The following is a 57671-nucleotide window of genomic DNA, read 5'->3' as shown; positions in this document are numbered from 1 at the left end:
ATGCAGCAGGTTCATTAGTAGAAGCTTGGGCCGCTGGTGTTCCCCTTCTTCATCTTACCGGCGAAGTCGCTTCAACATATCTTGGAACAGGTAGAGGATACATACATGAATGTAAAGACCAGCTCTCGATGATGAGCGGTGCTTGTAAAAATGCTGTAAGGCTTAGAAATCCGGCACAATCAGCTGCGGTTGTAAGAAAGGCGATTCAAGAAGCGTTAACTGCGCCAACTGGACCAGTTACATTGGAAATTCCAATTGACTATCAATCGGCAATTATTGAGGATATTTCTCTCGATGGAATACAAGTTGCAACATCTGAAAAACAATCAACGGCATTTATTCCTGAACAAGCCGTGGAAAAAATGGTTGAAGCGCGCCGTCCAGTGATTTGGGCCGGAGGTGGTGTCATAAGTGCTAATGCTTCGCAAGAGCTGCAAAAATTGGCGGAACTTCTTGGTGCAGCAGTTATAACAAGCCAATCAGGAAAAGGTTCGATTCCCGAAAACCACGAGCAATGCATAGGACATTTCGCGGCTTATGAGTCCACAAAAGAGTTTTTGCAAAATGCGGATTTGTTAATCAGCGTAGGTGTTCGTTTTAGAGGGAATGAAACGTCCAACTGGAAAGTACCAGTACCTGAAGAGCATATTGCAATCGATGCAGATTTGCAGGCAATTAACCGTAACTATAAGTCGACGATAGGTTTGGTTGGCGATGCGAAAGATATGTTAGCGGCCCTCATTCAAAAGCTTGAAGAAAAGTCAGTTTATGCAGATCCTTCTTATGTAAGTGAAGTCCGTTCACTTAGAAATGAAGTGCGCGCACAACTGCGTGCAACGCTTGGACCGTATGAGCAATTTGTAGATGGCATGAGAGAAAATTTGCCGAACGATACCATTATTGTTCGAGATGTTACTGTTCAGGCAAACGTTTGGGGCAGCCGTTTATTTGAAATTTATGAACCGAGAACCTCAATTCATGCATCTGGTGGCGGAATTGGTCAAGGCCTTCCAACAGCTATTGGCGCCCAAATGGGCTGTCAAGATAAAACAGTTGTGCTGATGGCTGGAGATGGTGGTTTTATGGTTAATGTCGGGGAAATGGTTACTGCAGCTGAAGAAAATTTACCTGTTATCATTGTATTATTTGATGACTCAGGCTACGGTGTTCTCCGCAATATTCAAGAAGCTGCCTATGGGCGCCAGGTAGCAGTTGATTTATTGAGTCCAGATTTTGTGAAACTTGCTGAGTCCATGCACTTTGATGCTGTACGGATTGGTTCTGGGGATGAATTTGTAAGCGAACTGAAAAAAGCAAAAGAAAGACGTAAGCCTTCAATGATCGTTGTTGATATGGAAGCTGTGGGACCAATGGCAAAGCCGTTTGGTGGACCTCCAGGAGCAGCCGAAGCATTTAAACCAAAAAAACTTTAATGGAGGATTGAGAATGATTTCGACATATCCGGTTGTTTCAGGTAAATACCTTGTTAATGGAGAATGGAAAGAAATAACAGAAACAGTTGATGTAATCAATCCCGCAAACACGTCAGAAGTAGTCGGCCAAGTGGCAATTTGTTCTGAGGTAATCGTAAATGAAACGATAGAAGTGGCAGTGAAGGCTTATGAAACCTGGTCTCGCTCTGATGTAAAGGACCGGGCTACCCGGATGAATACAGCGGCAGAGGAACTGGCTAAAATAATTGAGGAAAATGTCACAGTTTTTGTTCGAGAAAATGGAAAAACGCTTGTTGAAGCTAAAAAGGATTTACTACGTTGTGTTGAGGTCATGAAGGGTTGTGCAACAGAGGTACTTAACTGGTGGCAACCAGAAGTGCTCCCAGGAAATCAAAATGTACAAGTCAGAAGAAGAGCGAGAGGTGTCACGGCAATTATCACACCGTGGAACTCTCCGATGATTTTGACATTTAAACGAGTCATACCAGCGATTTTAGCAGGCAATACTGTTGTTGTGAAACCTGCTACAAATTGTCCGTTAACGATAATGACTTGTTTAAAAGTGGTAGCTGAACATTTTCCGCCAGGAGTCATTAATATTGTGTCTGGTTCAGGAAAAGCAATCGGAGACACACTTTGCTCTGATTCTCGTGTGCGTACCGTTGCTTTTGTCGGCAGTACAGAAACTGGAAAAGAAATTATGAAGAAATCAGCAGGAAATCTACAAAAAGTTTATATGGAACTTGGAGGTAATGATCCTGCTATTATTTTGGAAGATGCCAACATGGATGAAGCAGCAATCAAACGTTTGAGAATGGGTATTTTACGAGCTGCAGGCCAAGTATGCTCTGCTGTTAAACGAGTGTATGTCCATGAATCACGCTTTGACGAAGTTGTGAAAAAATTAACCAAAGAGTTTGGCCGAGTCGTGGTTGGTGATGGCATTCAGCCTGATGTAACAATGGGGCCATTGAATAATAAAGCACAGTTTGACTTTGTGAATGAGTTGATCGAACGTACGGCTAAGTCTGGTGGAAAAGTTGTCACTACTGGGATACAACTTAATCCAGAAACATGGGATCAAGGTTATTATATGCTTCCTTCTATTATTACAGGAGTCGATCAGCAAAGCGAAGTGGTCCGGGTCGAGCAATTTGGACCAGTCATCCCTATTTTGCCTTTCTCTGATGTTGATGAAGCGGTAAGGTTAGCGAATGATAGTGAATTTGGTTTGCGTGCGTCTGTTTGGACTATGAATGAAGAATTAGCTATAGCGATGGCCGATCGTCTCGAAGCAGGAGCGGTTTTCCATAATAACCATACCGTTTTCAACGAATTGGCCCTCGATTTTCCTGGTTTAAAAGAAAGTGGTGTTTCCCGCGAAACGAGACATTGTGGACTTGAATTCTTTGCAGACTCATATGGGTTTGCTGATTGAGGAAGGATGAAATTACATGAAACTAGGGCTAATTGGATGCGGTAATATCGGGAAATTTCTGCTTCAGGCAATAAATAAAGACGGACTTCTTCCAGGAGGGAAAATCGTTTCGATTTATGCACGCCGTGAAGAAATAGCAGCTCAACTAGTTGAAGAATTTGGGACACAGTCGTATAGTGATGTTGACTCTCTCCTTAATTCAGATGTGGATTTAGTCATAGAAGCAGCGACAATTGAAGCTGCTGAAGAGTACGCATTGAAAGTGATAAAAAGCGGAAAAAATCTTTTATTAAGCAGCATAGGTGTAATGGCCGATGCTGCTTATGAAGACAATATTAAACGCCTCTGCCAAAAAAATAACGTTAATATTTTCCTCCCGTCCGGTGCAATCGGAGGTCTCGATGTACTTAAATCGGCAAAAGCAGTTAATGGACTTGAATCCGTGAGTATTACAACGAGAAAACCGCCTAGCGCGTTGCCTGCAGGTTCTTCATTAGAAGAAGAAACGGTATTATTCGAAGGTTCTGCTGCGGAAGCAATTAAGCAGTTTCCGAGAAATATTAATGTTGCTATTGTATTGTCTTTGGCTGGTCTCGGGTCTGAAAAGACGAAAGTGAAAATCATTGCCGATCCATATGTATTGAAAAATATTCATCTTATTGAAGCGTCAGGTTCATTCGGAAAACTTAAACTTGAAGTAGAAAATGATCCAATGCCAAACAATCCGAAAACGAGTTACTTAGCTGCGTTAAGTGTATTGGCTACTCTGCAAAACAAAGAGAAGAGTGTTCAAATTGGGTAATAATTGATTTAAGTCATGTCATGTTCATAGAGGGGAGACTACAAGTATGCTTAAAACTGATAAATCCATAGAAGAAATGTCGAAACAGCAAGTTGTTAGCTATTTGAACGAAACGGTCAAACCAGAGGAAGGAGTAATACCTGCTTACCTCCTAGGCAATCAAACGGTTTACGATATAGAACATGAAAAAGTATTTTTGAAAACATGGGTCTTTGTCGGTCATGAATCTGAAGTCCCGAACAAAGGAGACTACATGACACGTGACCTCGCAGGATATTCGCTCATTATTACACGTGATAATGAAGGGGGAATTCGTGCTTTTTATAATATGTGTACCCATCGTGGAATGAAACTTTGTCGGGCTGACAAAGGTAACAAGACTTTATTTACGTGTCCATATCATGGATTTAACTTTAAAAACACAGGAGAGCTTGTGGGTGTGCCACTTCAAAAAGATATTTATGGCGGGACGCTTGATCGTTCACAAATGGGGCTTCACCAAGTGAAGCTTGAATCCTATAAAGGTCTTTTATTTGGAACATGGAATGAAGATGTAGAGCCGCTTGAAGAGTTTCTAGGTGATATTAAATGGTATTTAGATATCCTTGTAGGACGGGCAGAAATGGAAGTAATCGGGGTCCCTCAACGATTTGTTGTTAGTTCTAACTGGAAAGTAGGTTCTGATAACTTTGTTGGTGATTCCTATCATACGATGGTCACACATGGTTCAATTGCAAAACTAGGAATGGTACCTAATGCAACGTATTCAAAGCGTGGTTTTCAAATTCATACGGAAAACGGACATGGACTAAACTTAGGAACACCTAACCCTGATTTTGCTTTCCCGGAAGAATTGAAAAATGAATTTAAAAGTAATTTGTCAGAAGAACAATATGAAGTATTATCAAACTTAAAAAATATGATTGGAAACGTTTTCCCGAACTTATCATTTTTAATTTCTCATACAAAAATTAAAGACCAGTTTATCTCTAACACTTCAATTAGAATGTGGCGGCCAATTGGTCACAATAAGATGGAAGTAATCGCTTGGATGCTCGTTGAAAAAAACGCCTCTCAAGATTGGAAAGATCGTTCAAGAGATTCGTTTATCTTGACGTTTAGCCCATCTGGCATTTTTGAGCAAGATGACACGGAAGTATTTACGGACATTACTGAAGCCGCCCAGGGTCCGATGCCTTTTCTAAAGAATTTAACTTATAATTATACAATGGGTCTTCATCGCGAACCTGTTGATTTTATCGGACCAGGTGTTGCTTACGATGATAAATTTACAGAAGCAAGTCAACGGAATTTTTATAAATACTGGTTGGAATTAATGACGAAATGATAAGCGGGAGGGGGAAGAAAAATGAAAGTGGAAGAAATGCTTGTTAAATGTGAATTTGAACAGTGGTTGTATGATGAAGCACAATTACTTGATGATATTGAATTTGATGAATGGTTCGATCTAATGCATTCGAGTTTGTGTTATCAAATGCCTGTACGTGTCAATAAGGAAGGAGTTGAACGTCCGGATTATTCAACTAAAATGTTTACATTTAATGATGATATTGAATTACTTAAGCTCCGCGTAGATCGTTTGAAAACGGATTATGCATGGGCAGAAATTCCTCCTTCCAGAACGCGGCGTTTTGTCAGCAACGTGCGTGTTAAAGACTTTGTTGAAGGTGAAAAGGCGGTCGTTAAGAGCTATCTACTTATCTATCGAAGCCGTAGCACTGATATTCAACACGATTTGATTTCGGGGGAACGAAATGATGAATTCATATTCGAAGATGGTAAATGGAAACTTTCCAAACGGATATTCATTGTTGATCAAACAACAATAAATACAAGGAACCTCGCTATCTTCGTATAACAGTAAGTATCGTAAAAAAGATAACAAGGAGGTTGGTTACAATGGCAATGGCCTTAAAAGATAAAGTAGTGTTGATTACTGGTGGTAATTCGGGTATAGGAGAAGCTGTCACTCGACGTTTTATACAAGAAGGGGCAAAAGTCAGTATTATCGGCCGCTCTATAGAAACGCTAAAGAAAATGAAAGAGGAATTTGGTGAAGAAATTCTCATTAACCAAGGAGATGTAAGTAAATACGAAGACAATGAGAAGGCTGTACAGGCCACTGTTAAGCAATTTGGGAAGTTAGATGTTCTCGTCGCTAATGCAGGAGTCTTCGATGGATTTGCTAAATTTGCCGACGTAACTCCCGATGCACTTTCCGAAGCATATGATTTCCTGCTCAATATTAACGTTAAAGGCTCTTTCTTCGGTGCGAAAGCAGCACTTGAAGAACTGCAGAAATCTAATGGCAATATTATTTTTACTGTATCTGGTGCAAGTTTCTATCCTGATGGAGGTGGCGTTTGGTACACAGCAAGCAAGCACGCTCAAATCGGATTAATGCGCCAACTTGCGTTCGAACTAGCTCCAAATATTCGGGTAAATGCTGTAGCGCCTGGTGGCACACTGACAGCATTATCGGTCATTCCACCTCTGCGCCCATTTGTTAAAGTCGTGGATAATGATACAAAAGCAAGCAGCATTAAAAAAAGAAACCCACTTCAACTTGCCCAGTTGCCAGAAGATCACGTTGCTGCGTATGTACTGTTAGCTTCTGACGAAGCGCGCGCGATTACCGGTGAAGTCATTTCTAGTGATGGTGGATTGTCAGTGAGGGGACTTGGCTGAATGAATGTTTAGAATAAATAGACTTTAGAAAGAAGGTTTATAAACATGACTGAATCACTATTAGGCAATAGAAATATTAATCAGCTTGCATTTGTTGTAAAAGATATTGAATCTGCTAATGTAGCTTTTACAAAATTGTTAGGCATTAAGAAGGTTGAACCATTTCTAACTGGTGACAGTACTGTTTCGAAGGTGATTTTTAAAGGTGAACCAACAGATTCAAAATCTAAACTGGCTTTTCTTAATACACCAACCGTCCAATTCGAACTCATAGAACCGGATAAAAATCCATGAACAATGCGTGAGTTTTTGGATACAGTAGGTGAAGGAATTCATCATATTGCTTTTGATGTTGACTCTATCCAAAAGAGGCTTCCTGTGATGGAGAAAAGTGGATATCCAGTATTGCAAACAGGTGAATTTACCTCGAGTGACGGCCGGTACGTGTATGTAGATACACTAGATGATCATAAAACGTTAGTTGAACTGCTTGAGAGTGCAGAACCGAGGCAAACAGTGTGGGAAAAACCGGAAGATGATAGCGTTCAGCCGCTTTTAGGGACTAACAAAGTAGAACAGCTTGCAATTGTCGTTAAAGACCTTGATGCGGCTGCGGATGCCTACTGTAGATTACTAGATATGGAAAAACCGTCGATCATTCACTCTGGTTCCCCTGAGGTAACAAATGTGATTTACAAAGGAAAGCCTACCGAAGGAAAATCAAGATATATATTTTTCAATACGCCATTAATTCAAATTGAATTGATTGAGCCGGGCGATTCTCCGAGTACTTGGAAGCATCATCTTGAAACGTATGGGGAAGGAGTTCACCATATCTCGTTTGTCGTAAAAGATATGGATGAGAAAATGAAGATGTTGGAAAAAATGGGTTATCCGGTCATTCAGACAGGTAACTTTTATAACGGAAAAGGACGATATGCATATATGGACACGACATCGACATATAAAGTGATTATTGAATTGCTAGAACGTTTTGATACGTAAACGAATGTCATTCAATTACCAGCTAAAATATGTGTTCATATTAAAGTGTCTGAACACTTATGACTTACATAATGAGTAATTATCAATACTCAGTGAAGCATTAATTTGGAAACATAGAAAATCTGAACAAGAATGAGTAAATAGAAAAAGCATAGGAAATAGCCAGATTTCTACAACCAGATTTGTATGAGCCTTGGGTAGAAACTGGAACTTAGAAAGGAGAGAAAACGAGGGGAAATGGCTAATTATACGATTGTTGATAAAGAAACTTGTATTGCTTGTGGAGCATGTGGAGCTACAGCTCCTGAAATTTATGATTACGATGAAGAAGGTATTGCATTTGTTACATTAGATAATAATGAAGGAACAGCGGTCATCCCTGATGAATTAGAGGAGGATGTGCTAGATGCTTTAGAAGGATGTCCAACCGAATCTATAAAAATAGCCCAAGCTTCTTTTGATGGTAATCCTTTTAAACTGGAGATATCTTAAAATGGTCTCAACTAGTACCAGGTTTATATGATTCCTTAGAATCATGTTATTTTTTAGTAAGGAAAATAAAGTCGCTAGTTTGACATTATTTATTATTGCTACATTGAAAAGCATAAGCCGGACATTTAACATTTTTGACTCCTTGTATTTTGATATCACTTATCAGGTAATGAGAAATATCACTAGAAATATGGCAAGTCCGCCCTTCAAGATTTATAGATCCATGACCAGAAAGAAGAACGATTGATTCTAATAGGGTATAACTCGAGGTGATTACTGATGATAGAAGAAAAGAAGATTGATGATATTACAGTTATTGGTGGCGGTCCAGTAGGTTTATTTACAGCTTTCTATGGTGGAATGAGGCAAGCAAAGGTGAAAATCATAGAGAGTCTTCCACAATTGGGAGGACAACTCACCGCTCTTTACCCTGAAAAATTCATTTATGATATAGCTGGATTTCCAAAAGTACGGGCTCAAGAATTGGTAGAGAATTTAAAAGAACAAATGAAGGTATTCGAACCGACGATTTGTCTTGACGAAGCGGTTAAACTGATTGAAAAGCAAGAAGATGGGACATTTAAAATCACTACAAACCTAGATACTCATATTTCTAAATCAGTTATTATTACTGCAGGGAATGGAGCTTTTCAGCCTCGTAAATTAGAACTAGAAGATGCAACTCAGTTTGAAAACAAGAATTTACATTATTTTGTGAATGACATGACTCGATTCAAAGGAAAAAAAGTAGCGATTCTAGGCGGTGGAGATTCGGCTCTTGATTGGGCACTTATGCTTGAGCCTATCGCTGAAAAAGTAACATTGATACATCGAAGAGATAAATTTCGTGCTCATGAACATAGTGTAAACCAATTGATGAATTCGTCTGTTGAAGTCAAAACACCATATGTTCCTTCAGAGCTGGTAGGAGCAGATCAAATCACTAAAATTGTCTTAGAACACACTAAGACTCAACAAAAAGAACTAGTTGATATAGATGACCTAATTGTTAACTATGGTTTTATTTCCTCTCTTGGCCCAATTAAAGAATGGGGTCTAAAACTTGAGAAAAATTCAATTATAGTTAATTCCAAGCAAGAAACAAATATTTCAGGCATATACGCTGCCGGGGATATTTGTACGTATGAAGGAAAGGTTAAATTAATTACAACAGGATTTGGTGAAGGTCCTACTGCAGTCAATAATGCTAAAGCCTATATTGATCCTAAAGCCAAAGTTCAGCCAATGCATAGTACTTCCTTATTCGCATGATTTGCTAGTAGTGCATTAAATTGTAGTCTTAAAAGTGATTTTCAAGGGTAATGGTAAGGTAGTAATTTTTGACCATACCCTTGAATGTTTTCCTGTTCCAATTTTCTCAATGCTTCACGAACCGGTGTACGGCTATAGTTAAACTGTTGGGCGATATCATCTTCCGTTAAACGATCCCTAGGTAAAAATACCCCTTCTATAATTGCACTCTTAACAACGTAAAATATTGCTTCCCTTAAGGGTTTAGATGAATAATATTCAATTTGCTCTTTAATATACTGATAATGGTTTGCTTCCATGGTGCTCCTTTCGAATATACAATTAATATACATGTATATTAATTGTATATTAAAACTCATTTGAAGTCATTCAAAGCTTCTGGTATAAGTTACTATAACCAAATGCCGATACGTATATATGGGCACCCAGAGCCTTCTTGTTTCTAGAAATCGCATCATAATGTTGTTTTTTTGTCTCTGAATTCTTTTCTTCTTTTTCATTATGGAGGTCCTTCAGGAAAAAATGGTATTTTTCCTTTAATTATTCACAAAATATAATAGCTACACAAAATAATGTAAAAAAAGACAATATGAACATGGAGAGTGATTAGTAATGGAAGAAATACGCGAAGAAAGATTTTGTGAAACTTGTAAAAAAGAGACAGTTCATACAGTAAGAGAAGATGCATTAGAAATAGAATATATCTGCAATGAATGTAGTCAGCACCAAGAGGTTTTTAAGACGTTTTTTTAGAAATTATTCCAATTTAAATTTGAAAAGAATTTGAGAATTTCTTAAATTTTTAGGCACTCTCAATTATAACTTTAAGATTAAATAGTATGAATTTATTTTGTACCTATGAAATTGAAATCTGCGGAGTGAGTGGTTAATGGCTACTAACTCTTTTTTTCTTTCTTTTTTTGTTTGGATATGACCTACCATTTTTAATGTCAATAAAAAATAACACCTTATTTATTATTTGTTTCCTTCGTAGGATAAAGAAAACCCAGATAAAGGGCGCTTTATTAAGTGTCCTTTATCCGGGTTATAATCCTCTGGTAGGAGCTCTTTTCTTTTTATTGAGCTGTATAACCACCATCCAACACAACAGCCTGGCCGGTGATGCCTCGGGCTTTGTCACTTGCTAGGAAAATGGCATAGTCGGCGATTTCGCTTACGTCGAGTAAGCGGTTTTGTGGGACGAGCGGATAGATAACTTCTTCCAAAACGCTTTCTAGTGGCACTTGTCTTGTTCTTGCTAGATCTTCCAGTTGGCCGCGTACGAGAGGTGTGTCCACGTATCCTGGGCAAAGGGCGTTTACTGTTATTCCCGAAGATGCGCTTTCAAGGGCGGCGACTTTCGTCAATCCAATTACACCGTGTTTTGCACTATTGTACGCTGCTTTATTAGCAAATCCAATCAGTCCATTAATGGAAGAGATATTAATGATTCTGCCAAAACCTTGTTCTTTCATAATGGGCAAAACGTTTTTAATTGCTATGAATGGAGCGGTTAGCATAATTTTGATCATCTGTTCGAATTTTTCAGTTGGGAACTCTTCAATCGGAGCAACATGCTGAAGTCCAGCGTTATTAATGAAAATATCAATTCGGCCATATTTCCTTTTGGTCTGTTTGATTAGTTGAATAATTTCTTCTTCATTTGTTACGTCTGCTTTAAAGCCGGTGACTTCCAAGCCTTTGTTTCTTAAATCTAGAGCTGCATCTTCAACTGTAATTTGATTAAGGTCTGAAAGAACGACCTTTGCTCCATTTTCAGCAAAGATCTTTCCAATTTCAAAACCGATTCCTCTAGCAGACCCCGTAATGATCGCCACTTTATCTTTAACCATATTACATTCCTCCAAAAAAAATGTAACGGTCTAAATCTGTCAAAAAGTTTAGTTTGATATATAGGGAATATTCATATGAAAGCAAATTTAAAATATCAAGGGAAGGTAATAAAAATATGGGGGGATGGTTATTGATTTAGAGTCTATCATAATTTTCAAAATAACAAAAGATTTTTATTTTCTCTTAGTGTTGGCATGGATATTGCATGTATATAAGTTGAGTAAAATGTAGGAAATATCATGGATAAGAAAGGAGAAACGAGATGATCAAAAATATAGCAATTATCGGTTCAGGTGTAATGGGGAGTGGAATCGCTCAGTCATTCGCAGTTAGCGGGTATTTCGTCACTATCAACGATATTAAAGAAGAGTTTCTATCGAAAGCCCAAGATCGAATATCTGAGAATCTATCCCTGCTCATTGAAGAAGGTGCTATGACTGAACAGGAAAAGCAGGGTGCTTTATCTAATATTACATATAAGGTTGACTTGAAGGAGGCCGTCAAGGATGCTGACTTTATAATTGAGGCTATTCCGGAAGTCATTGAATTGAAGTTGGACCTTTATCAACAATTGGAGCAAATAGTGAAAGAGGATGCAATTATTGCTTCAAATACATCCACCTTCCCGATTTCTCGATTGATGGAGACTGCTTCGTTTGCGGACCGGATGATAATCGCGCATTTTTTTAATCCTGGGCATCTGGTTCCTTTAGTTGAAATTGTTCAGCATAATGTAACAAAGCCGGAAGTCGTCGAGGCTACACTTGATTTAATTCGTAAAATAGGCAAGTCTCCGATTCTTTTAAAAAAAGAAATAGCAGGATTCATTGCCAATCGTCTGCAGACTGCCTTGATGCGGGAAGCCTTTTATCTCTTAAAAGAGGGCGTAGCCACTGCTGAGGATATTGATACAGCCATTACAGCGGGACCTGGATTTCGCTGGGCGTTTACTGGGCCAATCGAGATTGCTGATTTTGGGGGACTTGATACATGGCAGCGCGTTTTTGATAATGTTGCACCAGAGTTGGACCAAAGTAAGCAAGCCCCGATCATTATTCGGGATTTAGTGGAAAAGGGGAAGCTTGGGGCGAAGTCAGGTGAAGGGATTTTCACTTATGAGGAATCTACCGTTTCTCAGAAAATCAATGAGAGGGACCGTAATTTTATTAAACTAGGAAAATTAAAAATGGAGAAGGAGGAAGTATTATGAGAGAAGTAGTGATTGTAGGAGCAGCAAGAACACCAGTTGGTACGCTTGGAGGTAGTCTTGCCAATGTTTCAGCGGTTGAACTGGGAGTGGTAGCAGCTAAAGAAGCAATTAAGCGGGCCAATATTTCGGCTGACATGATCGATGAGGTATTGGTTGGGAATATTCTATCGGCCGGGTTAGGGCAAAATGTGGCACGTCAGGTTGCGATTCATGCAGGGGTCCCGGAAACAACACCAGCTATGGCCATCAATAAGCTTTGCGGGTCGGGGCTCCGTACGGTAATTATGGGGGCCCAATTCATAGCACTTGGTGATGCCGATGTGATTCTTGCTGGGGGTATTGAAAGCATGAGCAATGCCCCGTATTTACTTCCGAATTACCGTTTTGGACAGAAGATGGGGAATGCCGAGGTCGTGGATTCAATGACTTATGATGCCTTAACGGATGTTTTTAATCAGTATCATATGGGTGTAACGGCCGAGAATATTGCGGCACAGTGGGAAATCAGTCGTGTAAAGCAGGATGAATTTGCTTTACATAGTCAGTTGAAAGCTGAAAAGGCCCAAATTGAAGGTCGATTTGTAGATGAAATCGTCCCTGTTGAATATAAACGCAGAGGAAAAACGGTCTTAGTTGACCAAGATGAACATCCACGCCATGGGCTAACGATAGACCAGCTAACGAAACTTCGACCTGCTTTTAAGGAAAATGGAACGGTTACGGCCGGAAATGCGTCTGGAATCAATGATGGCGGTGCGATGCTGGTATTGATGTCTAAAGAAAAAGCTGACGAGCTGGGACTGGAAATTTTAGCATCTATCAAGTCATATGCTAACGCTGCGCTTGATCCAAAAATCATGGGATACGGTCCAGTACCTGCGACAAAAAAAGCTTTAGCAAAAGCGGGATTGAAAATTGATGAAATTGATTTAATGGAAGTGAATGAAGCCTTTGCGGCACAGTCACTCGCTGTGCTGAAGGACCTTGAACTGGATCCAGAAAAAGTGAATGTTAATGGCGGTGCGATAGCACTTGGCCATCCTGTAGGTGCTTCTGGTGCGCGGATTTTAGTTACATTATTGTATGAAATGAAGCGTAGAGGTGCAAAAACGGGCCTTGCTACTTTATGTATTGGTGGCGGGCAGGGTACAGCGCTGATTGTTGAACGGTAAAGGTGACTTGGTCTTATTTTCCTATGATATAATGGGTAAACATCAGATGGATTAAGGAGAATAGGTATGGCCAATGATAATAAAACGGTTCAATTAGAATTAGTAAAAGCGATATTGGAAGAATTACCTTTTGGGATTTTGGTAACGAAAAACGAAAAAGAAATCGTCCTATACAATCGCGTATTATCTGAGGGGTTTTCAGAGGATCAATTTGATCAGCAAACAACGTTGATTATTAAAAAAAATCTATTGTCAGCTGTAAATACGCCTATTTATTTGAACGGTAATAATGTGATTGTTAGAAAAGAGATTGTTCAAGTGGCTGATGAGGAGTATCAATTTTATTTCCTGTTATTTACGAACAATAAAAATGATTTTCTTAATATTGATAATCATGAAGAAATCCTTTTTAAAGATATTATTGAATTTGCCTATGATGGTTTGGTTATGGTCGATACGGAAGGGTATGTACAAATGTTGAGCCATGCATATGCTGATTTTCTTGGGGTCGATCAGGAAAGCTCAATTGGGAAGCATGTAACGGAAATCATCGAAAATACCCGTATGCATTTAGTAGCCAAAACTGGCAAACAGGAAGTCGCTGAATTACAAAAAATTAAAGATAATTACATTATTGCGACCCGTTCCCCGATTCTGAAACAAGGTAAAATCGTAGGGGCGGTCGGGAAAATATTATTTAAAAATGTCGGGCAATTTACGGCTCTTTCCAAACGGGTAAACTTATTGGAAATAGAGCTAAAAAAGTATAAAGGTGATTTTCGGGAGAGAAATAAAGCATCCTATACGTTTGATCATATTATGGGGAAAAGTCCTGCTCTTATGGAAGTAAAAGTACAAGCCAGAATTGCAGCTAAAAGTGACTCAAATGTGTTGATACTGGGTGAAAGCGGAACAGGTAAGGAGCTGTTTGCCCATTCCATTCATAATGAAAGCAGACGAGCCATGGGTGTATTCGTTAAAGTGAACTGTGCAGCTATCCCAGCAGAATTGCTAGAGTCAGAGCTCTTTGGCTATGAAGAGGGTTCTTTCACCGGTGCAAAAAAAGGCGGGAAGGCAGGTAAGTTCGAAGCAGCTGATGGCGGGACAATTTTTCTTGATGAAATCGGTGAGCTACCACTGCATATGCAGGTGAAATTACTTCGTGTTTTACAAGAAAAAGAAATTGAACGGGTCGGTTCTACGGGCAGTGTTCAGATTGATGTACGGGTAATCGCGGCAACGAACCGCAATCTAGAAGAAATGGTTTCAAAAGGTGAGTTCAGGCTTGATTTGTATTATCGGTTAAAGGTCATCCAAATTCACGTTCCGTCCTTAAGGAAGCGATTAGAGGACGTTGAAATTCTGGTGAATTATTTTGTTGAAAAATACCAAAACCTTATGAAAAAGCGTGTACAGGGTATGAGTGATCAAGCTTTACGGCTACTTCGTTTCTATAAGTGGCCGGGTAATATTCGTGAGCTGGAAAATATCATTGAACGCGCGTTGAATATTGTTGATGAAGAGGAAATGATAGATTCCAAGCATCTTCCTGAAGAAATAACGGGTCACAAAGAACTAGCCCCAATCCGCACTTTAGCCGAAGTAATGGAAGAAACCGAACGTGCTACAATATTTTCTTGTCTGGAAATGACTTCAGGTAATAAATCCGAAACGGCAAAGCGGCTCGGAGTGAGTCGGACGACACTTTATGAGAAGATGAATAAGTATGGTTTATGAATTATGATTGTAGAAAAGTACCCTTGCATTTGCAACGGGTACTTTTTTATACTTTTGAACAACCTCTTTTAGAGGATTAATATAGATGTTTCGTAGTGGTCTTTATTAGGAACCTACGACACTTGTGTAAGTCGGCGAGTTTTCTTTGTTTGGATTTTTTATTAATGTGTTAAGAAATCCGTTCATTAAACGAGAGGTAATTTGAAAAGTGTATGAAAAGGCTTACACTTTTTTTGAGGTTATAAATAGAGTGTAAAGAAACCTGAACAGTTTTAGAGGATTTTAGCTTCTACAGTTAATAAAAAGGGGAAGGAAAATGATTTGAAATGCTTTAATAGATGAGTGATTTTAAATTTTAATTATGTTGGCACGAATATTGCATATGTATTTTACTGAATGGTCCATCTGTCATTTTACAAAGGGCTACGATTGGGAAAATGGATAGGGAGCAATTTTAAAGTTTCATAGTTTGTTGAAAGCATTATCAATTGGGGGAAGTAGTAGTATAATCATTCAGCTTGACTTGGGGAAGGCAGGCTCGAATTGTAAAATCCGATTGAAAATGTGAATTTGGGGGCATAGGGAGAAGAGAAAAGGGGGAATTGTATTGGTGATTCAAATTTTAGCCATTGTTGTGGCTCTTGGACTTTTAATCTTTTTAGCTTATAGAGGTTATCCGGTCATTATTATAGCACCGCTTGTTACATTATTGGCGGTCATTTTATCTGGTGGTCATTTGTTACCGAGCTATACAGAGACATATATGACATATGCAGCAAATTATGTAAAATCATTCTTCCCAATATTTCTATTAGGTGCTATATTTGGGAAAGTAATGGAGATGAGTGGTGCAGCAGCATCTATTGCCAAGACCATCGTTAAATCACTAGGTTCAAAGCGGGCCATTCTTGCTGTAGTCCTAGCCTGTTCAGCGCTGACATATGGTGGGGTTTCACTGTTTGTTGTAGCCTTTGCAGTTTATCCATTTGCTGCAGCGATTTATAAAGAGGCGGATATTCCAAAGCGGTTATTGCCAGGAACCATAGCACTGGGTGCTTTCACTTATACGATGGATGCGCTTCCTGGAACACCGCAGATTCAAAACATCATTCCAACGAATTATTTTGGAACAGATACGTATGCGGCACCATTAATCGGAATCATTGGCGCAATCATGGTATTCACAGGTGGAATGATCTGGTTAGAACATCGTCGTAAACAAGCGTTAGCAAAAGGTGAAGGTTACGGGGAAGGACATACTAATGAACCCGAAAGTGGCGAACAGCAAAACCTGCCTAACTTTTGGCTGTCCATCGTACCACTTGTGCTTGTAGTTGCGTTCAACTTCGCTTTCAGTCGCAGTGCTATTTCCGTAAAGAACTGGTATGATGGCACGATGTTAAAGGAAACCTTCAATATCGCTGATGTAAGCTCCGTAACTTCTTCTTGGTCTTTAATTGTTGCACTGACAATCGGGATCCTAGCAGCGATGCTTCTGAATGTTGGGCGCATAAAGGTCAAACTGGCAAGTGGTTTAACAGCTGCTGCAATGGGATCTTTGCTAGCAATCTTCAATACCGCTTCTGAGGTTGGTTTTGGAAATGTTGTGAAAACGCTTCCGGGTTTCTCTGTGATTCAAAATTGGGTGTTCAACGCAAGCAGCAATCCACTCGTTTCGGAAGCAGTCGCTGTCAATGTGCTATCAGGAATTACCGGATCTGCTTCTGGTGGACTTTCCATTGCATTAGAGGTAATGGGAAGTCATTACTTGCAGGTGGCACAAACTGTTGGGTTCAGCCCGGAAATGCTTCATCGTATTGCTTCCATGGCATCCGGAGGGATGGATACGCTTCCACATAACGGTGCCGTTATTACATTACTTGCGATTACAGGATTGACACATCGGCAATCGTATAAAGACATATTTGTTATTACGATCTTGAAAACGGTTACAGTGTTCATCCTTGCTTTTTCAGCATCACTGTTTATTTAAAAGAATAAACTAAGAAATGGAGATGGAGAAAATGGGAAAATTATTGTCTTCTTTGGATAGTGCCATTCAACAAATTGAGGATGGAGCAACGATTGTTGTTGGCGGTTTTGGATTAAGTGGAATTCCAGAAAATCTAATTCATGCTTTGCGTGATAAAGGAGTAAAAGATTTGACTGTTATCAGCAATAATTGTGGAGTCGATGATGCAGGTCTCGGACTATTGTTGGAGAATAGGCAAATCAAAAAAATGATTGCTTCTTATGTAGGTGAAAATAAACTGTTTGAGCAACAATTTTTAAATGGAGAACTGGAGGTTGAGCTAGTTCCTCAGGGGACGCTTGCTGAGCGTCTAAGAGCGGGTGGAGCAGGTATTCCTGCTTTTTATACAGCTACTGGAGTTGGGACAGAAGTGGCTGAAGGTAAAGAACATAAGGAATTTGATGGTCGCACATACATTATGGAAAAAGGGCTAGTCGGGGACTTCGCCTTTATCAAAGCATGGAAGTCAGATCCGTTTGGTAATCTCATTTATAGAAAAACGGCAAGAAACTTTAACCCAGTTGTAGCCACCGCGGGGAAAATCACGATTGCCGAAGTGGAGGAGCTTGTTAATATTGGAGAGCTTGATCCAGATGAAATTCATACTCCTGGGGTTTATGTACAAAAAATCTTTGTAGGAAACCATTATCAAAAACGAATTGAAAAACTTACAACCACTAACGTATAAAAAGGGGGAGTTTTCGAATGTCAAGACAACAAATATTAGAACGGGCCGTAAAAGAAATCCAAGATGGTATGTGTGTGAATTTAGGAATCGGCATGCCGACCTTGATTGCTAACATGATTCCTGGTGACCTCAATGTCATGCTTCAATCAGAAAATGGCTTACTTGGAATTGGGCCTTATCCAAATAAAGATGAAGTGGATCCGGATCTGATTAATGCAGGAAAGGAAACAGTAACGGCAAAAGCCGGGGCTTCCTTTTTTGATAGTGCTGAGTCGTTCGCGATGATTCGCGGCGGACATATCGATCTTGCCATTTTAGGTGGAATGGAAGTTTCCGAAAAAGGGGATTTAGCTAACTGGATGATCCCTGGGAAGATGGTAAAAGGAATGGGTGGGGCGATGGACCTCGTCCAAGGGGCAAAACGAATCGTTGTCATTATGGATCATGTGAACAAGCATGGGGAATCAAAAGTGAAAAAGAGCTGTACACTGCCATTGACGGGAGAGAATGTCATCCATTGCCTGATTACTGACTTGGCTGTTTTTCAATTTTCAGAAGCAGGTATGGAATTGATCGAATTGCAGAACGGCGTTACACTTGATCAAGTGAAACGCAATACAGAGGCTGACTTTACTGTAAGCTCGTCTTTAGAAATAAAGGGGTAAGTAAAAAAGTCAATTTGAACTATGGTTTTTTCGTTCCATGAAGATCCTCATTTTTCAGAGGGTGATATCTCTATTTTTAGAACAGAGTGAAATTTTCACTCTGTTCTTTTACCTTTTGTGAAATATTAATTTAGCCCTATCGGGTCATAAAAGTATTACCTTTATCAACTCCTTTGAAGGAATAAAGAGGTTGTAATTAGATGCCATTTACTTCATCTATTAATTGACCTTATTCCGAAACGCCAGTTTGAAGAATGTGAACTTCAGTTTCTACTTTTATCGTCATATTAGGATAAATCTTTTTCCATTCTTCATATGTCATTCTTTTATTTTTGGCATGATATTTCTCCTTTAAGCCAATCGGATCAATGTTTTTTTTCTGAAAATCATTAATAAGTTTGTTAGCTTCCCTAGTTAAATCCTGTTTCATTGCCATTTCAATTTTTTTAATCATTTTTCTATTTGTTAGGTTTTCACTTCTCATGGATTCCTTTACTTGACCTTCAATTTTGATTTTAATCGTGATCGAGGGGTCACTCCCTGAGTTTGAAACATTATAACTTGAACCACTTCGGATACTCTCTACCACAATTTCGCTTTTTTTCTTATCTTTTAAACTGAATTTATAAATTCCTCGTTTATGGGATTGAACTAAAGTCTTAAATACAAACATATTTTGGGTTTTCACTTTACTCACTATTTTATTTTCGTGTATCAATGCTACTCCAGAAACCATAATATCGTTATTACGTTTTTTTAATAACGGAAGAAACGCATCTCCGCCATCTGCTAGAGCGTCCTTTAAAAAAATATGGAGATTAGTATCCGGTCCGTTACCAGATTCTTTTTGTTGAGTAATTAAATCGGCTAAAAAAATGCCAATATTCACATTGCTATTAGGAGATTTTGTATAAATGACATCTTTAACCTTCCCTTCGACAATTGCCAAAATAACCCTGTTCCCAAGTTGGGGTTCACGGTAGATATAATCGGTTAGCTCTGTCATTCCAATTTGTTGAACGATTTTCTCACTAAAAAAAACGATTCGTGTCTGTCCAAGGAGCACCGGCTTATTTGCCTTTTTTGATACAATAGCTTGAACATCACTCGTTGTCGTTGATTTTCCACTTAAGATTTGATATTTCCCCATCTTTTCTTGTTGAAAGATGGGGATGACGAACATTCCTTCGATCATATCATCCTTTGTTAAATCGTAGCCAATAGCCTGGGCCATATTCACTTCGTCGACTACTTTCTGTTGTGCACAGCTGCAAAGAAGTGAATAGATTAGGATAACAGGAAGTACTTTTCTCATAAACGTTTCCTCAATTTCTTTGTATAGATGATTAACAAAAGAAGAGGCAAGTATAAACAAATGAAGTACAGGCCATATGGATTGATAATTTTATTCAAAATATAAAGGGAATCCATATCAAAAACAAAAATATTGATAAGCAGAATAATAATACTCATACACCATAATGGATACTTTTGCTGAACATTAAATAAGCGTTTAAATCCCCTGCTGGCAGCCCATAATGAAATGGTCATATTGGGTATGATAACTAAGGCCCACCAAGAGATCTCAATATATTCGAAACGTTGAATAAAGGGCAACTCGACAACGCTAGTCATTGTCAGTGTCGGCCAAATAGTCAGGACTAACTGTTTTTGTGAATAAAAGACCAGTGAAACTAAATAAATGAACACGGTCAGTAACGTAGTTGTTAAGGCACCTCCATGGGCATATTTTTGTGAAGTTTTAGCATCTTTGATAAACGGATAAAATATCAGAATCATTTCAAATCCAATCATGGTTAATGAATTATCTTGTACTCCTTTAAGTATATCTAAAATGCTGTGGTCAAAAATAGGAAGCAAATTCGTAAATTCAGCATATTTCATAGCATAGATGAGGTCAAATAGAAGCCAGTATGTCAACAATACGCTTAAAAAGGTAACGCCGGTAACAGTTCGGAACCCCCCAGAATTTATGTAATAAATCAGAATTAGAAACACTAGAGCAAATGCCCAGGAAGGTACTTCTTCAAACATCCAAACATGTACGACATTTATATAGCTAATTATTACTGTCATCCCAAGAATCAAAAAGTAAATGATGAATAACAGACTGAAAAAATTCCCAAGCCATTTCCCTAATGCCTGTGTATTGGCGGAAATGATATCCCCTGGAACGATACTGAATATTTTATAGATGATCCAAATCATAATATGAACAATTAGCCCTGCTAGAATTATGGAGATCCAGCCGTCCGTCCCCGCCGACTTCGCTAAAACTCTTTGGAAACTCAACACACCTATGCCTGTTTGCATGGAATGTACTAAAAAAATACATAGAATGGTGATACTTTATATTTATCATTTACACCAGCTTGGTTCATACAGCACCCTCATTTTTTATCACTCATTAAAATCATTCTTTCTTTTTTTTGATGTTTTTTGCTTTTGTGGTTGTCTTGTCACATTCTCTGTTCGTAAATTTACAGGTCGTGACTGGAAAAAATTAAAAGGAAGCCGAACAAAGCTGTCTTTCCAATCTTTAATGCGAAACGGGTATATTGGTTCTAGGTAAGGATGTCCCATTGAAGTCAACTTAATAAGATGTGTCATTAAAAACACGGAAGCAAGGGTTATCCCAAGCAAACCCCAGATTTGTGCCCCTAGTAGAAAGGGGAATCTAAGTAATCGAATAGCATTTCCCATTTTATAAATTGGCGTTACAAATGATGCTAGTGCCGATAAGGCGACAATGATTAATAAAATATTACTGGTAAGTCCAGCCACAACAGCAGCCTGACCGATAACAATACCGCCGACGATACCTAATGTCTGACCTACCTTTGTTGGTAACCTGGCAGCGGCTTCCCTTAACAGTTCAATTGAAATCTCTAAGAATAAAGCTTCAATTAAAGGAGGGAAAGGTATCAAATTCCTTGAAGCAACAATCGTCTCCAAAAGGTCTTTAGGAATCAGTTCATAATGAAAGGTCAGCACGGCTACATAAAGAGGTGTAGCGAATATAGAAAAAATGACCGCGAATATTCTTAATAATCGGAAAGCGGAAGCTGGAACCCAGGGCATATTATAATCTTCCATGGTAATAAAATACTCCAATAAAATGGTTGGAGCAATTAGTGCAGAAGAAGACCTATCTATCACCATGGCTACCTTACCTTCAGACAAAGCACTTGCAATCCGATCGGGTCTTTCCGTATGTAAGAAAAGTGGGAATAGAGTATTTGAATCATCATAAAGCATTTGCGCTAGATTGGATCCATCCAAAATTTCATCGAACTCTATTTCATTGATTCGTTGTATAACGGTATCGACATTTTCCTGTTCAACAATTCCTTCTATATATATAACAGCTACTTTTGTTTTAGATAAGGATCCTACAGTTAATTCATTTACTTGTAACTCTGGGATAGGCAGTCTTTTTCTCACTAGATTCAGATTGATATCAATATCTTCGACAAAAGCTTCTTGAGGACTAATGATTCCAAATTCAAGCTCGGGTTTACCAATTTGTCTTCCTTGTTTGGAGGCAATATTTATCAACAAACACTCATCGAGGTTGGTATCTAAACGAATGGCAATTTCGCCTCTCATTATCCTTTCTTCAATTACCTTCCTAGTGCAAGTGATTAGAGTATTCTCTATGGGGATATTTTCTTTAATTTGTTCCAAACTAATCGTTTCTAAAGTTGGTATTACAGATAGTACGCTCTCATGTAGTTCTTGCCCGTCAATTAAAGAGCGATAAAAAGATACCCAATAGCCAATTCCTTTTAAGTTGCCTTGATGGTTTATAAAATCATTTGATGACGAAAGGGAATTAAATAGGCTTCGTATATCGGAAACCTTATTAAAATCGTCTTTTTGATTTAAGTTTTTTTGGGAATTTCTGCGGTTAAACAACATTTCCACCTCTAAACTTAAGCTTATTATCCTATTATTCCAATTACATCCCATATTAACCTTATTAGAATATAATTGTAACTTGTTTCGTAAATGGTACATTACTTGCCACAAAGCCGAATAGAGCCACTAGGCCCTATGCGTAAAGTGTGTCATTCGGAAATCATTTTATTCTAAAGAAGGATTATTAATCGACGAAAGGATGGGTGAATGTTTTGAGGTGTAGTCAAGATTGATTTTCAGCATGATAGAAAACTGTGTAAGATATATCGATTCAAAATTAAGAGTTAAGAATGTGTCTTTTATCGTTGTTCATTTTAAGAGATTTTTTCTTAAGAAAACAATAACTAAAATACAATCTGACATTTGGTATCATGGGCATACTCCAAAGGAAGAAGGGGAATGTTGTCTTGAAAATTGATGTTATTGTAAACGCCTTAAAACTAGGGTCTAAATGATTGCACGCTTTCGTATATAAAACTGGAAAAAGAGGAACTAGTTTTAACTCGATTAACCAAAGGAGTTCACCATGAGAAGCAAAACCTTGCATATTAAATTGGATCAAAAGCTGGAAAATCTAAAATCTCTAATGGTTATGCAGGATGATGTAGTTGGTGGTGTCATTATCGGACAAGCAGCTGTTCAAGCGAATCTGCTGCAGTCTCCAGATGATTATTATGAAAGGTGGGTAGCGGGCTGGCTAGCACTTCAAAACTAGCCACACCTATAAAGTAAATTGGTGAATGATATTAAAAAGTAAGCTGCGCATTCTCGGAACACTAGGCTACGTAGGCCGATAGTGTTTAAAGGATAAAAAGCTCAAAATTGTATCATAATATAACCATATACTAAAAGTTTACATAGGTGATTTTAGGTCCCATGTTTAGGAGGACGGGTTTATAGAAGCTAAATATTGCAGAGAATCAAGGGTGATAAGAACAAGTCGTATATTCCCAAATGATGTGAACAATCATAATACATTATTTGGCGGCCGGTTAATGAGTGACGTAGATCAAGTAGCATCGATTTCTGCAGCACGTCATAGCCGAAGAGAATGTGTAACTGCTTCAACAGATTCAGTTGACTTTTTACATCCCATTCGTACAACAGATTCAGTATGTTTTATATCTTATGTGGCATGGACAGGCACATCTTCAATGGAGGTATTTGTGAAAATTATTGCTGAAGATTTAAAAAGCAGTGTACGTAGAATTGCAGCGACTGCTCTATTAACATTTGTTGCACTTGATGAACATAAACGTCCAACACGTGTTCCACAAGTTATTCCGGAAACAGAAGAAGAAAAAAAATTACATGAAACGGCATTAGATCGAGCAAGTATGCGGAAACAGAGAAAACAAAAAAGCAAAGATGTGGCTACGTTTTTAAATGTAGATTATCCTTAACTTTCATATAGAAGATAAAACTTATAACCTACGAGGTGCAAAGACAATAAATCAAAATGTAAGGAATGAAAAAATGTTAATTCAGTTACAGGATGATTTATTATTCACAGGAAGTGATTGATAAGAAGGTTCAAAGGGTATTTAGGATCCTGACATATAAAATACATATATAGGCTAGTACCCGTGCTTTTAATCTGATGTTTGTGAAAATCCCTCCTAAAATTGGGCAAATGTCAATGCCGACCGCAAATACACACATAGACTACTATAATGTAGGGTATGTGTGTATTTTTATGAGAAGGAAATATTTATTATTTGCACAGCTATAATAAAATCGCCGTTCGTACATGCAATCTAAGCTAGGTTAAGAAGCGATCAACTGGAAATAATATATCCCAAGAATAACCTCGACAGAATAAATATATTCTAATACTCAAAAGACGGTAAACAGGCTACAAAATTCCGACAAAAACTCAGGAAACATAGTATGTGGGATTTTATTAAATATTTTCCTTTTATGCGGAGATACTATCAGGAGACAAAGGTTAGAAAGGAAGACAGTATGGATCATATACAAATGGCCCGTGCGATGTTCGGGACGAATATGGCTGTACATATCATATTTGCAACGATTGGCGTCGGGTTGCCGATGATGATGTTGGCGGCAGAATTGATGTACCAAAGGACAAAAGATTTACAGTATGTTGTCATGGCGAAACGATGGACTAAAACATTAGGGGTGTTGCTTGGGGTTGGGATTCCGACTGGTACGATTGCGGGTGTACAACTGTCACTTTTATGGCCTGGATTCATGGAAGTGATTGGGCGAGTTATGGCGCTTCCGTTCCAGATTGAGATTTATGCATTTATGATTGAAGCGTTGTTCATGTCCATCTACGTGTATGCTGCTGAAAAAATCAAGCCATGGGCTCGTGTCGTGAGTTTATTCTTTGTTGCTTTTGGAGCTATGGCATCAGCTGTCTTGATTTCTAATGTACATGCTTTTGAGGGGACACCGGCTGGGTTTCGGTTTGAAAATGGGGAAATTGTCGATGTTGATCCTTGGGCGGCTTTTTTTAACCCAAGTTTCTTAGTAACAGCAGGACATACTGCACTGACAGCTTATACGACAGGTGCTTTTGTCGTAGCAGCAGTTGCAGCCTATAAGATGTTGAAGAATAAATTTGGTACTACTGAATTTAATTTTCACCAAAAAGCATTAAAGCTCAGCATTGTATTAGGATTGGTCTTCTCTTTTTTGACGGCACTTAACGGTCACGCGACGACCCAGCATTTATATAGGGAACAGCCGGAAAAATTGGCGGCCGCAGAAGGCTTGTTTGAAACAAAGGACCATGCAGGACTTACTTTATTCGGCTATACCGACAGGGAAGCTCAGGAAGTGAAGTATGGGATTGAATTTCCATGGGTATTAAGCTTCTTATCAGGCAATAGTTTTGATACAGTCGTTACCGGTTTGAACGATTTTCCAGAAGAGTATTGGCCACCGCTTTATGTCCATATTTTATTCAATGCTATGGTCCTTATTGGTTCAGGCTTAATCGCTTTAGCCTTGTTCGCTTTAGTCTGGAATAAGTGGTTGAAGAAGGATACTTATCCCAGATGGGTTCTATGGCTGTTTGTTGCTGCAGGCCCGTCATCGGTGATTTCGATAGAATGCGGTTGGATTTTTGCTTGTACAGGCAGACAGCCGTGGACGATATACAGGATGCTTTCCACTGCGGATTCAGTAACTTCATATGAAAATCTAGGGTTTTTATTCACGATGTTCATTCTTGTATATATCATTTTATGCGTATCCGTCGTGTTTACACTTTTGTATTATTTCAAACGTCATTCTGTGATGGATGATATATATATAGCCGAACAGAAAGATGAGAGGCTGTTCGATTCTAATTCATAAAAGGGGGGAAAGCCAATGAGTGATGCACTTCTTGCAATAACGCTAGTGTGGGGTTTTATTTTTCTTTATGCAATTATGGCCTCGATGGATTTTGGAGCTGGTTTCTGGGCAATGACTTACATTAAAAAGGAAGAAACGAATGCTACAAAGATAGCAAACAGCTATTTATCTCCTACATGGGAAGTGACTAATACCTTCGTAGTTGGCCTTGTCATTGCCATTTATAGTTTGTTTCCGGGGGCAGTTTTTACCATTGGGGTAGCATTAATTGTTCCCGCCAGTTTAATTTTAGTGCTTCTTTGTATTAGGAGTGCGTTCTTAGTTTTTTCACATAGTGTCGACAAGTATGAAAAAGCATTAACGTATATATCGGGGTTAACTGGATTAATCATTCCCGGGCTATTAATCAGTGTTTTGCCGATTACCCATCTTGGGTTTGTTGAAGGAATGCGAGGAAATGAAGAACTTAATCTTTTCAAGCTTTTCACAAGTCCAAATGAATATGCCTTTATGGGGTTCGGAATTTTGAGCACGCTGTTTTTATCATCGTTACTTCTATCTGATTACTCAAAACAGGCTGATGAAATGAAAGCATATAAAATATACCGGCGGGACGCGATGATAACGGGGCCGCTTATGTTAGTCATGGCTATGATGGTAATGATTACATTAAAAAGTGAAGCGAATTGGCTCTACGAGGGGATGATGAAAAACTCTGCATTATTACTCGTTTCGTTAGTCTTTTTTATCATTAGCGGAGTGGCTCTATATCTTCCTTATTTTTCCAAACGGGAGGTTAAAGGAATGCCGCGAATCGCTGTCATAGCGATTATCATTCAGTATTTGGTCGGCAGCTATGTTTATGGGATTGCTCATTTGCCATATATCATTTATCCGAATGTAACAATCCTCTCAGGTTTTACCGACCCGACGTCATTCCGGGCAGTGTTTGCCACATATATTGTAGGCTTTGCGATTTTAGTTCCAGGTTTCTATTATTTCTGGTCCATCTTTATGAAAGATCAACGTCGAAAATTCAAACGGCGACAAATGACGAATTAGTATATCTTCTAAAAGCGAGGTTATCACTATGAAAAAGTTAGATTTGCTAAAATATGCGGTTTTAGTCATCTCACTCTTTTTAAGTTATCAAGCAGTTGAAGCACATGATAAAAATTTTCAAGTTGATGGGACCTATATTTCGACAAAAAGAGATGTCACAGGTGACCAAAAAATAGATATCATCCAGGTTCAAGGATTGCCGTATGAGAAAGGAAGCAAGTTTCTTAAAAAAATAGAGCTGAGTGTTGAAAGCAACCGCCGTACAATTAGCGTACCTCTAAAAGCAGGGTATAATCCCGACCTCATGCTTGCTGACTTGAATAATGATGGGGTTCAGGATGTTTTAGTCACGGTTTTGATGGAAGGTACTGATCGCTTACTAAATAGTTATGCCTTCACGTTCAAAGATGGAAAAGTTCAGGAATTAGAGGTTCCGCCATCTGTTCCTGTAATGGCTCAATTTCTTGACGGCTACAAAGCGGAAATCATTATTGAAGGGCAAAAGCCTGTGGTGATAGATGTCAGTTCAAGAAAACAAGATTATGAAGAATTAGGTATTTATCAAGATGGAAAGTTGAATGAACCGACCGAGCTTTTGGTTGATCCCTACTCGTCATTGAACCTCAAGACCGTTTTTGGAAAAGGAAAGGGCCTTGTGGGGGTTCAATATGTGAAAGGGGCTGACGAGCGTGATCCGTTGATGGAGATTAAATCAGTATGGACCTACAACGATGGGTGGAAACTTGTAAAGGCCCAGGTTAAACCAATCAAGGTAAAGAAGAAAGAGTAGTTAGTGCACAAGGCTTGAGGCGGAGTGGGATCTTGAAACACTAAAGGAGTTAATTCCACTCAACTTATTCTGAATTCAAACATCTTGTTTGCTATGTATCACCAAGGCATTATTGGCTTGAATAAAATAGGAGACAGCTCTTAAGTATGAGAGCTGTTTTTAGTTTGTAATTAAAAATTGACAAATATAAAATATTTGGTAAAATCTAAATAAATCCAGTTTATGTATAATCATACTATTTATCTTAATATTACTGGATAAAATGTAAGCGGATACAACAGGAGGTGCTGTCTTACGGAGTTAAAAGAAAAAATAATCGAAACATCGCTGGCACTCTTTGAACAGCATGGTTTTCATGGCATCTCCGTTAACGAAATTGTAAAGGAGTGCGGAACAAGCAAAGGTGGTTTTTATCACCATTTTTCTTCTAAAGACGAACTCTTATTTGTCATTCATGATTACTTTATTTCATATGTTTTAACGAAAGCACAGGAAGCCATTTCAGCAAGTACCCACCCAACAGAAAAAATGCAAAAGATTATTCAATCATTTGTTAAAGTTTTTGACCTCTATAAACCACACATCTCAGTTTTCTATCAAGAAAGCATTTACTTAAAACCACCTTATGTAGAAGCAATCAAAAAGAAGCGTCAAATGTATAAAGAAATCATATTTTCCGTAATTCAAGAAGGAATAGACAAGGGTGAATTCCGCAGCGAACTGCCGGTTGAAATCACCGGAATGTCTATTTTAGGCATGGTGAACTGGTCCTATAAATGGTACAAAAGGGACGGGGGAAAAACAATTGAGGAAATTGGAGAAATTTACGTCGATTTAATATTACAGGCATTATTAACAGATAAACAAAAAAAAGACGCAATAACCCAGCCATATTTACTAAAAAATCAGATGGTTGTGGATTAACAATAAAAACGCTTGCATTTCACAGACCAACTAGTCGGTCTCATTAGAAAGGGGAATAAAGAAATGGATTTCTCACTTACAAAAGAACAGCAGATGATTAAGGATATGGTAAGAGATTTCGCTGAAAAAGAAATAAAACCAATTGCGATAGAACTGGATGCAAAGTCCATGTTTGCAGCGGATGTATTCAAAAAAATGGGGAAGCTGGGGCTACTGGGGATTCCATTCCCTGAAGAGTATGGTGGTTCAGGCGGAGACACGATTTCCTATGCTATTGCTGTTGAGGAGATTGGCAAGGCCTGTGGAGGCACTGGTTTAAGCTATGCAGCAGCTGTTTCACTTGGAGCAAGCCCGATTTATTATTTCGGTACCGAGGAACAGAAACAAAAATACCTTATTCCAATCACGACCGGTGAAACATTGGCAGCTTTCGGGTTGACCGAGCCGAATGCGGGCTCTGATGCGGGCGGTACAAGAACGACCGCAGTATTAGAAGGTGATGAATATGTGATAAATGGCGAGAAAACATGGATAACTAATGCAAGTTATTCCAGAACTGTCACCGTAACGGCTGTATCGGGAAAAGACAGTCGAGGCAAGAACATCATCTCTGCATTCATCGTCCCAACGGATACACCGGGAATAACAATTAATAGTAATTATGAAAAAATGGGAGTTCGAGCTTCAAATACATGTGAAATCATTCTTGATAATGTTCGAGTGCCAAAGAAGAACTTATTGGGGGATCCAGAAAAAGGATTCAAACAGTTTTTATTCACTTTAGACGGTGGAAGGATTTCAATTGCCGCGTTGGCGGTCGGTATTGCGCAAGCAGCCTTTGATAAGGCTTTAGCTTTTTCAAAAGAGCGAGTTCAATTCGGTAAATCTATTTCAAATTTTCAAGCAATCCAATTCAAACTTGCTGATATGGCGATGGAGATTGAATTAGCAAGAAATATGGTATATAAAGCAGCGTGGTTAAAAGACAATAAAAAACCTTTTGCGAAAGAAGCGGCGTTCGCTAAGCTTTTTGCAAGTGAGACTGCGTTCCGAACGAGCAATCAAGCCATTCAAATCCATGGCGGGTCTGGATATATGCGGGAATATGAGGTGGAACGCTATTTAAGAGATGCTAAATTACTAGAAATTGGGGAAGGGACATCAGAAATTCAAAGAATCGTAATCGCCAGACAATTGGGCTGTTAATCTTTTTAGAACGCAAATGAACCAAAATGCTTCTGTTCATTTTGGTGAAAGGCAGATTATTTCTATACAGCAAGAAGCGTACATACTTACTTTTACTTATTGGGAGGAGTTTGATGTCTGATTTGCTAGATGTTACTATCGGAAAACTGCTTGAAAAGACAGCTGAAGAATACGGTAATAATGAAGCGGTAGTTTATCACGAACTAGGTCTTCGTTATACGTACAGTGAATTTGAAAAAGTTTGCCGGAAGGCGGCCCGCGGTTTCATGTCACTTGAGATTGAAAAAGGGGAACATATCGCCATATGGGCGTCTAATAAACCGGAATGGCTGATTTCCCAATTTTCAACTGCAAAAATGGGCGGTGTGCTGGTTACGGTCAATACAAATTACCGCACAAGTGAACTCGAATATCTGCTTCATCAATCGGATGCAACGACGATAATCCTGATGGAACAATTTAAGGATCATTCTTATATAGATACGCTTTATGAGATAGTTCCTGAATTGAAAACGGCTAAACCAGGAAAGTTACAATCTGAAAAACTACCAAAATTAAAGAATATCATTATCTTAGGTGAAACGCGTTATCCTGGTACGTTTTCGTGGGAAGACGTCATAAGCGGAAGCGAATCGGTTTCGGAGGAGATGCTGGACATCCGAATGAAGGACCTTGCTCCTGAGGATGTCATTAATATGCAATACACTTCAGGGACGACTGGATTTCCAAAAGGGGTCATGCTGACACATTCGAATTTAGTCAACAATGGGCTAAATATTGCAGCTTGTATGAAGCTTACAAAGAATGATCGGCTTTGTATCCCCGTCCCACTGTTTCATTGTTTCGGCTGTTCCCTTGGTACAATGGCCTCTGTTACTGTTGGAGCCACAATGGTGCCAATCGTAGAATTCAATCCACGTACTGTGCTACAGACAGTGGAAGCTGAAAAATGTACGGGGCTTCACGGGGTGCCGACTATGTTCATTGCTGAATTGAATCTCGATGACTTCGATCAGTATGATTTACGTTCATTACGGACTGGAATAATGGCTGGCTCCACTTGTCCGATAGAAGTTATGAAAAACGTGGTGGATAAGATGGGAATCTCTGAAATCACGATTACCTATGGTCAAACGGAATCGTCCCCAGGAATTACGATGACCCGTACCGATGATCCAATTGAACTTCGTGTATCCTCAGTGGGAAAGGCTCTTCCGAATGTGGAAGTGAAGATCATTGATCCTAATAGCGGAGAAGAAGTCAAGCGGGGCAGACAAGGAGAACTCTGTTCAAGAGGATACCATGTCATGAAGGGGTATTATAATAATCCGGAAGCGACGGAGCAAGCGATTGATTCGGAGGGCTGGCTCCACACAGGAGATTTAGCGGTGATGGACGAAAACGGTTATTGCAAGATTACTGGCCGACTGAAAGATATGATTATACGCGGTGGGGAAAATATATACCCGCGCGAGATAGAAGAATTTCTCTATCAGCATCCTGCTATAGTCGATGTCCAAATCCTTGGTGTTCCCGATCAGAAGTATGGGGAAGAGGTAGCTGCATGGGTCATTTTGAAAGCAGGAGAAACCTTGACGGAGGAAGAATTGAGAGAGTATTGCAAAGGGAAAATATCTTTTCACAAAATTCCTCGATACATTCAATTTACTGATGGATATCCAATGACTGCATCTGGGAAAATTCAAAAGTATAAGCTTCGGGAGCAAACTCTTGAACTATTAACGGAACGTACCAAATAAGGGGGATATCGAATGATTCGAAAAATTCTTATCGCAAACAGAGGAGAAATTGCATCACGTGTAATCCGTACGTGCAAGAATTTGGGAATTAGTACGGTCGCTGTCTATTCCGAGGCAGATTCGGAAGCACCATTTGTAGAATATGCGGATGAGGCCTATTTATTGGGAGGGTCCAGAGTTCAGGAAAGCTATTTAAACGTCAAGAAGATTTTAGAAATAGCTAAAGAGGCCGGTGTAGATGCCATCCATCCAGGATACGGATTTCTAAGTGAAAATGCAGATTTCGCTCGCTCATGTGAAGATGCTGGATTGATTTTCATTGGACCCAAACCTGAAGTTATCCAGCAGATGGGCAATAAAGTTGAAGCGCGAAAAAAGATGGAGCAAGCAGGGCTTCCATTAGTGCCAGGATTCTCACGGCCATTAATTGATAGCGCTGAAGCAGCGGCAGTTGCCGAAAAGATAGGGTATCCAGTTATGCTGAAAGCGTCAGCCGGCGGCGGTGGTATCGGTATGCAGGCAGTTGCAAATGCCGATGAACTGTTAAAAGCATTCGAAGGGAATCAAAAACGTGCTCAATTATTTTTCGGTAATGGAGACATGTTCATTGAAAAATTGATTGAAAAACCCCGTCATATCGAAATTCAAGTATTAGCAGATGGATTTGGAAATGCTGTTTACTTATGGGAACGAGAATGTTCCATTCAAAGGCGCCACCAGAAGGTCGTAGAAGAAGCCCCTTCTTCATTTCTTGATGAAGAAACAAGAAAGCAGATGGGGATAGCCGCTGTAAAAGCGGTGAAGGCTATCGGGTATTGTAATGCGGGTACCCTTGAATTCTTAGTTGATGCCGATAAAAACTTCTATTTTCTAGAAATGAATACACGCCTTCAGGTCGAGCATCCGGTCACTGAGGAAATCACAGGACTTGATCTTGTTGAACAGCAAATTAAAATTGCTTCAGGCAACAAACTCGACTTTACACAAGAAGAGGTGAAAAGGGAGGGGCATTCTATTGAAGTGCGCATTTATGCGGAAGATCCCAAAACCTTTTATCCTGCACCGGGGAAAATTAGCGGTTTGAAACTTCCTGAAGGTGAAGGAATTCGTCATGAACTGGCCGTTCAGAACACATCGGTCGTTTCACATTTTTACGATCCTATGATCGCCAAATTGGTAGTAAGCGGTGGTTCGAGGAATGAAGCCATCGATAGATTAAGAGAAGCATTGAACACCTATAAAATAGATGGAATTAAAACGAACCTTCCTCTACTTAAGGAAATAATCGTCCATGAAGCTTTTTCTAAAGGCGATACAACAACGGACTTTATTGATAAATATATTAAAAAAATTACTGTATAAACTGTTTGTCGGGGATCGGGAGGGAAAACCGATCCGTTACTAAAAACTAAAATTATTTGGAGGAATATGATATGGCAGAATTAAAAGCAAGTATGGCAGGAAGCGTATGGAAAATCGTAGCGGGTGAAGGTCAAAGTGTTACCGATGGACAGGATATCATAATCTTAGAATCCATGAAAATGGAAATCCCCATTGCTGCTGAGGAAGCGGGTACTGTTAAGGAACTTAAAGTTAATGAAGGGGATTTCGTAAATGAGGGCGACGTTTTGGCCGTCATTGAATAAAGAGACGGAGGGGTAAAATGAATTGGCCTGAAAAAGTAACCATTAAAGAAGTGGGTCCGCGTGATGGGCTTCAAAATGAAAAGGTCATTATACCGACGCAAAGAAAAATAGACTGGATCAATCAGCTTTCTGATACTGGCCTTTCCTATATTGAAGCCACTTCTTTTGTACATCCAAAATGGATTCCTCAATTGAGTGATGCTGTGGAGGTAGCCAAAAGTATCAATAGGAATCCAGATATCACCTATGCGGCTCTTGTTCCGAATCAAAGAGGATTGGAGTCGGCCCTAGAAGCGGATATTGATGAAATTTCAGTTTTCATGTCATCAAGTGAGACCCATAATCTAAAGAATATAAATAAAACGATTTCAGATACCTTTCCTGTATTAAAGGAAGTTATCGATTCAGCAGCAAGAAGCAGGAAATCAGTTCGAGGCTATGTTTCAACTGTATTCGGGTGTCCTTATGAAGGCGAGGTTTCAATCGAACAGGTTTTCAAGGTTTGTGATCAGCTGTTTGAAAACGGAATCAACGAGCTATCATTAGGAGATACCATCGGTGTCGCATCTCCTAGACAGGTAGCCTTATTCCTTGAACAGGCTGTAAAAAGATACGATATAGACCGAATTGCTCTCCATTTTCATGATACAAGAGGCATGGCTCTCGCTAATGTCCTCAAATCACTAGATTATGGGATTAAAACTTTCGACTCCGCGCTCGGTGGTTTAGGGGGATGCCCATATGCACCAGGTGCGAGCGGGAATGTAGCTACGGATGACCTGATTCATATGCTACATAATATGGGGATTCACACGGGAATCGATCAAGGGAAACTTATAGGTGCAGCGTCTATGATGCAAAGCTTCTTGGAAAAACCATTGCCTAGCCATCAGATGGCTGTCTATAACGCGCAATAAAAAAACATGAGGTGAAACTATGACATCGATAGTAGAGATTAGTCATGAGGAACAGGGAATTGCCATTGTGACCTTAAATCGGCCGGATGCTGCCAATGCGTTATCCACAGAACTACTTCATTGCTTATACGAAGGACTAAATGAATTGAAATTACAGTCTAATCTGCGGACAGTCATAATAACAGGAGCTGGAGAAAAGGCATTTTGTGCTGGTGCAGATCTAAAGGAACGAGCAGGGATGAATGACGAGAAAGTCAGGGAGACATTAAAGCTAATTGGTGACACGATTACAGCGGTTGAAAATCTTCCAGTTCCAGTCATTGCTGCAATTAATGGCTCCGCTTTTGGCGGAGGACTTGAGCTGGCTCTTGCCTGTGACATTCGCATAGCATCTGAAACGGCAAAGATGGGACTGACTGAAACTGCGCTTGGAATAATTCCAGGCGGTGGAGGTACTCAGCGGTTGCCGCGGATTGTCGGAATGGCGACAGCGAAAGAACTGATTTATACGGCAAGGAGACTGGACGCTAAAACGGCACATGCCATGCAAATCATCAGCCATATGTACCCGCCTCAACATCTACTTGAGGAAGCGAAAAAACTGGCTGGAGAAATTGCTGTCAATGCCCCTTTAGCACTAAGAGCGGCAAAAGCTGCCATGAATCAAGGGGCAGATACAGACTTGAAAACTGGATTGCAAATCGAGAAGGACTGCTATCAGACAACACTGCAAACCCGTGACCGACTGGAGGGGCTGTCAGCATTCAAGGAAAAACGCAAACCGGTATTTACGGGTAATTGATTTCAATTGAAGGAGGAACATAGATGGTAACGACGGATAAACTTACAGAAACGGTAGAAACGATAAAAAAAGGCGGCTTAGAAAAATATCATCAAAAAAATGCTGAAAAAGGGAAGCTTTTCGTACGTGATCGGCTACAGCTTCTATTTGACGAAGGAGTTGAAATCGAGGACGCCTTCTTCGCAAATTGTGCGAGTGATGGGCTGCCTGCAGATGGTGTCGTTACAGGCATCGGCAAAATCAACGGACAGAGGGTCTGTGTCATGGCCAATGATTCGACTGTAAAAGCAGGTTCTTGGGGAGCGAGGACTGTCGAGAAAATCATCCGCATTCAGGAAACCGCTGATAAGTTACAATTGCCACTACTATATTTAGTTGATTCAGCTGGTGCCCGCATAACGGATCAAGTCGAAATGTTTCCTGGACGCCGTGGGGCAGGCCGGATCTTTTACAACCAAGTGAAGCTATCTGGAAAAGTGCCTCAAATCTGTCTATTGTTCGGTCCTTCCGCAGCAGGTGGGGCATATATCCCTGCTTTTTGCGATATTGTTGTTATGGTTGATGGAAATGCATCCATGTATTTAGGTTCACCGAGGATGGCCGAAATGGTCATTGGCGAAAAAGTGACCGAAGAGGAAATGGGTGGAGCGAAAATGCATTGTTCCGTTTCAGGATGTGGTGATGTACTCGTTAAATCAGAAGAAGAATCCATTGCCTTTGCTCGCCGATACTTAAGCTATTTTCCAGGAAATTATCAACAAAAGCCGAAAGCTACCAAACCTGAGCTACCTGCTGAATTTGAAAAAACGCTGGAAGAGCTGATTCCAAAAAATCAAAATGCTGCATTTAATATGTATGACCTCATCGACAGGATTATAGACCGTAATTCATTTTGCGAAATCAAAAAATTATTTGCCCCTGAATTGATTACTGGTCTTGCAAGGTTAAATGGCCATACGATTGGAATTATAGCCAACCAGCCGCGTGTCAAAGGGGGGGTTCTGTTCCATGATTCTGCTGATAAGGCCGCCAAGTTCATCAATTTATGTGACGCTTTCCATATCCCACTTTTGTTCCTAGCGGATATTCCAGGATTTATGATTGGAACTAAGGTCGAACAGGCAGGCATTATTCGCCATGGTGCGAAAATGATATCTGCAATGAGCGAAGCCACGGTTCCCAAAATTTCTGTCGTTGTTCGTAAGGCTTATGGTGCCGGATTATACGCGATGGCAGGTCCTGCTTTTGAACCGGATTGCGTTCTCGCCTTACCAACTGCTTTGATTGCTGTTATGGGTGCGGAAGCAGCGGTTAACGCAGTCTATGCTAACAAAATCAGTGCAATGGATGCAGTAGAACGACCTGCTTTCATTGAGCAGAAGCGAAATGAGTATAATGAAGATATTGATATTTACCGCTTAGCCTCAGAGATGATTGTTGATGCTATTATCCAGCCAAATGACCTGCGTGATGAATTGAGCGCTCGGTTTGAAACATATAGTAGCAAGCAAATGACATTTACTGAGCGTAAACACGGAGTATATCCCGTATAATAAATATAATAAACAGCCCGGTCATGTTGACCGGGCTGTTTATTTTGCAGTACGGAAGAATATGATGAATGATTTTTCTAATAATATGAAAATTTTACTAAGTTAAGTGTTGCAATATTAATCAAGGAAGAGTACTATAATTAGTAATTAATGATTTACTAATTACTACGTTTTCAGTCTTAGTAAAAGAAAGTGAGAGTTGCCATGGTTCAGCAGGAAAAAAAGAAATATATTACTCCAGATGGATACACAGCAGATATTGCGATCTTTACGATTACCACCAAGAAGACGGCCGAGAAAGCCCCGCCTGAAATGTTATTAAAGCTATTATTAATCAAACGTGCTACAAAAGATAGGGAAGGAAGCCCGAATGTTGAAGGTGATAAATGGGCTTTACCCGGTGGCTTTGTGAATGCTGGCGAGACAGCCTATGAGGCAGCCAAACGAGAATTAAAAGAAGAAACAGGTGTGACAGGATTTCATGTGAAGCATTTTGGTGTATATGACCATCCGGGACGTGATCAGAGAGGGTGGATTATCTCTAATGCTTTTTATGCAATTGTTCAGGAAGAATTTCTTCATCAAAGAAAAGCGAATGACGATGCAGCTGAGGTGGAATTGTTCACGATACAGGAAGCTTTAAAATTAAAACTTGCTTTTGATCATTATACAATTATTAATGAAGCGATAAATTTAATGAAAAAAGAAATGGTGCAAACAACGATAGCTCAAAAGTTTTTACCAGAAGAATTTACACTTTCAGAACTCCAACGTGTTTTACTAACAGTTAGGGATGATGCGAAAATCAGTGCAGATTCACTTTTTTTTGCAAAAGCCCCAAAGCTCCCGTTCTTGGAGAAAGTATTGGATGAAAAGGGCTTACAGAAGAAAACTAAACGTAATTCATTTCGGCCTTCACAACTTTACCGATTTAATACAGAGATTGTCATGGACTCTATTTATTATTAGGAGGAATGAGTGAAATGGGTAAAAAGGCTTTAATCAATATTGATTATACATATGACTTCGTGGCAGACTGCGGTGCATTGACATGTGGAAAGCCTGGACAGGAAATCGAAAATACACTGGTCGGTATAACTAAGGAATTTATCAAGCAAGGGGAATACACGGTATTTGCGATTGATCTTCATGAAGAAGGAGACCGCTTACATCCTGAAACGAAATTGTTTCCACCACATAATATTAGCGGTACAATGGGTAGAGACCTTTATGGTACGTTAAAAGAGGAATATGAAACAAATAAAAATCTAAAGAATGTTTATTATATAGATAAAACACGTTATTCGGCTTTTGCAGGAACGGACCTTTATATCAGACTTAGGGAACGGGGCATTACCGACGTATATTTAGTCGGTGTTTGTACCGATATCTGCATATTACATACTGCAATTGAAGCTTACAATTTAGGCTATAATATCTTTGTTTACGAAAATGCAGTGGCCTCATTCAATAGTGCGGGTCACGAATGGGCACTTACACATTTTAAAGGATCACTTGGAGCAACCATTCTTTAATATCTATTCACGCAACAGAATAGAAGAGAGGCGGCCGCTTCTCTTTTGGGAGGAACTATCCATGGAAAAAAAGTACAACGACGACAGTTACGCACTACACACAGATCTTTACCAAATCAATATGGCTCAAACTTATTGGCAAGACAAAACACATAACCGAAAGGCCGTATTCGAGGTTTTTTTCAGAAAGCTTCCATTTAACAGCGGATATGCAATTTTTGCAGGACTAGAGAAAATTGTTCATTACCTACAGAACTTTTGCTTTTCAGAAAGTGATATCAACTATTTAAAATCGGAATTACATTACGATGATGAATTTTTGGATTATTTGCAGAACGTCCGTTTTACTGGAACGATTCGTTGCATGAAAGAGGGCGAGCTTGTTTTTGGCAACGAACCGATTTTACGTGTAGAGGCACCTCTTGGTGAAGCGCAACTCATAGAAACAGCGCTGTTGAACATTGTGAACTATCACACACTCGTTGCGACAAAGGCTTCGCGTATCAAACAAGTAATTGGCGATGAATCTGCACTTGAATTCGGCTCAAGACGAGCACAAGAAATGGATGCCGCAATATGGGGAGCACGCGCTGCCTACATTGCAGGCTTTGACTCTACAAGCAATGTCCGTGCAGGTAAGCTGTTCGGTATTCCGGTTTCAGGGACACATGCTCATTCCATGATTCAGGCCTATAAAGACGAATATACGGCATTTCATAAATATGCAAGCTCTCATAAAGATTGTGTATTTTTGGTGGATACTTATGATACGCTACGTTCCGGCATCCCGAATGCAATCCGTGTCGCCAAAGAACTGGGCGATAAAATTAATTTCATTGGCGTCCGTCTTGATAGCGGCGATTTGGCTTATCTGTCAAAAGAAGCACGCCGTATGCTAGATGCTGCAGGTTTCCATGATGCGAAGATTGTCGCTTCAAATGATTTGGATGAATATACGATTATCAACCTGAAGCAACAAGGAGCAAGAATCGATATTTGGGGAATCGGGACCAAATTAATTACGGCTTATGACCAGCCTGCATTAGGTGCCGTTTATAAGATGGTTTCAATTGAGGACGAAAATGGGAATATGAGAGATACCATCAAAATTTCTTCTAACCCTGAAAAGGTAACGACACCTGGCCTAAAACGAGTATACAGAATCATTAATAAAGTCAACCACCATGCAGAAGGCGACTACTTGGCTATGGAATATGAAAAGCCTCAGGAACAGGAAAAATTAAAAATGTTCCATCCTGTCCATACTTTCCTAAGTAAATTTGTCACTGATTTCGATGCGGTGGACCTGCATGAGGATATTTTTATGGACGGAAGTTTAATCTATGAATTACCATCCATTGATGAAATCAAGACCTTTACGGAAAAAAATCTTCAAGTATTATGGCCAGAGTACTTACGTGCACTCAATCCTGAAGAATATCCGGTCGACTTAAGCCAGGACTGTTGGGATAATAAAATGAGAAATATAGATGAAGTAAAAGCCAATGTTGAGAGAATGTTTACGAAATAACGAGTCTATTTTATAAGGAAAGAGGGGCTATGCCAATGCGTCCATTACAAAATGAAATCGTAAAAAAATTACTTGTCCAACCAAAGATTAATCCTGAAGCTGAATTCAGAAAAAGTGTCGATCTTCTAAAAGATTATATGAAGAAAAACGCTTTTCTAAAAAGCTTTGTACTGGGTATTTCTGGAGGTCAAGATTCAACGCTAGGCGGCTATATTGCACAAACTGCTGTCAATGAATTGAATCATGAAACGAACAGCAAAGAATATAAATTTGTTGCTGTGAGCCTTCCATACGGTGTACAGGCTGATGAAGATGACAGACAATTGGCTTTGAAATTCATTAAGCCAAGTCAAACGGTAACAGTTAATATTAAGGAAGCAGTGGATGCATCGGTAAAGGCTGTGGAAGACGCTACGGGTGAAAAACTATCCCATTTCTTAAGAGGAAATGTCAAAGCACGTGAGCGGATGAAGGTGCAATACGATTTAGCCGGACTATATAAAGGTGTCGTGCTTGGTACAGACCATGCAGCGGAAGCAATCACCGGTTTCTTTACAAAACATGGTGACGGGGCAGCGGATATCATCCCGTTATATCGTTTGAATAAAAGGCAAGGAAAAGAAATTCTGAAATTCGTCGGAGCACCTGAGCGTCTATATACGAAAATTCCAACTGCAGATCTAGAAGATGACAAACCTCTGATTCCTGATGAAGTGGCTTTAGGAGTGAGTTATGATGAAATCGATGATTACCTTGAAGGTAAGGAGATAAGAACGGAAGCGGCCGAAATCATCGAAGGCTGGTATACAAAAACCGAACATAAACGGAATGAAGCCATTAACGTGTACGATACTTGGTGGAAATGAAGGAATAATGGAGAAGCTTAGTTAAGATAGGACTTCAGCATGTAATTGAATGATAAACGCCAATCACTGTTGAAAATGCAGGATTACGATTCTATTATTAGAGCCCATATTACTAGAAGATGCAGTAGAATACTATGGTTATGGGGAAGCAAACCAATCATGAGATTTTCAAATATTCCCATTTTGGGCCAAACCCAGCAGTAAAAAATGGAACCTTTCCTAAAGTGAAAGGTTCCATTCAGACTGTAGACAAACTCGATGAAAATCGAGTTTGTCTACAGTTTTTTTGAGGGGTTGTAAAAATTCGAACGTTGATTGGAACGTAGGACACTCGCTTTCCGCGGGCGGTCAGGGAGCCTCCTCGGCGCCTTTGCGCCTGTGGGGTCTCCCTTGGACACGCTTTTCTCGCAGGAGTCTCGCTCCTTCCGTTCCAATCAACTTTGTTTTAACAATTAGAAATAAACACTTTTTCCTACAGTCTTTTTTGTTTTAATATAGGAGTATTAAAACTTGAGGTGATGACGATTCCTCTGGAACAAAACCCTTACAGTCTTTCTAGTTCTACTATTATTTCTATTAACGCAGAAACTGAAAACCAGTCAGCCGTCACAGAAGAGATTTCAACAACCATGATAGATATCAAATCTTATGCCAGCCAACTGGCCTAAGTGGCACAGAGAATGCTAAAGGGAGAATAATATGAACAATAAAATCATCGCACACTTTGAGAGGTATGCGGTGATTTTTTTAGTTGTAGACTATAATTCCATTTATAGGAAGACTATTTAATATAAAGGGATTCTCCATATACAGGTACCAGACCGCTTTTTGCATCGGAAAATGGTAAACAAAGTATTTGTATATTTAGATATCTTGAAGTAGAGTATATTTAATATATATAATTTTAAATGGTTTTCCGATGGAGGTTCTTTTTACGATATGAAGGCAAGATATGAACTCGAAAACATGAACTTAACACTTAGCAATGTTACTTTACGCAATGCAGACTGACAGTTATGTTCTTTTGAAAGCGGCAGATGATAATAATAATGAAATAACGATTAAGCTTTCACACGGTCAAGCAGAATTTCTAGAAGCGGAATTAAGAGAAGTAAACCGCCGTCGTAAGGAAAATAGCTCTGAAATATCTGGACATAATCAGGAAAGTTTAAATGACGACGATTCTTTCAATCTGTTTAGCATTGATTTATTTAATGAAAATGAATCAAAGTAAATCTGAAATTCTAAGATTGTAAAATCTATTACTCCACATAATGCCAGCTTCTCTGTAACTACTCCCTTTTTCCATTCTAAGATATGCTACAGAGAAAGTTCTCATTATAACCTCTTATATAACTCCAAAGCTAAATTCCGATAAACTAGCGTAAGTAATGTTAAGAGCAAGGTGATCTCTTGTTACCTTTTTTTTGATTGTTTGAAGAATTTTTTTATCAATAAATACAGTGAGGAAATTGCAGCAAAAACTAAGAAAAATACGATGAAGCCCCAGAGGCCTACTGCAGCATCTTGAAATTCCATATTTCCTCTACTAGTTAGAGCTTGTTGTATTTCAATTGCAAATACTAAGACAACCATGACAGTAAAGGTATATAGGAAAGAAAGAATGGTAATCCCAAAACGCATCCGGGATATTAAATTAGATAAAAATAACACAAACAAAAATATAATAATTCCTATAATCCCCATTATCCAAAAATGTAGATCTTTGTCCGTTGCATTTGAATTTAGAGTGTCGCTTACAAATAATAGTATAAAATCATGAATATTGTTTACGATTTCCGCTAATATCTGGATGAAGTCTTTCATGAATAACACCTCCAATCCCTAAATTATAGCAGGTTATAATTTTATATAGAAGGGATAAGTTATTAGGTTTATTCTGCATCATTTTACATAGATGTCATAGAAAATATAGCTAGTATGATTGAGAAGGAAGGATAGTTGAAATGAATGCAATCGTTTAACGATTAAGCTAAGACACTCATTAATATCGAGTGTGTTTTTTGTTTTTCAGTTATTTTTAGCTCAGCACAATGGTTGATCTTTTTTAGGGCAAAACTAGGAAACATTTAAAGAAGAATTAAATGCATGGTATGAATGAAAATGGAGTAATTCGGAAAAGAAGAAGACCTTATCCGTAAAACTTAAGCAAGGATGCAATGGCAGACTAAATAAAGGTATAGTTAATATATGAAGTCTAGCCGGTGGCTATACAACATTCGATACATAGAAAAGATAAAGATCAAGTAGAAAATGAAAGTAACAATTTTAGCCTTGATTGTATTGATTGGCTTTTTTATTTATAAGTTGTTTAAAATAACAAAGAGCTAAATTAGTGATTACGAGCCTAATTATGTTCTAGTAACAACAGGTATATTGGATTATTATTATAAGTTAGATTTTTAACAATACGTAAAGGCTATTTGATTTATCTGGTGGAGGAAAAAGTATGCAAAAAGAACATAATCACATGTTAACAATAATTGATTTTATGAAAACTGGTCACAAAACTTACTTTGTGAAAATAGTAGGTTTTGATGCTGATGCTGAAAGGGAATTTGAAGGTGAAATCAAATTTGTCCAGAATATGCCTTTTGGAGATTTGATTCACCCTCAAAGATCACATTTATCTTCTACTTGCAGAGAATTTGTTCGTGAAAATTTGATAAACAGATATGATTCTGGTGAATTTAACTGAATTTAGGAAACCATGAGTTCTATTTGAATGAATATCTCCTTGTTTGTTCATAGTTTACCTAGCTTTTCAATATGTCTGATAATAAATTTAAGACATCATATTCTAAGATAATTTTGTGTTTCAGTAGAGGGTCCATCTTTCCATTCCTTAGTAGATGAAGTGTTTTTTTGTTGTTTAATTTTGGTAAAAAACAGGGTATAAAGAATTTGTTGTACTTAATTATAATTATGTCAATTTTCTCTGTTTACAGACAAAATAGCATATTATTCCCTATTTAACTCTCAGACTTTAATCCTTATAATAGAAAATATGAAAAAAATGACAGTTATAATAGAAATATACTATTTTTGAGGTGAGTCTTTATGGTATATGCAGACATATTGAGTAACATGCACTCTGCTATCTCCAGTAAAATAGCTAGTTTAGACGAAAAAATTGAACGTTTAGTGAATGCGAAAGACGGTATTATAAAAGAACAAAGTATGTGTCTTAACGAGATTAGAAATATTAAAAATCCGGAGATGGGTAGTAGTTGGACAGGAAGCCGCTCAGATGATTTCCAGGAAGCCCGTGGTGATGCTTATAATTTGATGTATAGCATCATCCATGACGACTATGACGACTATCAATGGAAAATTGAAGCGATGATTACAAAGCTAAATGCCGAGAAAACTCTTATGAATATAGCTGGAAATATAGCCCAAGAAGCCGATCACCTTTTAGACAAAGGTGAGGAGGCACTTGGGCAGCTGGAAAGTAAAATATCAGATTTAAAAAGGCGGTTGATTTAATGGCGACAATCAAACTGAATCATCCTGCAGTAACAAAGCAAGTTAATCAGGTAAAGACTGCTCTTGGTACAGTAACGCTTGGAAATCTGCCGGCCGACGAGCTTGGGAAAAATAAGCTTGAATTTACCTCAAAGTGGATCGACCGTGAAGCAAACCTCGAAAAAGTATTTGAGCGATATATCAAAATCGTTCAAAAAAATGTGGAAGATACCCAGGCGAACATTGATCTATTGAAAGAACAGGACGATGCCATCACCCATTCGTCTTCAAATGGGTATCAGCCGCGATGAAAATATATGAAGCCAAGACATTGACGGCCGCAACCAAGTCGCGTGCCAAGCAATATGAAGAACTAAAGAAGGAAGTCGTTGCCCTAAAAAAGGAATTTCAGGGTATCGTCAGCCTGGATCACGAGTTTCAAGGCGCCGGGGCCGCGGCCATCAAAAGCTTCTATGAAGCACAAATCGATGTGGCGGACGCCTGGATCGAATTATTCACTACCCAGATCAGTTTTTTGGAAGGTATTCCTGCCAGTCTGGAAGAAGCGGACCTTTCCGGAGATACGGTGGTCGAGGTTCCCTTTTTAGATGGCGAAGTTTCGAATGGCATTAATCAAGCGAAGTCGCTTGTCGATGAACAAGCGAGTGATCTTCAAAGGTTCCTGAACAGCATTGACGATATCCTTCCTCTTCATATGTTCGACCAAAAAGACTTTAATGAAAAAATCACGCTGGCCGGACAAAGACTGGATGACACCATGACAAAGGTCGAAAATGTCGACCGGCAATTGGTGGAGGAATATGATGTCTCCGTCGGGCAGGAAAACGTGGCTGTTGGCCTTTTCCGTGCCTTGCTTGATGCCACGAAACAGGATGGCAACGTTTCGCCGATGACTTTTAACCAATCGGCCTTTAAGAATAGTGACGTCTATCAAGTGAAGGATGAAGTCGCCGGTCAGATGAAAGACTATCAGACCTTCAAAAAGCAACAAGCGGAAGCCAAGGAAATCGAACGCGAAATGGGAAGAACTCGAAAACCGCCCATGGTATGAAAAGGCCTGGGATACGATAAATACCTTGACATGGGAATTCACGGGATATTATCATTCAATCAGGGCATCAACCGGAGTCGAACCAGTAACGGGCCGCAAGTTGTCCGAAGCCGAACGAATCGCCGCCGGAGCTATGGCCGCCGCTGGATTTATCCCTGTAGTCGGCTGGGGCCGGGCCATCAAAGGCGGCAGCGCCATCTACAAAACGGCCAAAGGACTCAACGCGGGGAATCATGCACTCGCTGTCTATAAAACGACAAAAGGCTGTAGCCTCCTCCAGAAAACCGAATACGGCCTGTACGTGCTCACCGCAGCCAACGGACTAGCCGAAGCGGTCACAGGTATAGACATGTTTGGAAACCATCTAACCGAAGAACAGCGCCAGAACGGGCTGATGATAGCCCTTGGAATTGGCGGTGTGGCAGATGCTGCGAAGGTCGCTGATAAAGTAGCAAGTGGTACAAAGTTCATCCCTTACAGTAAGGAATTTGCGCAAAAGCTGGTTCAGAAGGTCCAAGCCTTTGGCACGGAAATCGGCAAAGAGAAATTGCCTCTTCGTATTAGGGTCGAGGAATTAGCTACTGCGTATGGAAACAGCTACAAGAATGTCACTTTTGATAATATGAAGATTAAGGATTTCGTACAGAAGTTTGCAGTCAAGAGTGATTGTGTTAAGGGTACGGGTACGGGTATGTAATACCATGTCCAAAGAATCTCAGAAATAGAAGTCAAGTTCAAGAAAAATCCTAAACACGATGCAGAAGAATTCGAAAGTCAGTTAAAACCAAGAAAAAGGGTTGTATGTTTCAATAAGTCTTTAAAACCAAATTATTTATGAGTGTTTTTCTGTACTTGTCCACACCTTCTTTTTGTCTATGCATATACAATATTAAGGAGGGTGTTAGGATGAATTGTTTTATAGAAAAATGCTTTGAGAATAATGATCCAAGTACAGTTTGGGTTCCTAAAAAGCGTTGCAAATGTAAGAACAGGCATCGTTTTTATTAATCACTTAAAAGTAAGAAGCAACCGTTTTAGAAGGTTTTTTACAGTTTAGAAGCAAATACGTAATAAAAAGCCTGATGATAGTGCGTGTATACCGATTAATAGTAATATTTTTAGGGGCAGTCCTAGAGACTGCCCTTTTATATGATAAAAATCTAAATGGGAATAATATGTATAGTAATAGGCAAGAAAAGGATTGAACAGGAGTTATTTGCTGGATGTATGGAGGAACTGTGGGGATATTTTAAAATAAAAGTGATAAACATATTGATTAGTCTTTAACTACCAGGCTCCAAATAGTCATATTATGACTTAATGTCATGGAAAGTGAAAATTTGATAAAAGTGATGTGTGTAATAATAGAAAAAGCACTAAACCTTAATGGTAAGTGTTTTTTACATGGAACTATTCTTTCTTTAAAATTTGTCTGCTTTGTAAGATAATCTCTTTATTTTTATTGATTGCTTCAACATTGTTAAACTTAACATGGTCATTAATTAATTCGTTATCTTCCATATATTCAAGTAATAATTCGACAGACTTATCCAACAACCTTTCCAGTTGGATATTCCTTTCTTCGGCTAAACGAGTGAGTCGCATGTTTAAATGAGAAGCCAGAGTTACATCTATTGGATCTCTATCTCCGCTCAAATGTATTCCTCCTTCAGCTGTATTACTTCTATTATATGATGGAAAGGATTGGATGGCAAAATTATTATATGTTTTTGTGAACTGATTGCAACAACTTGGCTTTCACATTTGGGCTAGGTTAATAACTTCTTTTTTATGATATATACTACCTTTTAATAAACAGTGAGAACAAACTGTACGGTATTTAAAAAATAATAAGTAACAAAATACGAGTCGCCTCTTAATTAGGGGTGGCTTTTTATTATGCAAAGAGCAGTTAGGTGTACAAGCATTTGTGATTAAATTGCATAAAAATAATATGAGGTGAATAAAATGAAGGCAAAATTACAAACGTTATTAACCAGATCCGAAAAGAATATGGGCAGTGGTATACATCCAGTGGTGAAAGAATCAGCATTAGAAATGATTAAACGCGCCTATAAAGAAGGTATTTTTGTTCAAATCATCGCAGGCTACCGTTCTATGGAAGAGCAAGCAAAGTTATATGGTCAAGGTCGCCTAGGATATAGTTATAAAGGGAAAAATTATAGTGATCTATCGAAACCAAAAGTGACAAACGCTCAGCCAGGTCAATCTTATCACAACTATGGACTAGCCATTGATTATATCATAGTGAGTGATGATGGGAAGAATGCAATATGGACAGTTGATTCAAAGTGGAAACGTGTAGCTGCTATTGGTAAAGATTTGGGTTTTAAATGGGGTGGAGATTGGGCTTCGTTTAAAGACTATCCTCATTTGGAGATGACGGGTGGATTATCCTATTCACAATTACAAGCAGGCAAAAAACCCAATTTGGTATCAAAAGTGCCTACTGGTGATCAGATTGTAAAACAAATCCAAAAAACATTAAACAGTAGGTATAATACAAGAATCGTTGTGGATGGTTTTTATGGACCTAACACTAAGACGGCGCTGATAAAGGGGTTCCAAAGGGAGCTAAATAAACAATATAGAGCAAAGCTTAAGGTCGATGGGAAATGGGGTCATAATACAAAGGCAGCTTCACCCATTATTAGAGAAGGGGCGAATGGGAATATCACATATATCTTACAAGCTGTACTTTATTCTGAAGGTTACAATCCAAATGGGGTAGATGGTATATTTGGAAGTGGCACAAAATCAGCGGTAAAAGTATTTCAAAAAGCTAACGGATTACCAGCAGATGGTATCGCTGGTGAAAATACATTTGCTAAGTTGTTTGCATGACATAAAATTGTGTGCATGAATATGCAATAACTTTATGGGCGAATTGTTGTATAACTCCTAGAATCACACCACGTTAGAAGCCCATCTCTAAATCGAGAGGGGCTTTTTTTTCTCTATCTATTCAAACAGAGTATATAATCGAATCGGTTTTTGATTTCCAGAAGAATCTAATCCGGGATTTAAACTTAAAAATACAGTCTCTACACTTGAATTATTTGGATTATTTTCAACTTTAATTCCCTCTGCTTCAAGATTGCCAACATAACTTCCTGTTATTTTTATGGTGTTGATATGCTCGGCATTACCACCGTTAGTATAAGAATATTTATAGAGTGTAGGTGTATCACCTGCTGCACCGCCATACAGATAAAGGAATTTGTTACCAGAACCTATTCCAGTGATATCAAATCCTTGAAAGGAATTATTGGGTCTTGTGAGTCCTGTGAAATTTGTCAACTGCAATGAGCTTAGATCTTTTATGGACATTTTATTATCTGATGAAGCCTTTAATGCCTTTGTTACGTCACTTAGTTTATATACGGCGTAGTAGGTATTAGATGCTGAAGTTCCAATTTGAATTCTAAAACAAATACGATCTTTGCCATCTGCTATTGCAACAGCACTTCTATAGGCACTACCACTTATTTTTGATGTGACTTCTTCTAGATTTGTTATCGTTTTTACATTTACTATTTCTGCGCCCGTTGGTTTTGCAGGGTTAACTTTATACTCAATAAGTGATATATCAGTAGACCATTTATTGCTATCACCACTATTTACGGTATTCCCTACCCATAATAAAGTTTTTCCATTCTCTTTTATCACTTCTAAAGACTCTCCGTGTCCATAGTCTCCAAGTATTACATAATCTTCTACTTCACATTTTTCACCTTTTATAATGCAACGTGAAAGCACTGTAGCCGATTTAACTCTCTGAGTAATAAAAACTTCATTTTTATCACCATAATCAAAGTTTTGTATAGCATTTTCATATTTCAGGCCTAAATATTCAAATACCCGGTCTATAGTAGTCGTTTTTGTTGGGACTGTGTTGGCAGCGCTAGTAGTAATACCGGACATATTTAAGAGTATGAGGCATCCCAAAAGTGTTATAAAAGTTTTTTTAAAAACTATTTTCATTTTATAATCCCCTTTTTATATTCTTATCATTATTATTTGCAGATAATATCATAACATGTTAATTATGTTTAATTTTATCTTAAAAGTTAAAAAATATAAGGAAGTAAAAGAGGATTAAAAGGTGTCGTTTATTTGGATGTATTTATAGTATCTACTACAAATTCGGGAACTGATTTTACTTGAAGAATATAGACCAAGCGTTCTTTGAACAAGTTTTTCTCAAGGAAAAACTGCACTTTATTCCATGGGGATCACTACATCTCGAATGGTTAAAACAAAGGGTTACCTATAGGTAGTACTGGTACAGTAACTGATCATGTTATAAGAGTTAAGTTTAAAATGATTCGATGAACAGAAGGAATCAACTGTGTAATACTAGCTAAAAGATAATCCCCTGAATTGGAACTAGAATAAATGACCATAATGACCATAATAGCCATAGATAAAAATATAAAGGATGATATCATGATTTATATCTATAATGACTATGGTGGGACACATACCACGGCTCTAGCAATTGCCTATCATTTAAAAGAAATTATCCAATCAGAACGAAAACTAACTAAAGAAGAAATATTAAATGTTAATTACTTCAATAAATTAACAAAAGATGATTCAGGGAAAATTATTTTCCATGGGATAGATGAAAATGGAGACTCGGTATATACTCTAGGACGGCGATCATCCAAAATTGTTGTTCCAGCATTAAAAAACTTAAGCTTCATACTGCAAAACAAACATCAATTTCATGAAAAAATAATATTCTCTAATACATCACCAACTGTACCGTTTGTGATGTCAATTGGGGGTTTTTTATCAAGACAATTAAAAATTGATTTTATTGGTGTACCATTATTAATTATAGGTGCCAAACAATGCTGTGATAATATTTTTCGGTTGGTTGAAAACACCAAACAAATAGGGAAATTCTCAAGTGAGGAAAAAGTGATTATTTTAGAAAATGAAAAATATAAATGATAATCGTTAGTATTTTATCTAGGTGAGAAAAGAGATATCCCTAGCACAGGAAGTCGGTTTTTACATAAAAAAACTAAAATGTTAAGCAAGATACGTTGAGTCAACCATAAATGTTGGCACTTTGTTGTTACACATCTTAAAGAAACTTCATGTTAACGAAATTATGTAAATTAACACTCATTTTTAATTAATAAAATCGAAAGTTTTTTGGAATCTATGTAAATTTTGTAATGAATATACGTGAATTTCGTAAATTTTTGGAATCCTAGGTAATTTCCTGATTTTTAGTTGTATGATTGTGAAAAAGGAGTTTATTGAGATGAAATTTTCAGAAACTATTGTAAATTTTTTTTCAATCAAACAAAAAGAAATACCTGACACACACTTTCAATGTCATGTCTGTGACGGAACAGGTGCCTATGATATATATACTGACTGTCTTACTTGTAATGGAAAAGGGCTAATAAGTAAAATTGAGTATTTTAGTAGGCTTGAAAACGGTGAAATCTAAAAGTTTTAATGTTGACTGTTACTATGCCTTATCGATTTACAGATAGTACTACAGAAAAACCTAAGAATAGGGAAAATATGTAAAATTGTTTAGTTACACAGTTAGATTTTATTTTTTATCTGTCATTAAATAGGTAGGATTACATGAACCTTGTCAAATATATTAGTTACAATCATTGATAATGAATTCCCTAGTAGTCCTTTTAATTAGGAAGAAACTGTGGGTATCTTGAAAAATAAATAAGAAACAAATCCAAAGTCGTCCAAAAGGTCGGCTTATTAATTTCGAAATGGGGAGACAAAAGATATTCGAACTTGGATTATTAGCTTTGTTTATTGGTACCCTGTTACCAAACTATTCAAAGCATGGACACCATGTTTGGCTATTTTAAAGGAATTAGACAACGGAAATTACGCCTTTAAACATGTGGATTTAGGGATTGAACCTAATGCGCTTAATGATCCTGTTGAATTCCTACAAGACGAAGGGTATATTGATGGTGCTGAAGTATATCTTACAGGGAATTATGATATATCCAACGCTATGATAATTGAAAAGGGAGAAGATTATCTAGAGGATAACTCCCTATTAATGAAAGCGTACAAAGGATGGAAGGGAGCGAGAGATTGGATAAAAATTTAGTAACAACGTTAAAGCGACCAATCATTGGATGTATCTTTTTTATCATAAATCGGAACAAATGTTCTATAATATAACTTATAGAATGAATGGAGTTGTTCCTATGTCACTTAAAGATCGCGGAAATATTAAATGGAAATCAGCTATGTTTTTGCCTGAGCACGTTAAATTACTAAAAGATTTAAATAAAGATTATTATCGGCAAGTAAAACCAATATTAGATGAATACCAAATAGAGGAGTTTGAAAACAAAATACACATTGCTATGGAGTTTAGTTCACCAGTAAAGTTTACTGTTTGGGAAGACGGCTTCGATTGGGAGTATACAGGATTATTACATAGATTAGACCCAATAACTAATTTGATTCATTTAGAGTTGGAGAAAGAAAAGGGATATATTATAAAAATAAAATTTGAAGATATTGTAGAGGTTGAAGTTAAAGAGTAAAGAAATTTAAATGGAAATACCACTTTGTTATATTCATAATTTTACATGTTACTCATAGAAAAGTTAATAAATGTGAATTTAAACTTAAAGCAAAATAGAGGAAAAAATTAATACTACAAAATCAGAGATAAAAGATAATAAAAAAAGCTAGTGACAATAATATTACTAGACTGTGTTTGGATAAATTGTTGCTCAGGAACACAGTCAAAGTCATAAGAAATGTTGGTGAAAAGAGATATGAATACACAATCATACGATTTGTTTTTTTGCTTGTTTATCAAGCATAATAATAAGTATTTCACTTGTTTTCTTTTTCTTAATCATCCTATTAATTGACTAGCGTTGTCCTATATAGCCACGAATTTGTTTGTTATGATTAAAAAGCCTAGTATATTTAGGGTTGTAATACAAAGTAGTAAACCAATCGTATTCTTTTAACATATCAAGGTGTTTATCCGTATGTTTTGTACTATTATGTAATGACATTGATGCAACGAATAAAAAATCTAATGCTAATGATAATAATTCACCCATAATGAATGAGTCTCCTTATATTGGTTAATTTTACCTTAAAAGGATACTTAGGAGAAGTGTGATTTATTATTTTTCAATAGTCGCATTTTTTCAAAACATAGCTTTTTGTTTACATAAAATGAATAATCCAAAAAAACCACCAGTCGGTTAGGATTGATGGTTTTCTTTTGTTTCAATAAACTCAACAACTTCCTCAATTTTACACAGATGTAAGGGACGGTAGCAAATACGTAAAGTTCAAAGGGAAGGATTCATCATATAAAGGTTCTTTTGAATTGAAGGACCATTAAAACAGTCAGCTCAAAGAATTGTGAATAACCATACTAGAATCTATTTGTATAGAAAACTGCTGAAGTGACTTAATGAGCAAAGTCGAGAGATTAATGACTCTCATTTGAAATGTATTTTTATGTGAAAAAATATATATAGAAACATATGGTAATTCAGGTACATATGTATTAGGATAAATATAGTAAATGGTTCATTATAACGAATTCAGGGGGAGAAAACGTGCGTAATAAAGGTATTTTGTCATTGGTTGCGGTAGGGTTATTAGCTTCCACAGTGTCCGTGGGTATTGTTAAGGCTGAAGGAAACAAGAACGAGTTGGTTAGGAAAGCTATAGAAAGTCAAGTAGAAAAACCTCTCCAAAAAGGTGCTATTGATCCTAAAACATTTAACCAAATTGAACAAGCATTAAAAGGTTCTCAATCATACTCATTACATAGGTTCAATAAAATGGGTAGGATGAGTAGTGGCAATTCTGATGAAGATTACTTGATTGAAAGTGAATATAATGACGACTTTAATTCAGCAAATATATCATCATATGAAAAACCGACAATCGGTCAACTACTTCCTTTGTACGATGTTGATTTTTATAAAGTAAAAGTACCTCAGAGTGGAATTTTATTAGTAGGAGGAGAAACTAACACATACTCCATTGATCTTCTATTTACTGCCGTACAAAAAGATTTTGTTGAGAGTAGCAATTTGGAATATTTGGGTAGTGAATATGAGGATGATGTTGAAGTACAAGCGTATCAAGCTAAAGCTGGCACATATTATGTGGGTGTTATAGACACTGATAATGACTACATTGACAATAATACAGAAGAGGATTTATATGCTATCTCAACTGGATTTGTAGATAATGTTAAGCCATCTAAGCCAAGTGTTAATAAGGTTGACAATAATGACAAAGTTATAACAGGGAAAGCAGAAGCTAATTCTACGGTTACTGTTAAAAGAGGAAGTAAAGTGTTAGGCTCTGCAAAAGCAACATCTAAAGGAACATTCTCTATTAAAATAGCCGTGCAAAAAGCGGGAACTAAATTGACCATCACAGCTAAAGATAGTTCAGGGAATGTGAGTTCAAGTGTTTCTGTAACTGTTCTAGACGTTGTTCCACCAAGTAAACCTACCGTAAGTAAGGTAGATAATAATGACAAAGTAGTAACAGGGAAAGCAGAAGCTAATTCTACGGTTACTGTTAAAAATGGCAGTAAAGTATTAGGCTCTGCAAAGGCAACAACTAAAGGAACATTCTCTATTAAAATAGCCGTGCAAAAAGCGGGAACTAAATTAGCGGTCACAGCAAAAGATAGTTCAGGGAATGTGAGTTCAAGTGCTTCTGTCACAGTGTTAGATGTTGTTCCACCAAGTAAGCCTACGGTAAGTAAGGTAGATGATAATGATAAAGTTGTAAAAGGGAAAGCTGAAGCATCATCGACTGTGACCGTAAAGGTAGGTAGTAAATCCCTTGGTTCAGCGAAAGCAACGTCTAAGGGGAGCTACTCAGTTAAGATAAAAGCACAGAAAAAGGGAACTACCCTTACAATAACTGCAAAGGATAAAGCAGGAAATGTTAGTTCAAAGGCAACTACTAAGGTTGTAAAACATTAAATTCACGGTAATATTATATCTGTTGTTACAGATGAATCATTAAAGACAATGGATATTCTAATAAAACTAAATCAAGTAGGAGTACTCAATATCCGTTATACTTCAAAAACTCGGAGAGAAGAAAATGAGTATAAAGAAAAGTCAAACATTCGTACAGTTAGATATAAGGAATTGGGATAATACTGAATTAGTAGATAGTTTATATGAAATTTGCGAGACTAGTAAAGAGTATGAAAATGATGTAGTAGAGGTTCATCAGGTTGTAGACTTAGGGAAACTTAAAAATGAATGGAGATATTTAATCATTCTAAATATTTCACAAGACCTGGATAATCTGGGTGCGCAAATAGACCATTATTAAAAACAAAAACTTCACTATAAAATCTTGAAACCACCAGTCCAATTACTGGTGGTTTTCTTCTGTTTGAACTAATTCAATTACATCTTCTATATTGCATTCAAGGTATTCGCACAAGTTAATTAAAATGGATAATACCACATTAATGTGGCTCTAGAGTCACGTTTCCGAGTCACAAATCATCCTGTTTTTTTAAACCCCTTTAACGAACTGAATCGTATTGGCTTCTATAAGGAGGGAGAGAATACCGTTTAAATGGATAAGGTTTTTATAAATACAATTCTAATTCAAAGTCTGCGTTCATCCAATACAAGAAACAAATACATCGCTTATAAAGATATTTTGGAATATTTATAGAAACAATGTTATTAGATGTTTAAAATAAAATTTACTATCTGTTATTTAACAATCGGGTAGGAAACATGGTTTGTTGGTTAGGGTTAATGTATTGGAAGGAAACTATGATGAGGCCTGTGAAGGGCATTTGATTTTATCAATAATAGTTGCTATTGGTTTTATTTATACAACTTTTTCATACATTGAGTTTACTAGTAAAGCAAGGTTTTCTAAAATATTCTTTTACTATGGTTTGATTTCAGTCGTATATGGTACGGGTATACTAACTCAAAAATATATTCAAGAAAAGATAAAATAATCTATTAAGCTTAAGCGGATGTTTGGTAAAAAAAGAGCGATTTTAACTATATTTAATTCTTTAAAAGCTCGTTAAATTACCTGGAATATGGTAAAATAGTTAATTGTAACTAATTCAACAGGAGGAACATATATGAGCAATTCAGTAGGGTTTTGGAAACGATTTTTAGCAGAAGTTCTAGATGGCATTATAATAGGCATTCCATTGGCGGTAATTTTTGGTTTGATCACTGGTCAATGGGAAGATGATAGTATTTCAACCTTTGTCGTCTTTCTTTACACAATGTTCGTACCAATATTTTGGTATGGATATACAGTAGGCAAAAGAATGATGGGTATACGTATAGTAAGGGTTGACGGTAAAAAATTAGGTATAGGTACTATGCTTTTAAGATGTTTAGTTGCTGGAATAGTTTATGGAATCACATTAGGAATAGGATTTATTGTTAGCGCGTTTATGGTTGGCTTAAGAAAAGATCATAGAGCAATTCATGATTTAATAGCTGGTACATACGTGACATCGAATAAACCTTGATTGTAAGATAGGCAGCTTAATAGCTGCTTTTTTTGTTAGGAAATTTCAGTTGATCCTTTATTAACAGATGCACTTGATAAAGTTAAACAACTGAAAAATGTTGGATCTTTCTCGTTAAGGATTTATTTAAAGGCTATTTATGGAGTGGAAACAATATGAATGAAAGAAGTTTATAAGGAGCTATGATTTTAAATGAGATAAAGAAGAAAAAAGATTATGTTGTAATTCTGGACAAAAAACTTCTCGGCATTAAAGGTACATGAAGTTAGAGTATGCATTGAGGTGGGCTTAATAAGTGACAATAGAGCAATGTAATCGGCATATGCTGACACGTTACCTACTACTATTGAAAAGGAAAAAATCTTTCAGTATTAGAAGTTATACAAAATGGTATTGTTAAAGAAAATGATGAAACTAAGCTAAACGTAGATTATGCTAAGGAATATGGTCTATCGAATACAGAAATTAATAATCTCCAAAGGGCACTTATTGAAATTTCTTCAGATGAATTAAATGAAATTGAAAGTGAAACAAGATTATTAGATAAGGAAATACTTAAACAAGACGATGTTATTCAAATAGACGAACTAACAGCGTCAGCTACAGGTAGACATGCTCGCACCGCCTTCAGCATTGGAAAAAACTTTAAAAATTGTATTTGGAACCGTTGTCGGGGTGACTGGTGCTACTTTAATTGTTCAAGACATGTATAAATTAGGAGCTTATGCAACTTGCCACAAATGGGGTAAAAGAAACCTAAAGTTAAAAAACGTGTAAAACACTAGGATACTGGTAAAATATCTGAAACTAAGGGGGAAACACAATGTTTGACATAGCTGACTTTTCGAGAGTGAAATTGCTGAAATTATTGATACATTCTTTGCTTATATGCATTTTATTAAGCTTAGTTAGTTTAATTATTAACGATATTTTTTCAATTATCGTTGATAGAAGAATTAATTTGAATTTATTTTTTATTCCAATAATCATGGTTTTTTGGGTTTTGATAGCAATTAAAAAAACAACATACCAAAAATAATTTCAGGATAAGAGTCTGGGCACAATGCTCAGGCTTTTTTTATATTTGTTTTACAATAAAATATCACTATTATCCCTATTTACGAAAGGTTTTTCTTTATTAAATCATCAATAAGAAGTAAACACCATTGAGCAAATGGATATTGATTATAAGCGAGTAATCTTCACTCTGACGAAGTGTTGGCATCTTTCTACCTAACCTGCAGATTTTCGTTAGTGAGGACGAAATAGACCTCGACATGGACGACTTAAACATAGCGCTGACCGCGGTTGATAGCGGCCTTGCAGTAGTAAATCGCGTAATCATCATTGGCGACGACGATTCGCAAGTGTAAATTTGGCGTTAACTCCCGAAAATTATTCGGAAGTTTTAGACGAAGCAATCCTGGATGAATCCTTTAATTCCTTTATTTTCTTTTATTGTTACAATAGTCATTTTCTTAGTAGTGCAGATGAATACTTATTAACGAAGGACTTGTGATGAACATCGGCCAGATTACGGAATCATTCTTTCCGAAGAAAAACGACGATGGTTAAGGTTTTTTGGTACAAAAATAGGCATCTGCGAAAAAAGATGAACCCATTTGTAGGCGGATGCGTACATATAACATATAAGATAATATAAGGAAAAGGGACGGTACTATTATGGGATTCTGGAAACAGGTTTTTAGACCTCGGGTCAGCGTATTGAAGGGCGGTCACGTATTAACTGATAATGTCGAAGGCAAAGGGCTCGTTAATAGAATGTCTGTAATAAAGGGGAGGAAGTCAGGCGAAGTCAAGGTCACAACGGCATTTGGACATAAGCACTTCACACTTTCACAGATTGAGTGGGAACAAAGTGGAGATCGAAACGTCGGTAAAGCTTATGGTAGTACTATACTTAGTACGGCACTTGTGGGTTCAGTCGGTACAATCGCTGAAGTTGCTGTCAGAGCAATGAAAAAAGACAACTCGACTGCGTACATTTATTTGATCGACGAAGAAGGCGAGGAGCACAAAATCCTCGTTCAGTGTACGAAGGAACAATTTGTACAAATATATAAATTGTGTAATTCATATAAAAATTAAATAAAGTGTTTCCTAGGAGTGTGAAAATAATGAACCACAAGCA

Annotated in this window: 59 protein-coding genes (1 of these 59 running past the window's edge); 50 read left to right on the top strand and 9 right to left on the bottom strand. The window is 37.9% G+C overall.

The features are described from left to right. The 10 genes from JFU50_RS25060 to JFU50_RS25020 form a co-directional block, all read left to right on the top strand. A protein-coding gene (locus JFU50_RS25060; protein WP_201180707.1) for a thiamine pyrophosphate-binding protein crosses the window boundary here: on the top strand, window positions 1-1433 show its 3' portion. Its footprint begins 256 nt before the window's first position; only the last 1433 of its 1689 coding nucleotides appear in the window; the start codon falls outside the window, past its left edge; the stop codon is at window positions 1431-1433. 13 nt (window positions 1434-1446) lie between these two features. Next, window positions 1447-2892 (top strand): aldehyde dehydrogenase family protein, encoded by a 1446-nt coding sequence (locus JFU50_RS25055; protein ID WP_201224668.1) that lies wholly within the window; start codon window positions 1447-1449, stop codon window positions 2890-2892. Between the two features lie 16 nt (window positions 2893-2908). Beyond that, the gene (gene nadX / locus JFU50_RS25050) at window positions 2909-3694 is read left to right on the top strand and encodes an aspartate dehydrogenase (RefSeq protein WP_201224666.1); all 786 of its coding nucleotides are present in this window, start codon (window positions 2909-2911) and stop codon (window positions 3692-3694) included. Between the two features lie 46 nt (window positions 3695-3740). Next, a complete protein-coding gene (locus JFU50_RS25045) occupies window positions 3741-5042 on the top strand; it encodes an aromatic ring-hydroxylating oxygenase subunit alpha (protein ID WP_053345929.1) in 1302 nt (433 codons plus the stop codon). A 21-nt stretch (window positions 5043-5063) separates the two neighbouring features. After that, on the top strand, window positions 5064-5573 hold the full coding sequence (locus JFU50_RS25040; RefSeq protein WP_201180703.1) for an aromatic-ring-hydroxylating dioxygenase subunit beta: 510 nt from the start codon (window positions 5064-5066) through the stop codon (window positions 5571-5573). 41 nt (window positions 5574-5614) lie between these two features. After that, window positions 5615-6403: an SDR family NAD(P)-dependent oxidoreductase gene (locus JFU50_RS25035; protein ID WP_235569509.1), complete on the top strand. Its 789-nt coding sequence runs from the start codon at window positions 5615-5617 to the stop codon at window positions 6401-6403. Between the two features lie 45 nt (window positions 6404-6448). Further along, a complete protein-coding gene (locus JFU50_RS31825) occupies window positions 6449-6697 on the top strand; it encodes a VOC family protein (RefSeq protein WP_342366314.1) in 249 nt (82 codons plus the stop codon). A 3-nt stretch (window positions 6698-6700) separates the two neighbouring features. Next, window positions 6701-7408 carry a VOC family protein gene (locus tag JFU50_RS25030; protein WP_342366313.1) on the top strand — a complete coding sequence of 236 codons (708 nt, stop codon included), beginning with the start codon at window positions 6701-6703 and terminating at the stop codon, window positions 7406-7408. A 237-nt stretch (window positions 7409-7645) separates the two neighbouring features. Next, complete coding sequence (locus JFU50_RS25025) at window positions 7646-7900, top strand: ferredoxin (protein ID WP_057215514.1); 255 nt, start codon at window positions 7646-7648, stop codon at window positions 7898-7900. Between the two features lie 279 nt (window positions 7901-8179). Beyond that, window positions 8180-9172: an NAD(P)/FAD-dependent oxidoreductase gene (locus JFU50_RS25020; RefSeq protein ID WP_201224664.1), complete on the top strand. Its 993-nt coding sequence runs from the start codon at window positions 8180-8182 to the stop codon at window positions 9170-9172. Window positions 9173-9213: 41 nt separating this feature from the next. On the opposite strand, the gene JFU50_RS25015 is transcribed toward JFU50_RS25020, so the two are convergent. Both JFU50_RS25015 and JFU50_RS25010 read right to left on the bottom strand, forming a co-directional pair. Continuing rightward, window positions 9214-9471: a GntR family transcriptional regulator gene (locus JFU50_RS25015; RefSeq protein ID WP_201224662.1), complete on the bottom strand. Its 258-nt coding sequence runs from the start codon at window positions 9469-9471 to the stop codon at window positions 9214-9216. Between the two features lie 777 nt (window positions 9472-10248). Beyond that, window positions 10249-11025, bottom strand: a complete 777-nt coding sequence (locus JFU50_RS25010) for a 3-hydroxybutyrate dehydrogenase (protein WP_201224660.1) — start codon at window positions 11023-11025, stop codon at window positions 10249-10251. Between the two features lie 263 nt (window positions 11026-11288). On the opposite strand from JFU50_RS25010, the gene JFU50_RS25005 reads away from it, so the two are divergent. The 6 genes from JFU50_RS25005 to JFU50_RS24980 all read left to right on the top strand — a co-directional run bounded on the left by JFU50_RS25005 (window position 11289) and on the right by JFU50_RS24980 (window position 18530). Beyond that, complete coding sequence (locus tag JFU50_RS25005; RefSeq protein WP_201180696.1) at window positions 11289-12236, top strand: 3-hydroxyacyl-CoA dehydrogenase family protein; 948 nt, start codon at window positions 11289-11291, stop codon at window positions 12234-12236. Next, a complete protein-coding gene (locus JFU50_RS25000; RefSeq protein WP_201180694.1) occupies window positions 12233-13408 on the top strand; it encodes an acetyl-CoA C-acetyltransferase in 1176 nt (391 codons plus the stop codon). Before JFU50_RS25005 ends, JFU50_RS25000 begins: the two co-directional genes overlap by 4 nt. A gap of 66 nt (window positions 13409-13474) precedes the next feature. Next, entirely contained in the window at window positions 13475-15145 is a 1671-nt protein-coding gene (locus tag JFU50_RS24995; protein ID WP_201224658.1) for a sigma-54 interaction domain-containing protein, read from the top strand. A gap of 607 nt (window positions 15146-15752) precedes the next feature. After that, window positions 15753-17138, top strand: a complete 1386-nt coding sequence (locus JFU50_RS24990) for a GntP family permease (RefSeq protein WP_201180691.1) — start codon at window positions 15753-15755, stop codon at window positions 17136-17138. 31 nt (window positions 17139-17169) lie between these two features. Beyond that, on the top strand, window positions 17170-17865 hold the full coding sequence (locus tag JFU50_RS24985; protein ID WP_201180689.1) for a CoA transferase subunit A: 696 nt from the start codon (window positions 17170-17172) through the stop codon (window positions 17863-17865). 17 nt (window positions 17866-17882) lie between these two features. Next, window positions 17883-18530, top strand: coding sequence for a 3-oxoacid CoA-transferase subunit B (locus JFU50_RS24980; RefSeq protein ID WP_201180687.1), 648 nt, complete (start codon window positions 17883-17885; stop codon window positions 18528-18530). 229 nt (window positions 18531-18759) lie between these two features. On the opposite strand, the gene JFU50_RS24975 is transcribed toward JFU50_RS24980, so the two are convergent. From JFU50_RS24975 to JFU50_RS24965, 3 genes are all read right to left on the bottom strand, one after another. Beyond that, window positions 18760-19845 (bottom strand): Ger(x)C family spore germination protein, encoded by a 1086-nt coding sequence (locus tag JFU50_RS24975; protein WP_201180685.1) that lies wholly within the window; start codon window positions 19843-19845, stop codon window positions 18760-18762. Then, window positions 19842-20882 (bottom strand): GerAB/ArcD/ProY family transporter, encoded by a 1041-nt coding sequence (locus tag JFU50_RS24970; protein ID WP_342366365.1) that lies wholly within the window; start codon window positions 20880-20882, stop codon window positions 19842-19844. Before JFU50_RS24970 ends, JFU50_RS24975 begins: the two co-directional genes overlap by 4 nt. Window positions 20883-20951: 69 nt before the next feature. Beyond that, window positions 20952-22472 carry a spore germination protein gene (locus JFU50_RS24965; RefSeq protein WP_201224654.1) on the bottom strand — a complete coding sequence of 507 codons (1521 nt, stop codon included), beginning with the start codon at window positions 22470-22472 and terminating at the stop codon, window positions 20952-20954. A gap of 526 nt (window positions 22473-22998) precedes the next feature. Here JFU50_RS24965 and JFU50_RS24960 point away from each other — a divergent pair. From JFU50_RS24960 to JFU50_RS24875, 18 genes are all read left to right on the top strand, one after another. Next, entirely contained in the window at window positions 22999-23187 is a 189-nt protein-coding gene (locus tag JFU50_RS24960; protein ID WP_201180679.1) for a hypothetical protein, read from the top strand. Window positions 23188-23368: 181 nt separating this feature from the next. Next, a complete protein-coding gene (locus tag JFU50_RS24955; protein ID WP_056519293.1) occupies window positions 23369-23875 on the top strand; it encodes an acyl-CoA thioesterase in 507 nt (168 codons plus the stop codon). Window positions 23876-24437: 562 nt separating this feature from the next. Continuing rightward, window positions 24438-25799 carry a cytochrome ubiquinol oxidase subunit I gene (locus JFU50_RS24950; RefSeq protein WP_201224652.1) on the top strand — a complete coding sequence of 454 codons (1362 nt, stop codon included), beginning with the start codon at window positions 24438-24440 and terminating at the stop codon, window positions 25797-25799. Between the two features lie 15 nt (window positions 25800-25814). Beyond that, window positions 25815-26861 (top strand): cytochrome d ubiquinol oxidase subunit II, encoded by a 1047-nt coding sequence (locus JFU50_RS24945; RefSeq protein ID WP_056519298.1) that lies wholly within the window; start codon window positions 25815-25817, stop codon window positions 26859-26861. A 28-nt stretch (window positions 26862-26889) separates the two neighbouring features. Further along, entirely contained in the window at window positions 26890-27651 is a 762-nt protein-coding gene (locus tag JFU50_RS24940; protein ID WP_201224650.1) for a hypothetical protein, read from the top strand. Window positions 27652-27963: 312 nt separating this feature from the next. Beyond that, window positions 27964-28575: a TetR/AcrR family transcriptional regulator gene (locus JFU50_RS24935; RefSeq protein WP_201225184.1), complete on the top strand. Its 612-nt coding sequence runs from the start codon at window positions 27964-27966 to the stop codon at window positions 28573-28575. Between the two features lie 63 nt (window positions 28576-28638). Beyond that, complete coding sequence (locus tag JFU50_RS24930) at window positions 28639-29781, top strand: acyl-CoA dehydrogenase (RefSeq protein WP_201224648.1); 1143 nt, start codon at window positions 28639-28641, stop codon at window positions 29779-29781. 113 nt (window positions 29782-29894) lie between these two features. Then, the gene (locus tag JFU50_RS24925; protein ID WP_242486012.1) at window positions 29895-31541 is read left to right on the top strand and encodes an AMP-binding protein; all 1647 of its coding nucleotides are present in this window, start codon (window positions 29895-29897) and stop codon (window positions 31539-31541) included. Between the two features lie 12 nt (window positions 31542-31553). Further along, window positions 31554-32903, top strand: a complete 1350-nt coding sequence (locus tag JFU50_RS24920; protein ID WP_201224646.1) for an acetyl-CoA carboxylase biotin carboxylase subunit — start codon at window positions 31554-31556, stop codon at window positions 32901-32903. Between the two features lie 71 nt (window positions 32904-32974). Then, entirely contained in the window at window positions 32975-33187 is a 213-nt protein-coding gene (locus JFU50_RS24915; protein WP_053345955.1) for an acetyl-CoA carboxylase biotin carboxyl carrier protein subunit, read from the top strand. 17 nt (window positions 33188-33204) lie between these two features. Continuing rightward, window positions 33205-34104, top strand: coding sequence for a hydroxymethylglutaryl-CoA lyase (locus JFU50_RS24910; protein ID WP_201224644.1), 900 nt, complete (start codon window positions 33205-33207; stop codon window positions 34102-34104). Between the two features lie 19 nt (window positions 34105-34123). Next, the gene (locus JFU50_RS24905) at window positions 34124-34906 is read left to right on the top strand and encodes an enoyl-CoA hydratase (protein ID WP_201180668.1); all 783 of its coding nucleotides are present in this window, start codon (window positions 34124-34126) and stop codon (window positions 34904-34906) included. A 23-nt stretch (window positions 34907-34929) separates the two neighbouring features. Further along, window positions 34930-36459 carry an acyl-CoA carboxylase subunit beta gene (locus tag JFU50_RS24900; RefSeq protein ID WP_201224642.1) on the top strand — a complete coding sequence of 510 codons (1530 nt, stop codon included), beginning with the start codon at window positions 34930-34932 and terminating at the stop codon, window positions 36457-36459. A gap of 204 nt (window positions 36460-36663) precedes the next feature. Further along, window positions 36664-37428 (top strand): NUDIX domain-containing protein, encoded by a 765-nt coding sequence (locus tag JFU50_RS24895; RefSeq protein WP_201225183.1) that lies wholly within the window; start codon window positions 36664-36666, stop codon window positions 37426-37428. A gap of 14 nt (window positions 37429-37442) precedes the next feature. Further along, window positions 37443-37994 (top strand): cysteine hydrolase family protein, encoded by a 552-nt coding sequence (locus tag JFU50_RS24890; RefSeq protein WP_201224640.1) that lies wholly within the window; start codon window positions 37443-37445, stop codon window positions 37992-37994. 61 nt (window positions 37995-38055) lie between these two features. Continuing rightward, window positions 38056-39525, top strand: a complete 1470-nt coding sequence (locus JFU50_RS24885; RefSeq protein ID WP_201180664.1) for a nicotinate phosphoribosyltransferase — start codon at window positions 38056-38058, stop codon at window positions 39523-39525. A 35-nt stretch (window positions 39526-39560) separates the two neighbouring features. Continuing rightward, on the top strand, window positions 39561-40391 hold the full coding sequence (gene nadE / locus JFU50_RS24880) for an ammonia-dependent NAD(+) synthetase (RefSeq protein WP_201180663.1): 831 nt from the start codon (window positions 39561-39563) through the stop codon (window positions 40389-40391). Window positions 40392-41376: 985 nt separating this feature from the next. Continuing rightward, window positions 41377-41625: a hypothetical protein gene (locus JFU50_RS24875; RefSeq protein WP_207198830.1), complete on the top strand. Its 249-nt coding sequence runs from the start codon at window positions 41377-41379 to the stop codon at window positions 41623-41625. Window positions 41626-41807: 182 nt separating this feature from the next. On the opposite strand, the gene JFU50_RS24870 is transcribed toward JFU50_RS24875, so the two are convergent. Beyond that, the gene (locus JFU50_RS24870; protein ID WP_201224636.1) at window positions 41808-42218 is read right to left on the bottom strand and encodes a hypothetical protein; all 411 of its coding nucleotides are present in this window, start codon (window positions 42216-42218) and stop codon (window positions 41808-41810) included. A gap of 643 nt (window positions 42219-42861) precedes the next feature. Between JFU50_RS24870 and JFU50_RS24865 the strand changes: the two genes are divergently transcribed. The 5 genes from JFU50_RS24865 (at window position 42862) to JFU50_RS24845 (ending at window position 45649) form a co-directional block, all read left to right on the top strand. Continuing rightward, entirely contained in the window at window positions 42862-43110 is a 249-nt protein-coding gene (locus tag JFU50_RS24865) for a hypothetical protein (RefSeq protein WP_201224634.1), read from the top strand. 362 nt (window positions 43111-43472) lie between these two features. Beyond that, complete coding sequence (locus JFU50_RS24860; RefSeq protein WP_201224632.1) at window positions 43473-43901, top strand: YwqH-like family protein; 429 nt, start codon at window positions 43473-43475, stop codon at window positions 43899-43901. Further along, window positions 43901-44191 (top strand): YwqI/YxiC family protein, encoded by a 291-nt coding sequence (locus JFU50_RS24855; protein WP_201180652.1) that lies wholly within the window; start codon window positions 43901-43903, stop codon window positions 44189-44191. The genes JFU50_RS24860 and JFU50_RS24855 overlap by 1 nt, the downstream gene beginning before the upstream one ends. After that, complete coding sequence (locus tag JFU50_RS24850; protein WP_201224630.1) at window positions 44188-44952, top strand: T7SS effector LXG polymorphic toxin; 765 nt, start codon at window positions 44188-44190, stop codon at window positions 44950-44952. The genes JFU50_RS24855 and JFU50_RS24850 overlap by 4 nt, the downstream gene beginning before the upstream one ends. Continuing rightward, on the top strand, window positions 44870-45649 hold the full coding sequence (locus JFU50_RS24845) for a pre-toxin TG domain-containing protein (RefSeq protein ID WP_342366364.1): 780 nt from the start codon (window positions 44870-44872) through the stop codon (window positions 45647-45649). The genes JFU50_RS24850 and JFU50_RS24845 overlap by 83 nt, the downstream gene beginning before the upstream one ends. 713 nt (window positions 45650-46362) lie before the next feature. Here JFU50_RS24845 and JFU50_RS24840 read toward each other — a convergent pair. Further along, the gene (locus JFU50_RS24840) at window positions 46363-46608 is read right to left on the bottom strand and encodes a hypothetical protein (RefSeq protein ID WP_201224626.1); all 246 of its coding nucleotides are present in this window, start codon (window positions 46606-46608) and stop codon (window positions 46363-46365) included. A 312-nt stretch (window positions 46609-46920) separates the two neighbouring features. On the opposite strand from JFU50_RS24840, the gene JFU50_RS31620 reads away from it, so the two are divergent. Continuing rightward, on the top strand, window positions 46921-47817 hold the full coding sequence (locus tag JFU50_RS31620) for a peptidoglycan-binding protein (protein WP_201224624.1): 897 nt from the start codon (window positions 46921-46923) through the stop codon (window positions 47815-47817). Between the two features lie 117 nt (window positions 47818-47934). On the opposite strand, the gene JFU50_RS24830 is transcribed toward JFU50_RS31620, so the two are convergent. Further along, window positions 47935-48957, bottom strand: coding sequence for a helveticin J family class III bacteriocin (locus JFU50_RS24830; protein ID WP_201224615.1), 1023 nt, complete (start codon window positions 48955-48957; stop codon window positions 47935-47937). Between the two features lie 465 nt (window positions 48958-49422). On the opposite strand from JFU50_RS24830, the gene JFU50_RS24825 reads away from it, so the two are divergent. The 4 genes from JFU50_RS24825 (at window position 49423) to JFU50_RS24810 (ending at window position 51533) form a co-directional block, all read left to right on the top strand. Further along, window positions 49423-49935: a DUF3189 family protein gene (locus JFU50_RS24825; protein WP_201224613.1), complete on the top strand. Its 513-nt coding sequence runs from the start codon at window positions 49423-49425 to the stop codon at window positions 49933-49935. A gap of 319 nt (window positions 49936-50254) precedes the next feature. Then, on the top strand, window positions 50255-50446 hold the full coding sequence (locus tag JFU50_RS24820) for a hypothetical protein (protein ID WP_053345975.1): 192 nt from the start codon (window positions 50255-50257) through the stop codon (window positions 50444-50446). A 378-nt stretch (window positions 50447-50824) separates the two neighbouring features. After that, window positions 50825-51088, top strand: coding sequence for a YjcQ family protein (locus JFU50_RS24815; RefSeq protein WP_201224611.1), 264 nt, complete (start codon window positions 50825-50827; stop codon window positions 51086-51088). A gap of 100 nt (window positions 51089-51188) precedes the next feature. Further along, a complete protein-coding gene (locus JFU50_RS24810) occupies window positions 51189-51533 on the top strand; it encodes a YolD-like family protein (protein WP_201224609.1) in 345 nt (114 codons plus the stop codon). 336 nt (window positions 51534-51869) lie between these two features. On the opposite strand, the gene JFU50_RS24805 is transcribed toward JFU50_RS24810, so the two are convergent. Further along, on the bottom strand, window positions 51870-52067 hold the full coding sequence (locus JFU50_RS24805; RefSeq protein ID WP_201224607.1) for a hypothetical protein: 198 nt from the start codon (window positions 52065-52067) through the stop codon (window positions 51870-51872). Between the two features lie 510 nt (window positions 52068-52577). Between JFU50_RS24805 and JFU50_RS24800 the strand changes: the two genes are divergently transcribed. The 6 genes from JFU50_RS24800 (at window position 52578) to JFU50_RS24775 (ending at window position 57628) form a co-directional block, all read left to right on the top strand. Further along, a complete protein-coding gene (locus tag JFU50_RS24800) occupies window positions 52578-53972 on the top strand; it encodes an Ig-like domain-containing protein (RefSeq protein ID WP_201224605.1) in 1395 nt (464 codons plus the stop codon). Between the two features lie 124 nt (window positions 53973-54096). Continuing rightward, the gene (locus tag JFU50_RS24795) at window positions 54097-54333 is read left to right on the top strand and encodes a hypothetical protein (RefSeq protein ID WP_201224603.1); all 237 of its coding nucleotides are present in this window, start codon (window positions 54097-54099) and stop codon (window positions 54331-54333) included. A 445-nt stretch (window positions 54334-54778) separates the two neighbouring features. Continuing rightward, window positions 54779-54985 (top strand): hypothetical protein, encoded by a 207-nt coding sequence (locus JFU50_RS24790; protein ID WP_201224601.1) that lies wholly within the window; start codon window positions 54779-54781, stop codon window positions 54983-54985. Window positions 54986-55117: 132 nt separating this feature from the next. Further along, window positions 55118-55519 carry an RDD family protein gene (locus JFU50_RS24785; RefSeq protein WP_201224599.1) on the top strand — a complete coding sequence of 134 codons (402 nt, stop codon included), beginning with the start codon at window positions 55118-55120 and terminating at the stop codon, window positions 55517-55519. Between the two features lie 633 nt (window positions 55520-56152). Further along, the gene (locus JFU50_RS24780; protein ID WP_201224597.1) at window positions 56153-56296 is read left to right on the top strand and encodes a hypothetical protein; all 144 of its coding nucleotides are present in this window, start codon (window positions 56153-56155) and stop codon (window positions 56294-56296) included. Between the two features lie 906 nt (window positions 56297-57202). Next, window positions 57203-57628 carry a hypothetical protein gene (locus JFU50_RS24775; protein WP_201224595.1) on the top strand — a complete coding sequence of 142 codons (426 nt, stop codon included), beginning with the start codon at window positions 57203-57205 and terminating at the stop codon, window positions 57626-57628. Window positions 57629-57671: the final 43 nt, after the last annotated feature.

Origin of the sequence: Peribacillus sp. TH14 (assembly GCF_016651145.1) — a bacterium.
In the GTDB taxonomy this organism is placed as follows: Bacteria; Bacillota; Bacilli; order Bacillales; family DSM-1321; genus Peribacillus; species Peribacillus butanolivorans.
Note: the sequence above shows the minus strand (reverse complement) of the source record. Positions and strands in the feature narration are given on the sequence as shown.

Bases quoted from the DNA above. Each gene is read 5' to 3' on its own strand.
- JFU50_RS25055 (WP_201224668.1), top strand. From the start codon at position 1,447: ATGATTTCGACATATCCGGTTGTTTCAGGTAAATACCTTGTTAATGGA.
- nadX (WP_201224666.1), top strand. From the start codon at position 2,909: ATGAAACTAGGGCTAATTGGATGCGGTAATATCGGGAAATTTCTGCTT.
- JFU50_RS25045 (WP_053345929.1), top strand. From the start codon at position 3,741: ATGCTTAAAACTGATAAATCCATAGAAGAAATGTCGAAACAGCAAGTT.
- JFU50_RS25040 (WP_201180703.1), top strand. From the start codon at position 5,064: ATGAAAGTGGAAGAAATGCTTGTTAAATGTGAATTTGAACAGTGGTTG.
- JFU50_RS25035 (WP_235569509.1), top strand. From the start codon at position 5,615: ATGGCAATGGCCTTAAAAGATAAAGTAGTGTTGATTACTGGTGGTAAT.
- JFU50_RS31825 (WP_342366314.1), top strand. From the start codon at position 6,449: ATGACTGAATCACTATTAGGCAATAGAAATATTAATCAGCTTGCATTT.
- JFU50_RS25030 (WP_342366313.1), top strand. From the start codon at position 6,701: ATGCGTGAGTTTTTGGATACAGTAGGTGAAGGAATTCATCATATTGCT.
- JFU50_RS25025 (WP_057215514.1), top strand. From the start codon at position 7,646: ATGGCTAATTATACGATTGTTGATAAAGAAACTTGTATTGCTTGTGGA.
- JFU50_RS25020 (WP_201224664.1), top strand. From the start codon at position 8,180: ATGATAGAAGAAAAGAAGATTGATGATATTACAGTTATTGGTGGCGGT.
- JFU50_RS25015 (WP_201224662.1), bottom strand. From the start codon at position 9,471: ATGGAAGCAAACCATTATCAGTATATTAAAGAGCAAATTGAATATTAT.
- JFU50_RS25010 (WP_201224660.1), bottom strand. From the start codon at position 11,025: ATGGTTAAAGATAAAGTGGCGATCATTACGGGGTCTGCTAGAGGAATC.
- JFU50_RS25005 (WP_201180696.1), top strand. From the start codon at position 11,289: ATGATCAAAAATATAGCAATTATCGGTTCAGGTGTAATGGGGAGTGGA.
- JFU50_RS25000 (WP_201180694.1), top strand. From the start codon at position 12,233: ATGAGAGAAGTAGTGATTGTAGGAGCAGCAAGAACACCAGTTGGTACG.
- JFU50_RS24995 (WP_201224658.1), top strand. From the start codon at position 13,475: ATGGCCAATGATAATAAAACGGTTCAATTAGAATTAGTAAAAGCGATA.
- JFU50_RS24985 (WP_201180689.1), top strand. From the start codon at position 17,170: ATGGGAAAATTATTGTCTTCTTTGGATAGTGCCATTCAACAAATTGAG.
- JFU50_RS24980 (WP_201180687.1), top strand. From the start codon at position 17,883: ATGTCAAGACAACAAATATTAGAACGGGCCGTAAAAGAAATCCAAGAT.
- JFU50_RS24975 (WP_201180685.1), bottom strand. From the start codon at position 19,845: ATGAGAAAAGTACTTCCTGTTATCCTAATCTATTCACTTCTTTGCAGC.
- JFU50_RS24965 (WP_201224654.1), bottom strand. From the start codon at position 22,472: ATGTTGTTTAACCGCAGAAATTCCCAAAAAAACTTAAATCAAAAAGAC.
- JFU50_RS24960 (WP_201180679.1), top strand. From the start codon at position 22,999: ATGAGAAGCAAAACCTTGCATATTAAATTGGATCAAAAGCTGGAAAAT.
- JFU50_RS24950 (WP_201224652.1), top strand. From the start codon at position 24,438: ATGGATCATATACAAATGGCCCGTGCGATGTTCGGGACGAATATGGCT.
- JFU50_RS24945 (WP_056519298.1), top strand. From the start codon at position 25,815: ATGAGTGATGCACTTCTTGCAATAACGCTAGTGTGGGGTTTTATTTTT.
- JFU50_RS24940 (WP_201224650.1), top strand. From the start codon at position 26,890: ATGAAAAAGTTAGATTTGCTAAAATATGCGGTTTTAGTCATCTCACTC.
- JFU50_RS24930 (WP_201224648.1), top strand. From the start codon at position 28,639: ATGGATTTCTCACTTACAAAAGAACAGCAGATGATTAAGGATATGGTA.
- JFU50_RS24925 (WP_242486012.1), top strand. From the start codon at position 29,895: ATGTCTGATTTGCTAGATGTTACTATCGGAAAACTGCTTGAAAAGACA.
- JFU50_RS24920 (WP_201224646.1), top strand. From the start codon at position 31,554: ATGATTCGAAAAATTCTTATCGCAAACAGAGGAGAAATTGCATCACGT.
- JFU50_RS24915 (WP_053345955.1), top strand. From the start codon at position 32,975: ATGGCAGAATTAAAAGCAAGTATGGCAGGAAGCGTATGGAAAATCGTA.
- JFU50_RS24910 (WP_201224644.1), top strand. From the start codon at position 33,205: ATGAATTGGCCTGAAAAAGTAACCATTAAAGAAGTGGGTCCGCGTGAT.
- JFU50_RS24905 (WP_201180668.1), top strand. From the start codon at position 34,124: ATGACATCGATAGTAGAGATTAGTCATGAGGAACAGGGAATTGCCATT.
- JFU50_RS24900 (WP_201224642.1), top strand. From the start codon at position 34,930: ATGGTAACGACGGATAAACTTACAGAAACGGTAGAAACGATAAAAAAA.
- JFU50_RS24895 (WP_201225183.1), top strand. From the start codon at position 36,664: ATGGTTCAGCAGGAAAAAAAGAAATATATTACTCCAGATGGATACACA.
- JFU50_RS24890 (WP_201224640.1), top strand. From the start codon at position 37,443: ATGGGTAAAAAGGCTTTAATCAATATTGATTATACATATGACTTCGTG.
- JFU50_RS24885 (WP_201180664.1), top strand. From the start codon at position 38,056: ATGGAAAAAAAGTACAACGACGACAGTTACGCACTACACACAGATCTT.
- nadE (WP_201180663.1), top strand. From the start codon at position 39,561: ATGCGTCCATTACAAAATGAAATCGTAAAAAAATTACTTGTCCAACCA.
- JFU50_RS24875 (WP_207198830.1), top strand. From the start codon at position 41,377: ATGTTACTTTACGCAATGCAGACTGACAGTTATGTTCTTTTGAAAGCG.
- JFU50_RS24870 (WP_201224636.1), bottom strand. From the start codon at position 42,218: ATGAAAGACTTCATCCAGATATTAGCGGAAATCGTAAACAATATTCAT.
- JFU50_RS24865 (WP_201224634.1), top strand. From the start codon at position 42,862: ATGCAAAAAGAACATAATCACATGTTAACAATAATTGATTTTATGAAA.
- JFU50_RS24860 (WP_201224632.1), top strand. From the start codon at position 43,473: ATGGTATATGCAGACATATTGAGTAACATGCACTCTGCTATCTCCAGT.
- JFU50_RS24855 (WP_201180652.1), top strand. From the start codon at position 43,901: ATGGCGACAATCAAACTGAATCATCCTGCAGTAACAAAGCAAGTTAAT.
- JFU50_RS24850 (WP_201224630.1), top strand. From the start codon at position 44,188: ATGAAAATATATGAAGCCAAGACATTGACGGCCGCAACCAAGTCGCGT.
- JFU50_RS31620 (WP_201224624.1), top strand. From the start codon at position 46,921: ATGAAGGCAAAATTACAAACGTTATTAACCAGATCCGAAAAGAATATG.
- JFU50_RS24830 (WP_201224615.1), bottom strand. From the start codon at position 48,957: ATGAAAATAGTTTTTAAAAAAACTTTTATAACACTTTTGGGATGCCTC.
- JFU50_RS24825 (WP_201224613.1), top strand. From the start codon at position 49,423: ATGATTTATATCTATAATGACTATGGTGGGACACATACCACGGCTCTA.
- JFU50_RS24820 (WP_053345975.1), top strand. From the start codon at position 50,255: ATGAAATTTTCAGAAACTATTGTAAATTTTTTTTCAATCAAACAAAAA.
- JFU50_RS24810 (WP_201224609.1), top strand. From the start codon at position 51,189: ATGTCACTTAAAGATCGCGGAAATATTAAATGGAAATCAGCTATGTTT.
- JFU50_RS24805 (WP_201224607.1), bottom strand. From the start codon at position 52,067: ATGGGTGAATTATTATCATTAGCATTAGATTTTTTATTCGTTGCATCA.
- JFU50_RS24795 (WP_201224603.1), top strand. From the start codon at position 54,097: ATGAGTATAAAGAAAAGTCAAACATTCGTACAGTTAGATATAAGGAAT.
- JFU50_RS24785 (WP_201224599.1), top strand. From the start codon at position 55,118: ATGAGCAATTCAGTAGGGTTTTGGAAACGATTTTTAGCAGAAGTTCTA.
- JFU50_RS24775 (WP_201224595.1), top strand. From the start codon at position 57,203: ATGGGATTCTGGAAACAGGTTTTTAGACCTCGGGTCAGCGTATTGAAG.